Raw genomic sequence first — 57,671 nt, 5'->3', positions numbered from 1 at the left:
CGGTTACGTTCGCGGTCGAATTTAAGTACTTTAACAGTAACTTCTTGACCCACTTCAACAACTTCTGATGGGTGCTTGATACGTTTCCAAGCCATATCAGTGATGTGAAGAAGACCGTCGATACCGCCAAGGTCAACGAATGCACCGTAGTCAGTAAGGTTTTTGATAGTACCAGTAACTGTTTGACCTTCTTCAAGCTGAGCAAGAAGAGCTTCACGGTCAGCTGAAGATTCAGCTTCCATAACAGCACGACGTGAAACAACAACGTTGTTACGTTTAGCGTCAAGTTTGATTACTTTGAATTCTAACTCTTTACCTTCCAAGTGAGTAGTATCACGGATAGGACGAGTATCAACTAAAGAACCTGGAAGGAACGCACGAACTGGACCGATGTCAACAGTGAAACCGCCTTTAACTTTACCAGAGATAACACCAGTAACGATTTCGCCGTCTTCAAAGATTTTTTCAAGTTTAGTCCAAGTCTCAGCGCGTTTAGCTTTTTCGCGAGAAAGAACTGTTTGACCCATACCGTTGTCAAGTGCTTCAACAACTACGTCTACAGTGTCGCCAACTTGAACTTCAAGTTCGCGCTGTTCATTTAAGAACTCAGCACGGTCAACAACGCCTTCAGATTTAAGGCCAGTGTCAACAGTTACCCAATCAGAGTCGATGCTTACTACAACGCCTTGGATGACTGCACCCTTTTCAACGTTGAGGTTTAATTCGCTTTCTTCAAAGAGGGCTGCAAAAGATTCGGTCATGATATATCCGATAAAGTCAGCGGTCTTGGATCAGACAAGGCCGGTTTAATTAAGCATCTACATAGTCCATATAAAACTGATCAAGCTATGCGTCTGCTGAAATAATAGGGTTATTGAGCTAATTGCTGATCCACATATGTGGTCATCAGCTTGAATACTTCATCGATATTCAAATCTGAACTATCGATAATGTACGCATCAGCAGCAGGTTTGAGCGGAGCGACAGTGCGTTCCATATCTCGTTTATCCCGTGCTTCGATATTAGCTAAAATGTCGTTTATTTTAACATCCAGCCCCATACCCTGCAACTGCTTTACACGTCTTTGCGCACGGGATTCAGCCGAAGCTGTCAAATAAATCTTGGCTTGTGCATCTGGGAAGATACTGGTCGCCATATCGCGGCCATCTGCCACTAGACCAGGAGCTTGAGCAAAAGCATGTTGACGGGCCACCAGAGCAGTTCTAAGTTCAGGAATTGCAGCAACTTTTGAAGCATACTCACCGACCCGTTCGGTACGGATAGTTTGGGAGACATCTTCACCATTCAGCCATACCTGAACACCTGATTCAGTGCTGACAAATTGGATATTCAAATTTGTTGCAATTTGTACGCATTCAGCCAGTTTAGTATCCAGTTCATCGAGTAAATTATGGTGATGCAATGACAGTCCTAATAAACGATACAAAGCCCCTGAATCCAGTAAATGAAAATGGTAATGTGCTGCCAGTTTTGCAGCCAGTGTGCCTTTGCCAGATCCACTTGGACCATCAATGGTAATAATTTGAACTGTCATTACTTTCCCGTTATTTATACAGATTTTGCAAGTTTTGCGAGGCCTAGTTTAATCCCTGTCTTGAGCTGTGCAAGAATTAATTTACTGACAAATGGAAGACGTGCCTGCAATTCTATCGTATAAGTCACCAGACTTTTGTTATCGTCCAATGCTTCAAACTCAATAATACCCAAATGATGTTTAATCAAAGGATTTTTTACGATCTTGTATTCAATACGGGAGTTCGGCTCTAGCAAGGTAATTTGCTCTTTTAGCGGCTTGACTGGACCTAAACCCATGCTACGCACAGAACCCACACCATCTGGGCGCTCAGGGTCTGCCGAATCCTTAATCCGTTCCACCTGCATTGGTGCAAAAGCCACGTTATAAGCATCGTGTTTAGACAGCAATTCAAAAACCTTATCAATCGCTGCTGGGAATTCTTTTTTTACCTGAATCGCATTTTTCATTTTTCTTTTTCCTGAAAATAAATGATTTTAAAGTGAGCAAAGTTTAACGAATTAGATTCGATTTATTTATGAGCATTCAGTAATTTTTCTTGCAATTTCAGCTGGCGTTTTTGTTCACGACGCAACTTGAAAAATGCACTCAACTGCTCAGCACACTGCTGCTGCATACAGCCCGAGTCAAATAGAAATACATGATTATAGTAGCCAGTCTCAAAAAGCTTGCGTGCACTCACCAAAGAACCTGCTTTGGGCTCATTTGTACCAAAAACGACCCGTGAAATACGCGAATGCACCAATGCACCTACACACATGGTGCACGGTTCCAGAGTTACATAGAGGACAGCATCTTCAGGCAGGCGGTAGTTTTTCAGGTTCTGACAAGCTTCACGTAATGCTACGATTTCAGCATGGGCAGTCGGATCATTTAAAGAAATAGGCGCATTGTAGCCACGGCCAATGACCTGATTTTGACTGACAATCACCGCACCTACAGGAATTTCACCCTGCTCAGCAGCAAGTGCAGCCTGCTCATAAGCAAGCCGCATCCAGTATTCATCGGTAAATTGTGTTTCGGACATTCAGACTTAAATCACATCATAGTGCTTGAGTAGCTCATTCCAGCTTTCAATGGTGGTTACCGGTGGATTCTGAGACAGAATGCCTTTCAGGCTTAACTCACTGCCTTTTTGCCATTCTGGAGACAGATCTTTATCAACCAGTCGTGCACGTACACCTTCCACAAAATCAGGATGACGGATTTTCCAGTCTGAAATCTGGGTTTCCAGTTCAAAAATTTCATTCCAGGAATGAACCTGTTTACCCCATTGCCATAATAACCAGCTTAGAGCAGCGGTTGCAGGTGAACCTTTTTGCAGGTTTTCGCTGGCCTGACGCAACCAGTCACTGCGCGCATCACTTAAACCAATAATCGATTCATAATCGTGCTCGAAGTTTACGCCACGACATACACTGTGGATTACATCCAGTGAGTTTTGCAAAGGACCCGGGCCTACCGGACGGTGCATGCTGTTCAAGGTGTCATCAATCGCACGGAAATCCCCAGCTGGATAATGTTCCCAGTCTATATTTACGACCTTATCTAATACTGAATCACGCTGTGCATCACAGATATGAGTCGCCCAGCCAATACCGTAAGCACCCGCAGCAGTCATAATGGAACCCGTTAAACCTGTAAACAGGCCAATCGCTCCACGGTCTGCTAGGAAGCGGGTCGCACCCACATCTGGATATAAACCAATATTAATCTCAGGCATGGCCAGACGTGAATACGGCGTCACCAAACGGAATGGAGCCGCCATAAACAGGCCTAAACCACCACCCATAACATAACCTTCACCCCACACCAATACCGGCTTGGCATAGTTATGCAGCAATAGATCTAGCGCATATTCCTGTTCAAAAAACTTATTAGCGGTTGCCACTTCATCATTAATTACTAACTGACGCAGCTTACGTACATCGCCACCGGCACAAAATGCTTTCGGGGTAGTTGAATCCAGCCAGATCGCTTTTACGCTGTCATCTGTATGAAAGTCCTGAAAAACTTCCAGTAGTGCAGAAACCAGAGATTCATCTAAAGCGTGTAATGATTTTGGACGATTCAGGCGTACAATGCGCCAGCCATTGTTGGCTTGTTCAACAATCAGGTCCGGATGGTAAGGTTTAGTTATAGGAGAATAAGTCATGCGTCCAGCTGCCAATCTATAGGCTCAATGCCATGTTGTTTGAGATAATTATTCGTTTTCGAAAAAACTTTACAACCAAAAAAACCACCCCGGTTTGCTGACAAAGGCGAAGGATGTGCTGCCTTTAAGACCAGGTGTTTATTTTGATCAATGCGCTGTCCTTTACGCTGTGCGTATGCGCCCCAAAGAATAAAAACGATATGTTCACGTTGTTCATTCAATACATCAATGACGTGATCTGTGAATTCTTCCCAACCACGTTTCTGATGTGAAGTTGGCTGTGCTGCCTCTACGGTCAGTACAGCGTTGAGCAGAAGTACACCCTGTTCCGCCCAATGAGTTAAATCACCATGTTTAGGGATTTTTACGCCTAAATCATTATGTAACTCATGAAAAACATTACGTAAAGATGGAGGTAATGCAACCCCTTTTTGCACCGAGAAGCTTAAACCATGCGCCTGATTCGGACCATGATAAGGATCCTGACCAATAATCACCACTTTAACCCGGTCTAATGGCGTCGTATTCAAAGCATTAAAAATCAGGTGATTCGGTGGATAAATCACCTTGTCTGCTTTTTTTTCTTCAATTAAAAACGTTTTTAACGCATCCATTTTTGGACTCAATAAAAACTCACTGAGTCCATATTTCCAGCTGTCATCTAACTGAACTTTATTCAGTTTGGCAATTTGCTGTTCATTTAAAGACATGCTTCAATCCTAAATCTATGTCAGTCTGCGTTTATATTCGAATTTTTAAGGCTGGACTTGCAGATCCACAGCCGGATTATGAAATGGAAGACCCTGTTTCAGTTTCGCAAACATCTCTGGATCTGTCCATTCTGCACGCACCTGCTCCGAGAATTCAATCTGTTCCAGGCTAAGTGGACCCATTTGTTCATTCTGGATATCTTCCAGAAAGCTTTGCGCATAGCCGGTATCAGTTTCATGGACAATCACAGAGTAAACTTCAACATCCCCTTCACCATTCTGGGTGACAGTAGATATCAGTACCTGCTGAGCCAAGAAGAAGAAAATACGTGAAAACTGTTCTGCAGATGGCGAAACCGGCAAAGATACCCAGCGTGCACTAAAATTCTTGCATGCCTGAATATATTCAGGATCATCTTTTTGCCAAAAGCAGATCGCATGGTCAAAAGAATCAAAAAAATCCTTAATCACCCCTTTGAGCAGACCAAAATCATATACCATCTGGCCATGATCCAACTTCGACGCTTTCAGCAATAACTCAACTTTATAACTGTGACCATGAATCGAACGTTTACAGCGATCCGAGGTGCAGTTACGCACAATATGAGCATTTTCAAACTTAAATAACTTACGAATTAACATATGCCGTAATGTCGTCAAAAAATAGGTGAATTAATTTCAATTATAAAGCAAAAGTAAACCGATGAGGATTAATTTTGCAGTTCGTCATGATAGGCAAAAGGGATTGAAGCGAAAACAGATTAAATTCCAAAAAATGAGATTATTTAAAAATGGTGGAATTTTAAAAAGGTGCCATGCTTCGATAGGCAACATAAACCTTCTTGTCCTGCCGCACCAGATCACTACTAAACTGACGTTTACGCTCACTCAGCATCACTTCGATACGTGCTTTAAAGTGATTGGATTGCACCCCAAGCAGGTTATTAAACAGGTTGTGTTTGGCTGCATCCACCTGAGCAAAGGGTTCTAGTGTCCAAAGATCAGCTACATTGGAAAAATATTCCAGATTTGCCTGACGGCGATCCAGCAATTGCTGCACGGCATTCACATCCAGCTTTTCATCCATGCTCGCCAAAAGAAATGCAGATGCGGTATTAATATTGACCGTAGTATCTGCTACAGGCACAGTACTTAGATAAGGTGCAATTAGTTTGTACTTGTTTTCTTCAAAGCCTCGTACCAGTTTCAGCTCTTCAACGCTATGAAATTTGGCATTCGGAGGTAGAGAACCATTCGGCAAGCCCTGATAATAATTAGATTCTGCGCCCATTGGTCCACTTGACATTTCATCTTCATCCTGCCAGTCGATCACGGCTTCACTCAACTGCTCTGGCAATCCAGCACGTTTTAATATCAGCTCAAACCAGGCTTTAGCATTTTCATTCACCGTGCCTTCTGCTGTAATCAGGCTATTTAAATTAAACTTACCCGACTCATCTTGCAGTATTCCCGAGACATAACCATCTTCAACCGGAAAAGCCGGCATCGGCTGCGCCCAGGTTTCATTTAAATGATCAACTTCTGCTGCATTCTCTGCGTCATCGACCAGCAATTCAGAAAAAAACGCTTCAGCACTTTTGGCATACATCAAAGACTGGTTTTGTCGCATTAAATAAGCGGTACTTTCAACAGTTGCAGCCTGACGTTTAGCAATAGCCGCAGCCAAAATAGTTGCAAGCGCCACCATCACTAGAATGGTAATCAGAGCAATCCCCCTCTGCTGTTTGATCATCATTGCTTTGTTCATCTGCATTTTATTATTCTTTGTCAGGTTAGTTTTTGGGTTTCAAGCAGGAAATCTGTATTCAATAAACTGAAAATCCACTCATAACTGACCCCATTAACCATTAAGTTAATTTTAATGCCTTTGGGTAAACGCTGTTTTTGCTCAATCTGATTTAAATCAAAAGATGAGTCTGGCCATTGGGTCATTTCATTTGGATTAAGTACTACGATCTGAAACTGCTCAACATCGGACAACAACACACTGGATTCAGGTTGATCACGCCCGGTCTGGTTTAAATTCCGGTATTTCAGGCGATAGAGTTTTTGTTCATCTGCCCGGTACTGATATTCAACCCGTTCATCTGGAGAAATCCCCTCTTCCAGAGGATCGGTGACTCCAGTCTTACTAAAGTTAAAACGCCCGTTTTGCAAAACCAGTGCCGGCTGAATATCACCATTAATATTGGCCGTCAAAGGCACCGCCTGCACCGTATCACGCAAGATCTGCTGATGAGTATCTTGTAACTGACTTAAGCGCTGTTCATGCACCGCATTACGGTCTTTGGTTTGTACAATATAATCAAATACTTTCCAGCCTAGAGCAGAGAGTACGGCGAAAATAGCAATAGCAACCAGTAGTTCGACCAGCGTAAATCCCTTAGACTTCATGGCGCTTCATTCATCCGGTGATTAAAGAACATCAAGCTGCTAATTCCATTTTCTGCCTGACCGGTTTCAGTGTTGACCAGACTCACCTGTAATTCAATGCGTTGTACATTAGGACTTACGGTAGGCTCACTGCGCTTATCGATTTGCCAGGTTTCGCCCTGTTGAGTGAGTTGTTTAGATTCTGTACCAGTAAGCCACTGCTGATTGATTTCCATTAGTGCTGCTTCATTCAAGGCAACAAACTGGGCTTGGGTTCTCAAAATGGCATTCGAAGTCGATTGGGTATATTGCATAGCAACTTTAGTCAGGGTCATGGCTGCTGTGGCAAAGATCGCCAGCGCGACCATCACTTCCAGCAAGGTAAATCCTGAGGCACGATTAAGTCGAGTAATCCTCGACCTGAGCGGCATTATCGCGCAAAAAAGTCCGAAAGCTGTGCTTGAGGAGCCGCGATGAGTGAAACGCTGTTTCACCGCTGCGCAAGACGAAGAGCTATACTCGGATTGCGCACGATCAGCATTTGACTTAAATGGCTTGATTACATCAGCTCCGGCACTCTGCTTGAAAACCCTAGCTTTCATGGACTTTACCCAAGTGATCAATTTCAATCGGATTGCCTACTTCACGATCTTCCAGATAGAACTGGATTCTGACCGGTTTAACTTCACCATTGCCTAACCAGATCAGCTTGGGTGCATTGGCTTCAGTAAGATCCCGATTTTGGGCATTATTATAACGCTGCTCTAAAGACTGAATCCGGAAAGAGACCTGCTCCGGTAAACTGCGCAGATTAAACTCCACATAATTTTGCCATTTCTGCTGATTTAAAGTCGATTCTGCCTGATTAGGTGAACGATATTCCACGATCCCGTAGCGAAATGGTGAAACATCAGTGGCAGCCTGAACATCAAGCGCAAGAATACGGGATTGATCATTAGCTTCCCGCAAGATTCTTTGCAAATCCAGTAACAGGACTTCTCGTGCCTGCATTGCCTTGCGCTGATCTACTCCACCAATATTCAATACAACTAGTGATGCCATAATACTCATAATCACAATCACCACCATCACTTCGATTAGAGTGAATCCACGAATGGAGGCGTGATGTGATCTGATCATAGGCAACTCTTAGGCGAACTGCTCGGCAGGATGGACCTGTTTCGGTAAAGCTAAAGCTTGATCAATAAGGGCAACGCGCAAGGTATCGCGTGAACCGAGATAGCGCTGATAAAAACTGGAGTTCAGAATCGCAGCTGCACCATGGGTCATCGACCAAATTGAGGCCAGATAATCACGCACCGACATGCTGCTATTGATTGAAGCCAAATAGCTTTCAGTCATACGGATAATCAAACGTAAGCGCTGTTTGCGCACCTGATAAAGTTCGCTAAACAGGTGCTGAATTCCAACACCTGTTGTAGAAAGACGTTCTTCAATCTGATGAAAAAGGACAGTACGTTCAGGGTGATGCAGATGATGCAACATAAAGAATGCCAGATGTTCAGGAAAAGCCTTATCACTATCCTGGATCATTTCCAGCAACATGCGCTCATTACGGATAATCAGCAATATGTACAATTCATCTTTACTCTGGAAATGCTTATAAAGAGTGCCTTTGGCCAGATCCAGTTCTGCTGCCAGTGCATCCAGGGTCATCCCTGCTTCACCATTTTCTAGCAGTAACTGTTCTGCAACTTGAAAAATCAAGGTTTCTCTTGCTCGAAACTGAGCCTGACGATCCATCTTCACCCTATAACTCTCTTGTACTCTTATCTAACTTTACTTACTTTGAATTCAGAAGATTCTCAAAGTTCTGCTTTGTGATATAAGCCATTTCTTCTAGCGACTTATCATATACATCGCAAAGCGCTTTGGCTACATAAGGAACGTATTTTGGTTCATTAGATTTGCCACGATATGGCATTGGAGCAAGGTAAGGACTATCCGTTTCGATTAAAACCCGATCAAGTGGAACCTGTTTGGCAACGTCACGCAAATCCTGGGCATTTTTAAAAGAAACAATACCGGAGAAAGACACATAATAACCGCAGTCTAAAACAGCTTTAGCGGTTTCCCAGTCTTCGGTAAAACAGTGCAAAATGCCATGGGTAGATTTCTCTGCACGGATAATATCAACAGTATCGTGCTTGGCAGAACGGGTATGCACGACTACAGGTTTTTTCACAATTTGTGAGGCATGGATATGACGGGCAAAACAGTCTTTTTGCTCGTCAATAAAATCGGTACTATGATAATAATCGAGCCCCGTTTCACCCAGCGCCCAGACTTTTTCTGGCTGTGCCAGTTCAACCAGATATTCAGTAGTCGCACGCGCCATCGTCGCCGCATCTTCGCAAGGATGTACACCGACGGTATAACCGACATCAGGATGACGGGCCGCGATTTTCGCCAGCTCGATATGATCATCCAGATCCACCGAGATACTCATAAACTTGGATACGCCTGCTTCACGGGCCTGAGCGAGCGCCTGATCCAGATCACCGTTATAAGGTGTTAAATCGAGCAGCGTTAAATGGCAATGAGTATCTACAAACACAATGAGTTCCTACCAAAGGTAAATTAACTACATAGTGTAACTTTTACGTCCATCAGATTTAAGACCCGCAACCAGACGATCTGCTTCATTTTTGAAGAAAACGCCTTTTTCACCGGTGAGCTGAATCCCAAAACCTTGTGGCTTGATGCCATTCTGCTTTTGAGACACCCAGATCACTTTTCCGGTTAATGGAATTTTCTGCGTCTGTTCAGGTAAAGTCGTCAAAACAAAAACTTCTTCACCTAATTTTACTGGCTGCTTGGAAGGAATAAAAAGTCCACCACCTACAACATATGGCATATAACTGGCAAATAACGTTTCAATATCCGGAATATTAGCCTGAATAATACCGCCCATACGTGGTTGCATCTTGTTTTCCCCTTAAGCTAAAGATTCATCAGCTTGATACACAATTCATCGAGCACCAGATTACTTTGTACGTTCTGCTCAAGATATTGTTTGGCTCGCTGAAAATCCTCATAAATTTTAAAAAGTGTTTCCAATGAATATTGTTCGGCCAATACATTAAAGTCCAGATCAATGTTTTTTACGGCCTGATTTAGCTTGACACAAATTAAATCGGACAACAAGTATTCAAACATTTGACCAAATTCACCAAAACTCAGGCTTTTATTCCATTTGGTCGCAATTGCCATTGGCATATTTTTTTGAATGACCAGTTTTTTCCAGTCTTCCATGAATTCCTGACGTAATGGCAACCAGGAACTTTGTGCAACCTCAATCGCTTGCAAAGGCATCTGATTGGATAAATTCATTAATAGCTGCTGCTGGCTCGAACCTGCTTCAGGTAACTGCGCCTCTACATATTCACTAAATTGCGCTGATGAAATCCGGTCTAAAGCAAAATGCTGTAAACGGCTGCGAATAGTTGCAGGCAATTTCAGATAATGATCCGCAAGCAGAATAATGACAATATTTTCACCCGGTTCTTCCAGAGTTTTCAGCAAGGCATTAGAAGAAGCAATATTTAATGCTTCAGCGGGTTCAATGACAATGACACGCCAGCCATCGACGGTCTGCTGTACAAAAGGCAGAAGATCACGGATCTTTTCAATTTTAATTTTGGCATTCTGTTTTTTATTGTCTTCATCAGTGCCGATATAGACGTAATTCGGATGGGTATCCGCTTTCAGCCACTGACAACTGCCACACTCACCGCATGGCCCCTTAGGCTGACGGTTCAGGCATAAAACCCAGGCCAGAAACTGCTGGGCAAAGGCTTCTTTACCACAGCCTTTTTTTCCATAGAACAATAAACCATGCCCAAGCTTAGGAAAACGCCCGGTTAGCGTTTCCCAAACCTGTTGCTGCCATGGATAAATCTGTGCATTGACATCAAGCGGCATGGAGAATTCTCAAATTAAGCAAAAGAAGATGGATCCATCTGGTTCAAGCGATCCAGATCTTCCTGCGTATCGACACCTGGCGGTAAATTGGCTTCTGCCACAGCAATGGCAATACGGTGACCATTTTCCAGGACACGTAACTGTTCTAAAGATTCCAGTTTTTCCAGCACACCCATTTCCCAAGTCACATATTCCTGTAATAGTTTCACGCGGTAAGCATATAAGCCCAAATGGCGATAAGCCTGATCATGCAGTTTCTGTTCAGCCAGCTTGGCACCATCACGGTCATAAGGAATCGTAGCACGACTAAAATACAATGCCTGATTGTGCTTAGACATCACAACCTTAACAATGCTGTCACGCTTGAATTCCTCTAAATGATGAATTGGCTCACACAGAGTCGACATTGAGCAAGCCGGTTGATCTTCTAAGAGTTGCGCGACCTGTTTAACTAACTGAGCTGGCAATAAAGGTTCATCACCCTGTACATTCACAATAATGTCATCACTCGCCCAGCCCTTGATTCGAGCTACCTCGCTTAGACGATCGGTACCTGATGGATGATCTGCTGAAGTCAGGACCACATCAACACCTTCAGCACGGCAAACTTCGGCAATACGTTCATCATCTGTTGCCACACACAGGTCATCAAAGCCCTGTACTTTTTTGGCCTGATCCACGACACGCAGAATCATCGGACGACCATGGATTTCCAGCAAAGGTTTACCCGGCAAACGTGAACTGGAGAAGCGTGCAGGAATAACTATATGTTTCATCGTAAATAAACCTTAGGAAATAGAAATACCCTGTTGCTCTAATTGCTGCTGCAATATTGTATAACAGGCAGGTGACAAGACTGCATCGACCGGCACCACCCAGATATCCCGCTGATAATCTGGATACTGTTTGAGTAATGCCATAATTTTAACTGCATCTTTTTCAGTAGTAATGATCGGACTATTGTCATCGAATTGCAGATCTTCAATTTCATAATCATGATGATCTGGAAATTCATGACACTGAAATTGCTGCAGCCCCAGATGTTCTAGTGTTTGATAAAAACGCTGTGGAAAACCGATGCCGACTACTGCATAGAAAGCCGCAGTTGGATCAAAGCTTTTGATAACATCCTGATTTAATAAATACGGCTGAGAGGCTGCAAGATGCATATGCAAAGGCGAAACTGGATTTGCTGCATGTTCAATCACGGTACCTTTTTCCAACCGGGTAACGGGTTCACGCAGATAACCTTCTGGTAAAAGTTTCTGGTTGCCCAAGCCTCGGTTATTATCCAGCACAATCCATTCAATCTGACGATTTAAAGCCCAGTGCTGCAAACCGTCATCACAAATAATTAAATCCAGTGCATGCTTTTCTAGCAGAAGCTCAATGCTCTTTTGACGATTTGGCCCTACAGCCATCGGCACACCAGTCGCTTGGACAATTAAGGCTGGTTCATCACCTACCACTTCAGGCAAGGTATTTAAATCTACATAAGCAGGAAAAGGACCTTTACCACCATAACCTCGACTGATTACACCAATCCGTAGGCCTTTTTCAGTGAGGTAATCCACCAGATGAATCAGTAAAGGTGTTTTACCACTCCCACCTACGGTAATATTTCCAATCACCATTACTGGAATAGGTGCGGTATAGCTTTTTTTAATCCCTTTACGGTAAAGCCAGTGGTTACTGACAAAACCCAAGCGGTAAAGCCAGGACAAAGGACGCAGCACAACCAGCCACTTTGCCTGTGTATTCCAAGCATCCTGAATGATCTGTGCCAAAGCCATGACTTAATGTTCCTCGAAATTACGTTGGTGCAGCTGATAATAAGCACCTTGACGTGCAATCAGCTCAGCATGATTACCCTGCTCTATAATACGACCTTGATCCATTACTACAATGCGGTCGGCATTTTCAATTGTTGATAGACGGTGGGCAATCACAATCGTAGTCCGATCTCGCATCGCCTGATCAAAGGCACGCTGAATAAAGTATTCAGATTCATTATCCAGCGCACTGGTCGCTTCATCCAGAATCAGAATCGGTGCATTTTTCAGAATAGCACGGGCGATCGCAATACGCTGACGCTGACCACCTGACAGATTCAGACCTTGAGCACCTAGTGGCGTATCATAACCTTGTGGCAAGGCCATAATGAAATCATGTGCATAGGCAGCTTTTGCCGCTGCAATGATTTCTTCATCACTCGCATTTTCTAGCTGGCCATAAGCAATATTTTCACGAACAGTACGGTTAAACAGCACTACCTGCTGGTTTACCATCGCGATCTGGGTACGTAAAGCAGTCAACTCATAATCAGTAATCGGTTTTTGATCCAGTAAAATTTGCCCGGATGAAGTTTCCTGATAACGTACCAACAGATTCACCAGCGAGGTTTTACCTGCTCCTGAACGCCCAACCAATGCTACAGTCTCGCCCGCTTTCACTTCTAGGTTAAAGTCATGAATCGCATGGTGACCATCACCATAAACCAGATTGACATCTTTAAATTGAATGTTGCCTTTTAAGGCATCATTGAGTTTGCCGGTATTATGCTCTTCAGGCATATCTAGCAATTCAAACACAGAATGTGCGGCCGCCATACCACGCTGAATTTTTTCATTCACATCAGTTAATGTCTTGATTGGTCGCGCCAACATGCCAGCAGCTGTAATATAAGCAACAAATTCACCCGCAGTCGTATCTCCCAAAATTTGTGGGCGCAATGCAATATACATCACGATACTGAGTGAAACTGACATGATCAGCTGTACCACTGGACTGTTCAGCTGCTGTACTGCCACCATTTTCAAGCCACGGCGTAGATTTTCCAAAGAATTCTGTTTAAAGCGTTCCTGCTCATAAATCTGACCACCAAAACCTTTGACAATCAGATTGGCATTTACCGTTTCCTGAACAACATGGTTCACATCACCCATAGTGTCCTGAACCTGTTGTGATAGCTTGCGCATCCGTTTTGAAGCTTTACTGATCACAAAACCAATCACGGGTCCAAAGATCAGAATACACATGGTTAAACGCCAGTTGGTATATAAAAGATATCCCAATAAGGCAATTGTGATCAGACCTTGCTGAATGATCGTTCTAAGTGCTTCAGTTGAGGCTGCGGTGAGCTGCTCAACGTTATACATAATTTTGGCCGTAATATGACCGCTGGTATTGTCCAGAAAATATTGCGCAGGCAAACGCAATATTTTGGCAAAGACTTCCTGACGAATATTAAATACCAGATTACGGGAGATGACCGCCGTATAATACCCACCGAGGAATAGGCCTAGCCCCCGGAAGAACATCAGTACTACCACTAAGAATGGGAAAAGTAAGGTGAAACCCTGGTCTCTGTTTTGTATCGCCTCAATGATATATTCCAGTAATTTGGCCACAGAAACTTCTGTCGCCGCATTCATAGAGAAACCAAGCAGGACAATTAAGGCTGTGCCCCAAAATGGTTTTAAATAGCTTAAAAGGCGAAGATAGACCTTAAAATCGTGCTTCACTAATAACCTCGAGTTGGTACTTTCGTACTGATGTTGACATTAACAAAGCCAAGTTGCCCTGCAACGTCCATGACACGAATAACATCCTGATGTGTCGCTTTTGCATCAGCGGCAATGACAAACATTAAATCACGACGTTCATTCGAAATCTGTTTAATTGCCGTATTTAAATCTGCTGCATCTTTACTGGCAATAGACTGACCATTCACGGCATAGTGGCCATTGGAATCCACAATCACTTCAATTTTCTGATCAAAATTCTTGGGCGGTACACCTTGCGCATCTGGAAGCGTCAGGTTCATTCGGCTCATCTGGTTAAACGTGGTTGAAAGCAGCAGAAAGACCAAAATAAATAGCAGGCAATCAATCATGGGCGTCAGATTGATATGTACATCTTCCACCTGGTTACGTTTAAATTTCATGCCCCTGCTCCTAGCTTGCTTTCTTGATGCGTTCTTCTACATCATCTGAAGCATTTAAATAGAACAGGTTGGCATGAAATAACGTTGCTTGCTGCTCAAGTTCCGCTACATATTCCTGAACCAGACGCTGGAAATAACGATGTGCAAATAAAGCAGGAATAGCAATCAGCATACCCGCTGCTGTCGTGATCAGTGCTTTGGAAATACCCGGCATCATTAATACTGGGTCACTATTAGTACCGACATCAATCATTAAAAATGATTCAATAATTCCAATCACTGTACCGAGCAAACCGAGTAGAGGTGCTACTGCACTCAAAGTACCCAGAAAATTAATATTCTTTTCCAGATAGCCAATTTCCTGTGAAGCTGCCACTTCCATCTGGGCACGAGCATATTGCTCAGACTGGTGACACGCTTCAAAACCAGCAGTAAATACACGACCCAAAGTACTGTTTTTCAAAGCTGAACTTTGTTGCAGCTTTTGCATAGCTTGGTCTGCATTTTGTGCAGGACCCATCAGAAGTGAGTTGGGCAGTACCAGACTCTTTTTTAAACGAATGAAGCGCTCGACCGAGATCGCTAGCATAAATATCGAACACAATACCAGCGGCAGCATCAACCAGCCGCCTGCTTTAACCAATTCCCACATCTGATTTATTCCCCAATAAAAACAAATTTTAAATTAATTATTCATCGCCCAGGATCGAAAGAATCCCGTCCAGCTCTTCTAAAGAATGATAGCTAATGACCAGCTTGCCTTTCCCTTGCTTGTTGTAGTCAATTTTAACATCCGCACTAAAGCGCTCAGACAGGCGCTGAGTCAACTGCTGAATGTCTGGCGCAATCGCTGCTTTTGGTTTTTCTGTTTTCGGTGCATTGTAGTCGCGTACCAACTGTTCGGTTTGGCGTACTGACAGACTCTTTTCAATGACCATCTCAGCAACTTTAAGCTGATCTTTAGCCTTCAAAGTCAGGATGGCACGTGCATGTCCCATATCCAGCAGGCCCTGCTGCATAAAGTCTTTTACTTCTTCAGCCAGAGTTAGCAGACGCAGTAGATTACTTACTGTAGTACGTGCCTTACCGACGGTATCGGCAATTTCCTGATGGCTTAAACCAAACTCGTCATGGAAACGCTGCAAAGCCATCGCCTGATCAATCGGGTTCAGGTCCTGACGCTGAATGTTTTCGATTAAAGCTAATGCAATTGCGACCTGATCATTCAGCTCACGCACAATCGCAGGAACTTCAGTCAGACCTGCTAACTGTGCCGCACGCCAGCGACGCTCACCGGCAATAATCTCGTATGGATAGCGTTCATCATCGACCGGACGGATCACGATTGGCTGCATGATGCCATGCTTCTCAATCGATGCGGCCAGTTCCTGCAGATCCTGCTCATTGATATAACGACGTGGCTGATATTCACCACGTTTCAGCAGATTGACATCAATCTGTTTCAACTGACCATGATCAAGACCTTGTGCTTCGAGTTGTAATTTTTCTTTTTGAATTGATCCCAGCAAGGCATCTAAACCACGACCTTTGGCGAGTCCACGTTTCTTGACGGTCATGCTTTACTTCCTTTTTTCACTTTGCTTTTCTTTAATACTTCAGCTGCCAGATTTAAGTAAGCAACTGCACCCTTTGAACTTTTTTCAAAATAAATAACCGGTAGACCATGTGCCGGCGCTTCAGCTAGACGGATATTACGTGGAATCACGGTTTCATAAAGTTTTTTACCAAAATATTGCTCTAACTCTTCTGAAACATCACGGGTCAAGGCATTTCGAGCATCATACATGGTACGCAATACACCCACGATCTGCAGGTCTGGATTAAGTGCTTGCTGAATGCGGTCAATGGTTTGTGTCAGATCAGCCAGGCCTTCGAGAGCATAATATTCGCATTGCATCGGAATAATCACGCCATCCACTGCTGCCAGTGCATTCACGGTAATCAAGCTTAAGCTTGGTGCACAATCAACAATGATATAGTCGAATGAGGATTCAATTTCCTGCAAAGCTTCACGCAAAATAAATTCACGGCCTTTTTGCTCAGCAATCGCCAGCTCCACACCAGCCAGGTCACGGTTTGCCCCTAAAACCTTGTATCCAACTTCAGCCTTGGTGATCGCAGTTTCAATCGGCACTTCACCCAGCAATACATCAGTCACTGAATACAGCAGGTCATTTTTCTGAATCCCCGACCCCATGGTCGCATTTCCCTGAGAATCCATATCCACAAGCAAAACGCGTTTTTTTAGCACAGCGAGAGATGCCGCCAAATTTACTGCGGTTGTGGTTTTACCGACACCACCTTTCTGGTTGGCAATCGCAATAATTTGTGCCATGTTGACCCCGATCCTTCAAAAATTTTAAATACGTTTTAATAGAAGTAAATGACGTTGTTCGTCCAAGCGCGGAACCTTCAGTTCAATAATCTGACAGCTAAATTCATCTTTTAATGCTGCCACTTCCTCTTCAGGAATCAAACCTTTCATGGAAGCAATAATACTCTGCTCATGCATATACGGTTTAGACGCATTCACAAAATCTGTCAATGAAGCAAATGCACGACTGGTAATCACATCAAACTGACCCAGCTCATTGATACTGTCTTCATTTTCCACACGGGTTTGTACTGCAATGACATTTTTTAATTTTAGGTCTGCAATAAACTGCTTGAGGAAACGAATTTTTTTACCATTTGAATCCAGTAGTACGCAATCACGCTCAGGCTGACATAAAGCAATGATCATGCCCGGCATACCACCACCAGTCCCAATGTCGAGCAAACGACCTGCAGGCAAATCCTTTAGAATGCTTAGACTGTCAAGCAGATGCTTAACTAGCATTTCCTTAGGATCACGGATTGCAGTCAAATTGTATGCTTTATTCCACAGTACCAAAGCATCCTGGTACTTGAGTAATAAATTTAAAGCTTCATCCGACAGCTCTAAACCTAAAGCCTGGCTACCCTGCTTTAGTTCTTGAAAAAACGTGTGCATAAACAATCAACGCTCGAAAAAGTTAAGTGGAAGTATACCGTTTTCTCTATATTGGCACAGTAGGGAGTGCTTAGTGAATATTCACTTAAGCAGACTTCCCTTCACGGATCATTGAATCCAGTGCATTCAAACGCTCAGGCGTTCCTACATCTACCCAAATGCCTGTCAATTTAGAGGCAGCAATCTTATTTTCCAGCATTGCTGCTTTTAATAATGGTGCCAAAGGACGCTTTCCAGCCTCTAAGCCTGCAAACATTTTCGGATCAAGTACGGATACACCGCTAAACGTCAGGTTTTCACCACTGATCTGCTGATCAAAGGTATAAGCCTTGCCGTCTGCAAGTGTGAAATCACCGTTTGGATGCTGTTCCGGATTTTGTACCAATACCAGATGTGCCAGATTTTCACCCAGCTCAACATTCAATAAAGGTGCAAAGTCCATAGTCGTCCAGACATCGCCATTGACCAAAATGAAAGGCTCATCACCAAGCAGTGGTAAAGCATTAATAATGCCACCGGCTGTTTCCAGACCTTCACCTTCATGTGACCATAAAATCTTGACACCAAACTGTGAACCATCACCCAACGCCTGAGCCAGTTTTTCACCTAACCAAGCCGTATTAATGACAACTTCATTCACGCCCATCGCAGCCAGTTTTTCAATATGCCAGACAATTAGCGGCTTACCACCCACTTCTAGTAAAGGTTTTGGGGTATGCAAAGTTAAAGGACGCATGCGGTTGCCCAAGCCAGCCGCGAGAATCATCGCTTTCATTTAGGCCGCTACCTCGTATGAACCATATTTTGCTTCAAAAGCTGGCATCACTTTTTCATGAATGAACTGCATAAATGGCTGTAATTCAGGATAGTCTTTGGTTTCTTCCAGCAGATACCACATCACACGTGGCAGGTCTTTTAGATAGCCAGATTTACCATCTCGCTCAAACAAGCGGACAAAAATACCTAAAATCTTGATATGGCGCTGAATGGCCATCATATCCGCATCTTTTTTGAACTGTTCGAAATCACGGTCCTGTTTTGCCGCTGCTGGTAACAGGTCATAGAACACTTTAAACCAGCGATACACCCGATCTGCATTCCACTGCACATAGGCATCACGGGTAATCGAAATCAGGTCATAGGTATCAGCACCGATTACTGCATCCTGAAAATCAATCACACCCAGTTCGGTTTCATTTTCGATTTTCATCAGGTTACGGCTATGGAAATCACGATGCACAATGACTTGTGGTTGTGCCAAAGCAGCATTCGCCAGTATCGCAAATGTGCGCTTGATCAGAGCGGACTCTGATTCTGTTGGCTGAATTTTTAGAGCAGGCAGCATCCAGTCAGTCAGCAGCTCCATTTCAGAAATAAGCTTCTCATAAGAATAAGCAGGAAACTGACCTTCTCCAGGAATGGACTGCAGCTGAATCAGCTGTTTAAAACTTTGCTCATAATAGGCATCAACTGTCTGATCATTTAGCAGATTTGATAACAGCACATCACCAAAATCTTCGAGCAGCAAAAAGCCATTTTCCAGGTCTTTGGCCACAATGTGTGGAACACGTACGCCATGGGCATCAAAAAATTCATCAATCGTCACAAAAGGCACACAATCTTCTTTTTCTGGTGGTGCATCCATGAGCATAAATGTTTTATTATTCAGTTTGATTCGTGCATAACGACGAAAACTTGCATCGCCTGCTAAAAAATGTGTTTCAAATTGATCTGAACCGAGTACAGAAGCAATCCAAGATTGTATCAATTGTTCGCGTTGAGTATTCATTTGCAATAAATTCTAGTACAGGCTGAGTTTTTAAAGTGCTAAGTGTAGCTACTTATCAACTTTTTCTCTATGATGCGACAATAATTAATTGCGATAAAAGCATGATTGGTTAATGAGACAAATGAAGCATCACTTTAAAATAAACCCTCTAGCGACTGCGATCTTAACCCTTTTATGTAGTAGCTCGGTCTCAAGCTATGCTGCATCAAATGACTCATCCAATGTAAATGCAGAACAACTCAAACAGCGCATTAATGAGACCTATCCCGGTGAAGCATTCTTCTCACAATATTATGTGGATAAATCTTCACCAGAAGCACAGCAGCGTCAAGGTAAATATCTCAGTTCAGCCTATTGTGAAGGTGCCTGGGTCACTCCTATTGCACCTGATGCACCGACGATTGACCCTGAACAGGCAACTTCAACCATTACTGCAGACTATGGTCATTATAATCCGGCCGGTGATTCCTACTTAGAAGGCAATGTGGTCATTGATCAGGAAGGTCGCCAGATTCGTGCGGAACGCGTGACGATTGATCAGACTCAAACTTATGCTAAGGCAGAAGGTCAAGTCCAATTGGCTCAAGGTGGCTTGATTTCGCAAAGCGATGATATCAATTACAACCTGAAAACCCAGCAAGGTGACTTAAACAACAGTTTCTTCATTGCCGAAGAACAGCATGCGCATGGTCGTGCTGAAAAGATTGCCAAAACCTCTGACGATACGCTTGAACTGGAAAATGCCACCTATTCCACCTGTCCACCTGAACAGAAACCGACCTGGAAAATTCAGGCAGATCAAATCAAGCTGAATCAGGAAACCGGTCGCGGTGAAACCCGTAATACCAAGCTCTATGTGAAAGATGTTCCGGTACTCGCTGTTCCTTATTTTAACTTCCCAATCGATGATCGCCGTACCACTGGGATTCTGACGCCAACTTTCGGATTTACCAATGATGGCGGCCTGGAATTAGGTGTGCCGGTTTATCTCAATTTGGCACCACAATATGATGCGACCATTACGCCACGTTATATTAGTGACCGTGGTGCGATGCTGGATGGCGAGTTTCGTTATCTAACAGAAAACTATGGTGAAGGCCGGATTTGGGGTGGCTACCTGCCATCTGATGAAAGTTATAGCAATAAAGACCGTAAAGACCTGCACTTCCTGCATAACTGGCAAATCAACGATCAGTTCTTAACAAATCTTGAATATAATTACGCATCAGACAAGGACTTTTTTGCCGATCTGGATAATAACCCAGATTCAAAAACAGACCTGAACTTGCGCCGTGCTTGGGAAGTTAATTATAAAAATGGTATCCCCGGCTTAAAAGCTCAATTTAAAGTTGAAGATTTCCAGACGCTTGATCCTGCCGTTCTGGATGAAGACCGCCCTTATGCGCGTTTGCCGCAGCTTTTGGTGAATTATAAGACCGGTAACCCACTGGGTTTACAATACGAATTTAATAACGATACAGCTTATTTCCAGAAAGACATCAGAAATATCGAAAATATTGATACCGGTGATGAAGCCATCTATCAACCAAGTGGTACACGCATCTATAATGATTTCTCGGTACGCTATAATCACTTTACCCCTTGGTCATTCTTCATTCCTCAGGCAACATTACGCAATATCAATACTTTCTATGATCAAGATACTATTGATCGTATTAATAATAATCAAACCAGCTCATCAAGTGAAAATCATTCTATCGTAGTGCCACAATTTACGCTGGACACCGGTTTAATTTTTGAAAAAGATGGTCGCTATTTACAGACCTTGACGCCTCGCCTGTTTTACGCTTATTCACCGTATGAAAATCAGCGCAATCAGCCAAACTTCGACTCTGTCGTAGCCTCAATTAATTATGACCAATTATTTAGTGCACGCCGCTTCTATGGTAATGACCGCTTAGAAGACAATAACTTCGCTTCTTTAGGTCTTAGTTACAGTTTATTTAATGAAGAAGGTTTAGAGCGATTACGCGCCAGTGTGGGACAAAGTTTCTTCTTTGAAGATCGCCGTGTCACATTAGATCGTGAAGCAGATGAATTTGACCGTGAAAGCCATACTGGACCAGTTATTCAGCTTAAAAGTCAGTTAAACAAAAACGTGCATGTCAACCTGAATTCTAGCTGGATGTCGAATGGCTCCAATGCCCAGCGTGATGTACAGGTTTATTATACGGGCGATCAGGGCAATCTGTATAACGTAGGCTATTTCTATCGTAAAGATATTCCAAACCGCCAGGAAAGTTATGATCAGGTGGTTGGCTCATTTATCCAGCCCATTGCCAATAACTGGCGTCTGGTCGGCCATGCGCAATTTGACCTGGATAATAGTGTCGCACGTGAATATTTACTTGGCGTAAACTATGAGTCATGCTGTTGGGGAGTATCTGTCTATGGCCGCTCATACTACAATGACCTAGACGATATCAATGACCCAGATGTGAAAGCGAAACGTGCAGTAATGGCTGAAGTAACGCTTAAAGGTCTTGGCGGGTTGAGCAACAAGCTAACCTCATTACTAGAAAATCGTATTCTAGGTTTTAACAATATCAATCAAACTTGGACAGAACGTTAATGAAGACAAAACAGTTAAAACAAATTTTTAAAGCGACCGCACTTGCGCTATGTCTTTCTTCAGCGATGACGACTTTTGCTGTTGCCCAACCTAAAGATGAAGTTGTAGCTGTTGTCGACAATAGCGCTATTCTGCGTAGTGATCTGGCACAAAGCGTTGCTGAAATTTCTCACCAATTGCAAAAGCAAAACAAGCCTGTTCCCCCGCAACCTTATCTTGAACAACAAGCACTTGAACAGTTAATTGTACGTCAGGCTCAACTGGAACAGGTCAAACGCTACAATATCCGCCCAGATGAAAAATCTTTAAATGAAGCAGTGCTTAAAGTAGCACGTGATTCAGGCTCCCCTAGCTTAGAAGCTTTTCAGCAAAAACTGGATGCTATCGCGCCGAATACGTATGCCTCTTTACGTAACCGTATTGCTGAGGATTTAGCACTTAGCCGTTTACGCCAGCAAGCCGTAAATTCACGTATTCAAATCAGTGATCAGGATGTGAAAAACTTCCTGAATACACCGCAAGGTCAAGCTTTGTTAGGCAGCCAGGTACATGTTCTGCATTTACGTATAACTGGAGAAAATGCACAGCAGGTTGCAGCACAAGTAAGAAATGATTTAAGCAGCAGTAATGATATTCAGGCGATCAGCAAAAAATATTCAACTGGCGATATTAAAGTAGATGCGTCTGATATGGGCGTGCGAAATTTATCAGAAATCCCAGGCGAACTCGCTGCACGTGTTTCTACTTTGCAAGCGGGTCAAACATCTGAACTGATTCCTGCGGCAGATGGCGTGCATGTCCTGAAACTTTTAGAGCGTAAAGGTGGTGAGCAGAAAGCATTGGTTCCTCAGTACCAGACCCGTCATATTCTGATTCAAACATCAGAAGTGGTTAGCCCAGAAAATACTAAACAGATGATTGATAGCTTATATACGCGTCTTAAGCAAGGTGAAGATTTTGCAGTATTGGCGTCTACTTTCTCTAATGACACAGGTTCAGCGCGTGATGGCGGAAGTTTAGGCTGGGTCAGCCCAGGTGTCATGGTACCTGAATTTGAACAGCGTATGAAAAGTACGCCAGTGGGTCAGATTAGTGAACCGTTCCAGTCACAATTTGGCTGGCATATCCTGCAAGTGACCGATACACGTCAGCAAGATATGACTCAGGAATATCAGGAACGTATGGCACGCCAGATCCTGGGTGAACGCCAGTTTGATGCTGAGCTAGATAGCTGGTTACGTGAAACCCGTAGCAATGCCTATGTAGAAATCAAAGATCCTCAGCTAGATCCTAAACGCGCTCGTTAATTTAAGAAAAGAAAGCCAGCATAATGCTGGTTTTTTAATGGCTCAATTCTTTAAGCAATAAAAAAGCCTCTTATTAAGAGGCTTTTTTATTTCAGATCCGATTAACGATTGTTTTCGTCGTCAGAAGAATCTTCAAATTTTGAATCGTTATCAAAACCAGCGCCTTGACCACCGAAACCAGCGCCTTGACCACCAAAGCCAGCACCTTGACCACCGAAGCCACCTTGACCGCCGAAGCCACCTTGACTACCGAAGCCACCTTGACCGCCGAAGCCTTGACCACCGAAGCCAGCGCCTTGACCGCCGAAGCCACCTTGACCACCGAAGCCACCAGCAGCGCCTTGACCACCGAAGCCACCCGCGCCACCTTGACCACCGAAGCCCGCACCTTGTGAACCAGCAGGAGCACCAGCTGGACGAGGGTTACGTGCAGGTACTACTGTAGAAATCGCGTGTTTGTAAACCATTTGGCTTACTGTATTTTTTAATAATACAACGTATTGGTCAAAAGACTCGATGTGACCTTGTAATTTGATACCGTTTACCAGGAAGATAGAAACTGGAATACGTTCCTTACGGAGAGAATTCAAGAATGGATCTTGTAAAGTTTGACCTTTAGACATGTTATAACTCCAAAAATTTAAAAATCAGCGCAAAAAACTATCTCTATTTTTCAATTAAAAATTATAAAAAAGATAGTACTCAAATTTTGCTTTATCCGTGACAGTTTCGCAAGTCTTCTTGGGCCTGCTCGAGCGTAAAATATGTTGTAAATTTATGCTTTTCTTGCAAAGATCTCAACCAGGTATATTGACGTTTGGCAAGTTGTCGTGTCGCAAATAAAGCCTTATCCTCCATTTCCCGTTGTTTTTCATGACTTAGGTCACCTTTTTTTAAGAATTCTATGGCTTGGCGGTAACCTACTGAACGCATTGAGGGTAAATTTTCGTCAAAATCGTATTTTCCCATTAATCCTTTAACTTCATTTAAAAATCCGTTTTTCCACATAATTTCAAGACGTTTTTCAATACGTTTGTGCAATTCTAACCGATCGGGCATTAAGGCATAATTATGGAAATTGTAACGATATGGTAAATTTTTTGGTTGTTCTGCTTGTAGTTTTGTAATCGGCTCACCTGTTAGCTTAAAAACCTCTAATGCACGGATAATTCTCTGTTTATCACTGACTTTAAATTTCTGGCCTGCTAAGGGATCTACCTGACATAATTCAGCATACACCGCTTCCCACCCTTCACGAGCGGCTTTCTCTTCGATCTGGGCACGTACTGCGTAATCTGCACTTGGCAAATTGTCAGATAAGCCTTCAAGTAAGGCCTTAAAATACAGCATGGTGCCACCCACCAAAATTGGTGTTTTACCACGCGCATGAATATCATCAATCAGACGGCAAGCATCTTCGACAAAGTTTGCTGCAGAATAGACTTCGAGCGGGCTAATAATATCAATCAGATGATGCGGATAGCGCTCTAATTCCTCTTTAGAAGGTTTCGCTGTACCAATGTCCATTTCCCGATAAACTAGCGCAGAATCGACAGAAATCAGCTCAAAATGACCTTGCTCGTATAGTTCACATGCCAAAGCAGTTTTACCGCTTGCAGTTGGTCCCATTAAATTGATGACCGGCAGTTGATTGGACATGTAAGGCTACTCTCCTCGAGCGAAAAGTTTATCAAGTTGAGACAATGGAAATGCTCGCCAGGTTGGACGACCATGATTACATTGGCTCGCAAATTCAGTTTGTTCCATCTGGCGCAGCAAAGCGTTCATTTCTGACAGACTCAACATGCGATGCGCACGTACCGCACCATGACAGGCCATGCCCGCAAGAATCTGATCCCGTTTCTGCATTAACCCTTGCCCCTGATCATTCGGATCCAGATCATTCAGTAATTCAGGGATCAAGGCATCAAAATCAGCTTTATGCAAAATGGCCGGTACACCCCGTACAATGACCTGTTCATCACCATACTGGTCAATTTCCAGACCTAAACGAGCAAGTTGATCTTTAAGCTCGTCAACACGCATGGCTTGCATACGACTAATGCTCACCACTTTAGGAATCAGCAATTGCTGGGATATCCAGAATTCCGGTTTATCCCAAGCCATTTTCATCTGTTGCAGCAGAATACGCTCATGCGCCGCATGCATATCTACGATGATTAAGCCTTCGGTATTTTGCGCTAGTATATAAATACCATGCAGCTGGGCGATCGCAATCCCCAAAGGATGCTCATCCACTTTACTGTGTAAATGTGACTGCAATGCATCCGATGCTGAAGTATTGGTTTCCGGTTCAGTTTCTCTTAAAGGCGCGAGATAACTTTTCAAGGCATTATTCAGCTGCTGTGAACCCGAATATGACTTATTATAATCCTGCGCATAATGCACAGTTTGTGGACCTGATGACTCGAAATCCGTTAACACATCAGAAGCTTCTTCTTCATGCTGACGATACGGAGATGTGACTGGAATAACCGGTTGAGTGGCTACGGACTGATGCAGGCTAAACTGCTCTTGATAGCGCGGCTGAGGTGTTATCGCAACAGCTTCAGACTCAGGTTTCATCGCCTCAGCCAGATCAGCGCTCGCAGTCTGGAATTGTGCTAGGGTTTCCTTGGCATAATGTCGTACAAATTCATGTACTTCACGCTGGTTCAGAAAACGAATTTCATGTTTGGTTGGATGCACATTGACATCGATGCTTTCTGGATCGATTTCCAGAAACAGTAAATAAGCGGCATGCTGATGGCCATGCAGGATACCATCATAAGCCATACGCAAAGCGTGCGAAATAGTCTTATCTTTAACGATCCGGCCATTCACATAGACATACTGCAAATCGGCTTGAGCCCGTGCATCCGAAGGATGTCCGAGCCAGCCTGATAAACGCATATTGATACTGTCTGCATCAATCCAGTAAGCATTTTCAGTAAACTGACGGCCAAGTAATTGTTGCACACGTTGAAAACGCAAAGCTCCACTATCTGCAACCGGCAAATTCAGCTTGATCGTTTGGTTATGTTCCAATACAAAGCGAATATCAAAATGCGTTAAAGCCATACGGCGAACAATTTCTTCGATATGTCCAAATTCAGTGCCGGGCTTTTTCAGGAATTTGCGCCGCGCCGGGACATTGAAGAATAAATCCTGCACCCGGATCTGAGTTCCTTTGGATGCTGCGACCGGTTGAATATCCTGATGATCAAAAGCCGTACCGTTCACTTCGACCTGATAGCCAATGCCATCTTCATTCTGGCTACTGGTTAAAGTCAGGCGTGACACTGCAGCAATCGAGGCCAACGCCTCACCACGAAAGCCCAAACTGGTAATCGCATGCAGCTCTTCAGCCGTTTGAATCTTACTGGTCGCGTGACGCATCACGGCTAGTGGCAAATCCTCATAATGAATGCCTCGGCCATTATCAATGATTTCAATCAGCGTACTGCCGCCCTGTTCCACCCGGATGATCAGCTCGGTCGCACCTGCATCAATCGAGTTTTCCAGCAACTCCTTGACCACAGATGCAGGACGTTCAATCACCTCACCTGCGGCAATCTGGTTCGCCAGCGCAGGATCAAGTGCACGGATACGGCGTATGCTTAAATCATCAACCATTTGGGAATTCACGCTCCAAAGCTTGCTGTAATGCCAGATTAGAAGAAATCAGACTTGCAGTACGGGTCAGCTCATCTTCTGATTTTAAAATTTCAATAATTAAATCGGCTTGCGGGATTTCATCACCCCCCTTAGAAGGCCATTCAAATAGAAATAGCGCATTGGGAGTTTCTAAATAATCCCGGATTCCCATCAATTCAAGTTCATAAGGGTCATTGAGACGATATAAATCAAAATGAAAGATATCCTGACCATTCACCTGATACGGTTCCACCAGCGTATAAGTCGGACTTTTTACTGAGCCTTTATGACCGAGTTGTTGTAAGTAATAACGCGTCAGCGTGGTTTTCCCCGCACCCAAGTCACCAATCAGATATATAACGCCCGAAGAAAAATTATTTGCCAGAACTTTGGCCAGATTTTGGGTGTCATCTTCATGTTTTAAAGTGAAATTAAATGAATAGGGCATATTACTCACGACATGATGAAAAAGAATAATTATGATAGCATCGCAACGCTTTAAAAGCCTATTCACCTCTGTGAGAAACTGTATTTTTTCACAGCATCCGTTCCAAACAAGAGATAGATCCACGTTGTGATGACTTCGACTGTTGAATTTAGCCCACCCATGCTGAATGGGGTTACGGCAAGTAAAGTATTCCTGCAAGCGACAGCTGATTCACCCAAGACAGTCTATGCCTATCTGTGCGCGCAATTTCCCCATATTGAGTCGAGCGAATGGCAATCCCGTTTCGATAATGGTCTGGTTTATGATGCTCAGGGCAAAGCCTTAACCATCGAAAGTTCTTTTCAAGCGAATACTCATTGTTTTTATTATCGTTTTTTGGCACACGAAGTGCATGTTCCTTTTCAGCATCATATTCTGTTTGAAAATGAGCATCTGCTGGTGGTGGATAAACCGCATTTTCTAACCATGAGTCCTACTGGACAATATGTACAGGAAACCTTGCTGGTACGCCTAAAACAGCAAACTGGAAATGAACATCTTACTCCGATTCATCGATTGGATCGTGAAACGGCAGGTGTGGTGCTGATTTCAAAATGTGTGCAATCGCGTGGCGTTTATCAGCAAATGTTTGCGACTCGGCAGGTACAGAAAACCTATCATGCGATTGCGGCTTATCGTGATGATTTAAGTTTTCCGCTCATCACAAAGTTGAAAATGGAGAAAGGCCAGCCCTTTTATACCATGCAGGTGGTAGAAGGAGAACCTAATAGCGAAACCGAAATTCAATTGCTGCAACATGATCAGCAATGGGGCAAATATGAGCTAAAACCACATACAGGAAAGCAGCATCAGTTAAGGGTACACTTAAGTCATTTGGGGATTCCGATCCAGAATGATCCTTTTTATCCGCAGGTTTCCCATAAGGCGGATGATGATTTTTCTGCACCGTTACAGCTACTGGCCAAACACATTCAGTTTACGGATCCAGTTACCCAAAAGCAGATGCAATTTAGCTCTAAACTTGAATTGACACTGTAAATCTCTTGTCATTACAGATTATTTTCTAAAAACGGCAACTTGAGGATTGAAATCCCGAAGTTATCGATTAGAATAAGGCGAAAAGTTAAGTAATTTAAAGCTTTGAAAATATTATGAGAAAAACTGAAGTTTATCAAATTCGCCTGGATTCCCAAGAAAAGAAACAGGCATTTGCAGTATTTAAACAATTGGGGATTACGCCGGCTCAGGCAGTTCGTCTTTTTTTTAAACAGGTGGTTCTAACCAAATCAATCCCCTTCTCGATTGAAAATCAGAATATCAACCTGGAACAGTTGATCAAGTTACGCAAGCAGAAACAGAGTGAACTAAAGTCAGAACAAACTTCAAGTCCAAGTACTACAGCGATTCCAGCAGATCATCAGGAAATGAATCTGGATGATGATCATTTTGATTTATTTGAAGAACTGAATGCTATTTTAGGTGAAAGCGACAAAATTTAACATTGTTGCATTTACGAACAATTCTTAAGTTTCTCTCCTTTCAAACTTCGCTATGCTTGATGTTAATGATAAATAATAAAATTAACATGGAGTAAGCCGATGATCGTGCGACGTGCCCAGTCAGAAGATCTACCTAACCTGGCCGTTTTATTTGATGAGTACCGTCAATTTTATGGTACTTCTTCCAATCTGGATTTATCTTACGAATTTTTGAAACAGCGTTTTGAAGATGGTCAAACTGTCATTTTTATCAACACCAAGGATGATATTTTTACCGGATTTATTCTGCTGTATTTAAGATTTTCCTCAGTCGCATGTTCTACCTATTATGTGCTGGACGATGTCTATATTAGCCCGCCTTATCGCCGGCATGGTGCAGCCAAGCAACTGATTGATACTGCTATTTTATTTGCCCGACATGAAAATGCGCTTCGAATCAGCCTGGAAACGCAAAAAACCAATTATCAGTCACATAAACTTTATGAGTCACTTGGATTTATTCAGGACAATGAATTCGTGACTTTCCATTGTTTCCTGAAATAGATCCCAGACTTTATTCGGTACGGAATTTTGCCTGTGCCAGTTGTTCTGCGTCCAGATAGGTCCATTCCCCTATTGCCAGTTCATTCAAGGCCAACGCACCAATCTGGGCACGATGCAGCTGTTCCACTTTATTGCCAACAGCTGCCAGCATACGTTTCACCTGATGATAAACCCCTTGATGAATCGTCATTTGCAGACGATTGTCATCCAGACGAACAATATCTGTAGCAGCAAAGGTGCCTTTTTCATTTCTCAATTCCACACCCTGTTCAAGCTGTTGAATCTGTTCATCTGTCACGGGATCGGCAGTAGTCATCTGATAAACTTTCGCCACATGTTTTTTGGGATGCGTCAATGCTTGTAGAAACTGACCATCATCGGTCAGCAATAACAGTCCAGTTGTATCTTGATCGAGACGACCTACACATTGAATTCCACGGTTTAACAAGGTGTCATCAAACAGATCAAATACACTGAAATGATGGGTAGCCTGATGTGAACACTCATAATCTTGAGGCTTATTGAGCGCAATATATACTTTTTCCCGATAGCGATATTCATGACCATAGACGCTAAAGGTCAGATCTTGCAGATTCAGCTTATGCTTGGGGTTATCGATGAGTTCGCCCTGAATCGAAACAGCACCATTTTTAATCAGTTGCTGACAATGTTTTCGTGAGCCGAAACCTTGTGATTGCAACATTTTTTCCAATAGCATCTGTCTGAACCTGTTTATACGAACGATAGGCGCATTCTATACTGAAAACTAGCCAGATTCATTTCTTGTAGAGCATTCTCCCTTTAAATGGCTAAAAAGCCTATAATCCTGTGACTTTTCATTTTTTTATCTCCTCATGTCCCAACTTGATTTGAATCTGCTTGTTCTTCTAGTTCTACTGGCTTGCGGTATTTTTAGTCATAATACTGCTGTGACTATTGCTGCGGCCGTGTTGATCGTATTAAAAATCACGCCTCTCAATGAACTCTTACCTTATGTACAGCAACATGGCCTAAATATCGGGATCATTATTTTAACCATTGGCGTATTGGCTCCGATTGCTAGCGGGAAAATTCCCGGTGAAAGTATTCTTAAATCTTTCCTAAGCTGGAAATCTTTACTAGCAATTGCAATCGGTCTATTTGTTGCCTGGCTTGGTGGACGTGGGGTGAAACTGATGTCGAGTCAGCCTGATGTCGTTGCAGGTCTATTAATTGGTACAGTCGCAGGTGTCGCGGTACTTCGTGGTGTCCCTGTCGGGCCATTAATTGCAGCCGGGATTTTATCGTTATTGATTGGAACGCAATAAGCCTTTAACCATGATTGTGCAATATTCTTAAAAATTAATATTCTAAAATTATGAACTGCAAAGTATTAAATCACATGATCAGCGACATGGATGTCGCTCGTTGGATTGAGGTACAGGATGTACCTTCAATCCAACAAAAGATTTTTGTTACTTTTGATCTTTCAAAAGTAAAAGCTCACGTTAAATACTAAAATTTAAAAACCCAAATTTTATTCCACAAACAGCAAAGCCAAACGCACCTGATCATAACCCATACGCGGACTGGTCAGTTCCACGATCGGACGTAATTTAATACTGCCATCATCATTAAAATGATCTGAGTTTTGACGTTTGGTTAGACGTTTATAAATCTTGCGGACTTGCTCAACGACTTCTTCACCCGGATGAGCCACTGAGATATCCAGCCCTTGCTCCTTATGCAAACGCCCCAGATGGTTAATGATAGTGGCAGGTGTCAAGCCACGTTCAGTTGCAATATCGGAAATCTCATAACCTTCTTCAAACAATTCACGGGTTTCATCCAAGGTTGCAGTCGCGTAGTTTTGCTTACCACCATTTTTGGCAATTTTCTTCTCATTGCGCTGGATCTCGACTTCGTTCAAAGTGCCACCACAATGACGGATAAAGGCCTTATGCTGTACAGTCAAATCTACATTTTCAAAATTCGCTTCTGCTTCATCTGACAGTTCCTGAAAACGGCGATCAGCCTTAATGGCAAGACCATCCAGTTCCAGAGCCTGTTCATTAAAGCCTTTCAAGCGTAGACCATTTAAACTTTTTAAACGCGAAAGTGCTACATAACCTTGACCTTTTTCAAAAGTATGGCTTAGATCAATTTCAGCAGCTTCTAGTGTCATGCCTTGAGACTTATGAATGGTAATCGCCCAAGCCAGACGTAGTGGAATCTGCTGGAAACTGGCAATGGTTTTGCCTGCTTCATTATCCACTGACCAGGTTTCAGGTTCTACAATCAGGGTAGTTCCGTCTGTCAGTTTGACCTTTGGCAAAACGCCATGCTCATCATCATCTTCAAAGCCGATCACTTCACCCAGACTGCCGTTGATATAGCCCATATCAAAGTTATTTTTCACGAACATGACCTTGGCATGTTTTTTCAGGGTTAAGGCTTCGGGTGCACGGACTGAAGACTTTAAGGTTTCTATCAGTTTTTCATTGCCATCACATTGCGCATCAAACTGGCGTGGATCCTGATCAATTTCATTCAGATGCTTAAAGTTAATGCTGTCTACATCCATATTGTGGGTATAGAGACGTGTATAGTTATCGCCAATATTCTGCTGACGTGTGGCCTGTAGTGCTGAACGATGTTCAGGTGAAATGGCCTGCGCACGAATGGCATTCAGAATATCATTCAGGTAGTCATTACCCTGACGATGCTGCTCGGTCAGATAACAAACCCGAAACTTGGCTTCAACCCAGGCATCCGACATAAAGCAGAATTTATCGCGGTTACGTTCATCATTTTTTCCAACGGGCGGCAACTGGAAAAAGTCCCCTGCGACAATGACCTGAATCCCACCGAAAGCTTCATCACTTTCCTTGAAATATTTCAGTACCTGATTGACCAGATTGAGCTGCTTGGCATGCAGCATAGAAATTTCATCAATGATCAGGACTTGAGCATTTTCCAAGTGTTCTTTCAGGTATTTGCGCTCTTTCATCCGCTTCAGGTCTTCTTCAGACAAAAAGTCTTTGATCCCAATTCCTGCCCAGGTATGTATGGTCATGCCATTCATATGCGTTGCTGCAATACCAGTCGATGCAGTAATCGCGACCGACACCTTACGGGCTTTCAGATAATTGATATATTGATTGAGCGTATAAGTTTTCCCTGCACCCGCAGAACCGGTTAAAAAGACATTTTCCCCTGCTTTTAAGAGCTTAAGTGCAGTTTCCTGTTTCATAAAAGAGATACCGTAAAAGAACGGCTATAGCCTAACGATTTTTGCCGGAAAAGTTAAGCTTCACGGATAGAAAAGCACTGAATCCGGTCAAGCCTGCAGGTTTAACCAGTTAATAAAATGCTGGGCAATATTGATATATTCAACTTCCGCTTTTTGATTATTTGGATACTCAAGCTGGTCAAAGATGACTTGGTCATTCTGCAACTGACAGCCTAAAATCAGAGGTAATTTGATTGCAGGATGTGACATGCGAAAAGCCACATATTCACCTTCGACTATACGCTGTGCATAACTTGCAGCCAGACAGTTCCGGAATATTCTGGCCTCTTCAATAATCCGCTCTAGTGTTTTCAACTCCTCAAAACGCCAATTAAAATACAGTAGAAAATGTGCCTGTGTCAGCGGCCTCCAGCTGGCTAAAGCAAAGTCTTTTTTGAGCTTGGCAATAATTTCCTGCTTCTGAATCTGCTCATGCCAGGCAACTGCCTGCATAAATAAACTGGTCCAGCTTAAATTCTTAGGCACTTCTGTTTGAGTAGAAAAATACTCCGGCAGATAATCGCGGATATAACCGTCAAAACAGGATTCCCGCACATGCCGGGCGTGTAAATAAAAACGCTTCCTGAACTCTACAAATGGAATCTGGTTACGTTGTAGCACGTTATAAAAATTACGGTCTTGCTGAGTTTGAGGCCGAATATAAGCCAACACATCCTCAGGCAAATCACAGGTAATCTTATACAGATGCTGCATATAAGCTTGCATCACTCGGCTTAAGTTGGCAGAGACCCTTTTAGTTATCTGATCATCCATTGCCACTACATCCCGCAATAATCCGATCCATTCATCCAGATATAAAATCGATGGACTAATCGCAATACGATGATCCTCAATAGCCTGACGCGTCCCTTTGAGAACAACTGTTCGATTCAGCTCATGCTCAAACCAGCAATGCTGAAGAGCATATTGATGAACATCATCAATAAACAGACGTGCTGCGATATATTGAAAATATTGCAAGGTAGCTAAAACAATCTGCGGATGAACATGATGCGTATCGATAAAGCTTAAAGCTGTTGCCGCCACCCGCACACTGCTATGTTGAATATTGCTGCTCAGCCAATCCAAAATTTCCGCAGGCTGTTTAAATAACCAGTTCACTACCCGATGACAGTCAAATAAAGGAAGTTTGGCGACTTTTTTCTGCCATAAATAAGGATTATTTTCCAGAAAATTGCGTTTGGATAGCAGATCACTCCGATGCCAGCTATCACGATTCATCAGCCGTACAAAGCCCAGTAGATGACTTTGCTCTTCGGCATGCCGATACAGCAAACGGATATCGTCAATATGGTCATTCAGCTCATGCAAATTGAACCGGTTTTCAAAGGATAAGGAGATAATCCGGAAAGTCGCTGGGTGCAGAAACTCGGGCGCACTGAAACAGAATGCATCCAGACTGTCCATCACTGACTGAATCGATAGAAACTCATCTGACTGCAAATGTTGCAAGGAAAAGATTTGCTGTAGCTGTTTTAAGACATGCGCAGGAATCTCATGCCCACTTTGAAGACAATTACTGATACAAGGCTGAGTATAAACTTCAGCCTTAATCATAAAGGAGTCGATGATTTCAGCCTGCACAGGCGACATCTGCTTTAAGCAATTAGCAACTCGTTCAGGCGCATTAACCCATATATAGACTTGATCAATAATAAGTTGACGGAGCTGTTTGGCTTTATCACGTAAAAACAGGGAATGCTGGGGCTTTAAATCGCCAGTCAGAAAGTAAATATCCTGAAAAAAAAACTCTTCCAAAGCCTCTGCTTTAGCCAACCTGGAATCAATCTGCATTTCTGCTAAGGCATGGGGACTTTCCAGATTTAAATCTTGAGGTGTATATAGCTGTATATTTAATAAGCCATTAAGCAGATCAATTCGATGCTCATCCTGATGAATCCTGAACAAATTCTGGGCATTCACATGACCAATAAGCGCCATTTGATCCAGATACAGCTGATTTAACTCAGGAAAAATACTGAGGCATTGTTCAGCGAGCTGTCTGAATGGCAGTAACAAACCCTCCTGTTCCATATTTCCCCCTTCGTTTTAACCCTATTGAGTTACAGACCTACTGAATTTCAATCCTTTAAAATCGCTTTTTCCTTTCTATTACAGAAATTGAAGCATGGTGATTTTTTAGACGATTCGATCTCAATGTAAAGCAAAGCAGGAATGATGAAAAGACCTAGACTTCATCTTGCCGACGTCTGTCAGCCAACAGTTCTAGCCCCTGATAGATCTTGTGTTGTAAATACTCACGAAAATCAATCAGATCATTCTCGTGCTGCACATGATGAATTGGCTGCCGCGGCATAAACTGAAAATAAAAAGGCAAGCGTTTGGGAAACAGATTTTTAGGTAAGGAAGGAATCACGTCACCATGACGTAATAATTTATTGAGTTGGGGAATTTTTAATAATTTTTGAAAATACTTATGTTGAATGATCTTATTGGCATCAAATCCAATCTCATAGATTTCATCACCGCCGAGTGCAGCAAAAGGGACTATATCGTATTGAAACTCTTGAGCCAGCTTAAGGAAGCCATAACGCTCTTTCCAAATCAGCTGATACTGCTCACCTTCCCGTTTCAGCACTTCACGGCCACCCCCCGGAAAGACCAGAATCGAGTAGCCTTGCTGCATGGCCGAGCGGACATAGTCCTGTATGCCATCAATAGCACCAAATTTCTTCACTGCTTCACGCCATAGCGGCACATAAAAATGGCTATGATCAGCAATACTGACCACAGCCACTTGATGTTGGTTGTACAGGTAATCAATCAACATTGGCGCATCAAAGATGCCATACATAGAATGATTACCGACATACATTGCAGGTCGACTGGCATCAATATTTTCAGCCCCTAAAAAAGTAGGCGTGAAATACAGTTTGGATAAGGCACTTAAGCGCCTGATCCATGCTGCGTCATGCTTGACCTGCAAAATATACTCCCGGCTTACGCCACGCGTTTTTGTACCAGGATTGAACCCACTGAATAGCCTGCACCAAATGAACACAGTACGCCATATTCGCCGTCTTCAACTTCATTTGCAGTACGATGTAAGGCAATGATGACACCTGCTGAAGAAGTATTGGCAAACTCATTCAGAATGATGGGTACCAGACCTGGTTTGGCATTTTCTTTACCCACTACCAGTTTTAGAATCAGTTCATTCATGCTGGCATTGGCTTGGTGCAACCAGAAGCGTTTTACATCTGTAGGTGCAATATGATTTTTCTCAAGTTGAGCAGTAATCATTTTTGCAACCAGTGGACACACTTCTTTAAATACTTTACGACCATCCTGACGGAAACGTTTGTCGTCGATATCCGCATTTTCAGACGTATTCAGGAAGCCGAAGTTATTACGGATATTGTTTGAGAACTGGGTAAATAATGATGTATCCAGAATCTCGAAACCGGTTTTAGTTTCAGTATCTTCAATGATCGATGCAGTTGCGACATCACCAAAAATAAAGTGACAGTCACGTGAACGGAAATCGGTATGTGCAGAGGTAATTTCGACATTTACCAGCAATACACGACGTGCACCTGCTTTGATGGCATCGGCAGCCTGTTTTAAACCAAAAGTTGCTGCTGAACATGCGACGTTCATGTCATACGCATAACCTTGAATACCCAGAGCAGTCTGGATTTCAATCGCAACCGCAGGATAAGCACGTTGCAGATTTGAACATGACAGGATCACAACATCGATATCTTCAGCAGTGACACCAGCATTTTCCATCGCCTGTTTTGCTGCGATCACGCCCCATTCTGCCTGAAGGGAAATTTCATCATCTGAACGTTCACGTAGATTTGGACGTAAACGTTTTGGATCGAGGATGCCAGTTTTTTCTGACACATAACGGCGTTGTACGCCTGACGCTTTTTCAATAAATTCTGCGCTAGAACCACGACGCGCATCTAATTCGCCTGCAGCGATTTTATCTGCATTTTCGTGATTATACAGTTCCACATAAGCATTTAAACTTTCAACTAACTCTTCATTGGTAATGACATCTTCCGGATGGAACAAGCCAGTACCCGTAATACGGATGCCCATGTAAAACTCCTTCTCAAAATGACCTATATCTTAACTGATTCCAAGACGTTCCCATACTTTTTGCAGGCGAGTTGGAGAAATGGGTGTTTTCGTTTTCATCGGTTGAGAAAACAATGAGATCCTTAACTCCTCAACCATAAAATACAATTCTTTAAGGCGAGCGTCATTTTTAAACTTAAATAATTTTTCCATCCACGGATCAATTTGGTCAATGGCGGAATCATCCCTCTGTAGGTTATTTGGCAAGCGCTCTAAACGCAAGATCAGGGCTTTCAAATAACGTGGAAATTCTGACCATACGTCGGAAGGTTTCCGATAAACGAAGTCAGAAAGACTCATCAAATCAAGCTGATCCTCAATATCATCAATATTTTTTCCAAATATAGATGGGTCTAAAACCAGTAATTTACGACGAATTTCCTGCCACTGGATATAAATATCCGTGATTTCTTTCAGTGCAGTCTGGCCATGAGTCAGGAAAGATTTTTTTACATCCTCTACCAACTTTTGGAACTCTTGCATATTGACAGGCAGCTCATTAATTGACAGGTGGAGTGTGGCATAAACTAACATTTGCTCCAGTTGGGCCTTATCGCCAAGCGGTGAATATGCCAGTGCCAGCGGTTTGGAAATCTGTTTTTTCAGCTGACGCACCAGATCTCCGAGCTGCATATGCACCAGCCGAATGATCCCTTCACGATGCTGTTTGACGGCTTCAGCCTGATCATTAAAGGTCTGAATCACGACACCAGATTCATCTTTCTGTTCCAGTGCAGCAAAGTCTTTGGTAGGAACCAGTGCCTGATATTGCTTAACGACTACACCCGTCACTTTCTGCGATGCTTCAAAGACAAAGTTTTCCGGGAAGGTTTTAAATTCACCTTTTAACTGTTTCACCGGGCTATGAGTTTCAGTACGGCAACGGGCTTTTAGCTCGGCCAGATCACGGCCTTGTTCAATCACGTGACCTTTTTCATCTATCACCTTGATCAAAGGCAAGAGATATTGCTCAACCCGATCCAGACTAAAATCTTTTTCTGTAATCTGCTCGCCACGCAACTGGAAAGCCAGAAAACTGAAAATATGCTCACGTAAATTTACCGCATCAATACGGGCTGCTAGCTTTTTCGCAGTATCTGGAATCGGCACCAGACTACGGCGTTTATCTTTAGGCAAAGTCTTTAATAAAGCTTCGATCAGTTCCAGACGCCAGCCTGGAACCCCCCATGACCAGATATTTTCATCGACCTGCGGCAAAGCCTGCAGCGGGATTTTAACCGTTGCACCATCTTCATCATGACTTGGGTCAAAACGGTAACTGGTCGCCAGACGCAATTCACCATTACGTAAATAATCCGGAAACTGTTGTGTGGTTGGACGATCATTCAGCCACAGCGCATCATCATCAATAAACAGATAACGTGGATCATGTGGCTCTACCGTGGCACGCCAGTCTTCAAAACTACGGCGACTCGCCACTTCTGGCGGCACTTTGGAGGCATAAAACTGGTAAATGGTTTCTTCATCCACGACCAAGTCACGACGGCGTAGCTTGTCTTCTACCCGTTCCACTTCTTCCAGTTTCAGCAAATTATGCTTCAGGAATGGGGGATTAATACCGAGATTTCCAGTGGTCAGTGCATCACGCAGGAAGATTTCATGCGCAGCAGGCTGATCCACTTTCTCATAATTGACCGGACGCTTCGGCTCGATGATCAGGCCGAATAACGAAATCTGATCATAGGCATTGACTACACCCGCTTTTTTCGACCAGTGCGGCTCAAAATAGTGATGTTTCAGCAAGTCACGCGCAGCTAGCAGAATCCATTCCGGCTCAATTTTCGCTAGAGTCCGTAAATACACCTGCGAGGTTTCAACCATTTCAAAAGCCATCACCCATGGGGTATTGGTTTTGTGCAGCGTTGATGCCGGGAAAATTCGTGCTTTCTGCTGACGAACTGCCATAAACACATTACGTTCATCAGTCTTGTTGGCAATAAAAGACAGTAAGCCAGTCAATAAAGCGCGATGCAGATTTTCATAACTGGCTTTCTTTTCATTAAAGGACAGTTTTAAGCCTTTAGCCAGATCCACCAGCTGCTCATGAGTTTTCTTCCATTCACGCAGACGTAACCAGCTCAGGAAATGATTCCGTGCAAAAGTACGACGTTTGTTTTCGCTCATACTTTCACAGTTATTATGCAGGGTATCCCAGAGCTTGATATAAAACAGGAAATCTGAATCTGCTTCACGGAACAAGGCATGTTTCTGATCAGCCTGCATCTGCTTATCCGCAGGACGTTCACGTGGGTCTTGTACTGCCAGCGCCGCGACAATCACCAAAGCTTCATTCAGTGCACCAAAATGGGCACCGCCAAGAATCATTCGCGCCAGACGTGGATCAATTGGCATTTTTGCCATTTGCTGACCGATCTTGGTTAATCCCCCTTGTGTTCCCCCTTTATTAAAGGGGGAAGAAGTTCCCGACTGCTTTTCGTCGGCAACTTTAGGGAGATTTTTCTCTGTCATTGCCCCAAGCTCAATCAAGAGCTTGCGACCATCATTGACCAGGCGGTGATCTGGTGGCTCAATGAAATCAAAATCTTCCAGTGAACCTAGGCCCAGACTTTGCATCTGTAAAATAACGGATGCCAGATTGGTCCGTTTAATCTCAGGTTCGGTAAATTCAGGACGACTTAAAAAGTCCTCTTCACTGTACAGACGAACACAGACGCCTGGCGCAATACGGCCACAACGGCCTTTACGCTGATTGGCAGCAGCTTGAGAAACCGCTTCGATCGGTAAACGCTGCACCCGTGAACGATAGTTATAACGGGAAATACGGGCAAAACCGCTATCAATCACATAACGAATATTCGGAACAGTTAATGCTGTTTCTGCTACGTTGGTGGCGATAATAATCCGTCGACCGCCGCCCGATGGATTAAAGATTTTTTGCTGTTCAGCCAGTGCCAGACGCGCATACAAAGGAAGTACTTCAGTATGGCGTGGACCATGCTTGATCAAGGTTTCCTGCAGTTCACGAATTTCCTGTTCGGTACTGGCAAAAATCAGGATATCAGCATGTTCCGGATGACCTTTTTCCTGTGCATCCTGAAAACATTCTTCTACTGCTGCAACCACTGCGCGTGGCAGATTTTCTTCAAAATCATCAAATTCGTCGTCATCACTGCCGACAATGCTCATTTCAGAAATTGGACGATAACGCACTTCTACCGGATAGCTACGTCCTTCCACTTCATAGATCGGCGCACCATTGAAGTAGTTACTAAAACGGTTTACGTCCAGCGTTGCCGAGGTAATGATCACTTTTAAATCTTTACGACGCGGCAACAGCTGCTTGAGATAACCCATGATGAAATCGATATTCAGCGAGCGTTCATGGGCTTCATCAATAATGATGGTGTCGTATTTGGTCAGGAACCGGTCATTGGCCAACTCTGCCAATAAAATACCATCCGTCATCAAACGGACGATCGAATCCTGTGAGCCCTGTTCATTAAAACGGACTTTAAAGGAAATTGATTCACCCAGTTTCTCGCCAACTTCTTCTGCAATACGCTGTGAGACGCTACGCGCAGCTAGACGACGTGGCTGGGTATGGCCAATCAGACCAGTCAGGCCTCGACCTGCCAGCATGGCGATTTGTGGTAATTGCGTAGTTTTACCGGAACCGGTTTCACCAGCCACAATAATGACCTGATGTTGCTGGATCGCTTCAATCAGCTTGTCTGCATACTGGGTAACAGGCAGATCCTGATTCAGCTTGATATTGGGAATGCGTTCGATACGCTGCATGACTTTGGCATGCGATTTTTCAAATAATTCTTGATATTGCTTTTGGTTGGCATCTTTACCTTTTTGGAGTCGATTTAAACGATGACGGTCACGCGCCATAACGAGCTGATCTACATTTAAAGGACTCTGCACTGAGAAAACACCTGATATAAAAAAAGACAATAGGCAGCTATTTTACGCTGTATTGCCCCTAAGCGAAAGAACGGCCATTTTGAATATTTTTATAATTTTTTAATTTTTGCCCTTGAATTTTACTGCTTGCGGCATCATGTCTGAAGAGGCATTAAATCGGGGTGAGTCTTGTCATGATGTATTCACCATTCTACGGTTGAATCATTTATATCAAGAGCAATGCTGTTTGTGCTGATGGTGTTTTATTTTTAGCTTAATTCGGTTTTTCCGATGTATGTTATGTAAAAATACTGTTTCAGCAAGAAAAATAATTTCTGTACCCTATCGGAAATTAAATACAAACCTCAATCATGGAGACAATGATGAGCTTAATTAATACTGAAGTTAAACCGTTCAAAACAACTGCGTTCCAAAATGGTAAATTCATCGAAGTAACAGAAGCTGACCTTAAAGGTAAATGGTCTGTAGTATTCTTCTACCCAGCTGACTTCACTTTCGTTTGCCCAACTGAACTTGGCGACCTTGCTGACAACTACGAAGAATTCAAAAAATTAGGCGTTGAAATCTACTCAGTTTCTACTGACACTCACTTCACTCACAAAGCTTGGCACGATTCTTCTGAAGAAATCAAAAAAATCCAATACGTAATGGTTGGCGATCCTACTTGGACTCTTGCTAAAAACTTCGACGTACTAATCGAAGCTGACGGCCTTGCTGACCGTGGTACTTTCGTGATCGATCCAGAAGGTAAAATCCAAATCGTTGAAATCAACGCTGGCGGTATCGGTCGTGATGCTCAAGAACTTCTTCGTAAAGTTAAAGCAGCTCAATACGTACACGCTCACCCAGGCGAAGTTTGCCCAGCTAAATGGAAAGAAGGCGACGCAACTCTTGCTCCTTCAATCGACCTAGTTGGTAAAATCTAATCTGCATTAGATTGAACTGATTCAAAAAAACCACGCTTTTAGCGTGGTTTTTTATTTGAACGTTTATTTGATTGCTCTATTGGCCAAACGTTTTATTTTCCCTTTTCTTGTATCTAAAGCCATCCTATTAAATCTTTATTTTTCACTTTAAAGATCATATAAAAATCAGGCATGCATATTGCATCCTCTTCATAACAATCCCCTACTTATGCTTACAATTCAGTTATACATCTTCAATGTCAGTTGGCATAAGTTCAAGACATAAGATAATAATATTCAGTGGAGGAAAACGTATGCAAAAACTGCTAACCGTGATCTCATGGGCTTATAGTCCTTCTAGCCGCCACCTGAAAATCATTTATAGCAATGGCGATATAGAACTCTACCATCCTGTTCCCGAATTTGTTTATGACAACCTGTTAAGACGACAAGATAAAATGGCCTTTGTACAGAAATATCTTGAATACAACTTACATTTCGACCGGGTTTGCCTGTTTTAATTTAACTAATTTCTGCTTAACGATAAGTCACCATGAGTAAGCCAGCTCCAATCGGCAACGTACTCATGATAAAACCTGAATCCTGCTGGATGAGCTGAATAAATTCTTCTACTTCCGCAGCATGTGAAATCACATTATCCACCAGTAATACTCCACCTTTTGGCTTGAGTAATCGGGCCAAATGGGTCCAATAATCCACATAAGCATCACGTTCTGCATCTAACAATATAAAATCAAATACGTCCTGCTCAGCGTGCAGATAATGCAAGGCATCTGTCACTTTAAAATCAATCAAATCCTTCAAGCCTAGCTGACTTGCATACTGCTCGGCCTGCGCAACTCTTTCTGCATCTATTTCTAATGTTGTAATCGTCGCTTGAGTCTGCCGGGCGGCTTCGGCCAGCCATAAAGTGGAATAACCCGTAGAGGTACCGATTTCCAGAATACGTTTGGATTGCTGGACACGAATGAGTAATGATAAAAATCGGCCTGATTCAGGCTCAATATTTCGATAACGTTGCAGACGTTCAGTTTGTTGAAGATCATGCGCATGAAAGGTCTTATACAGTTCCTGCATAAAACTTTCAAAATGTTGTAATTGATTCATTGCTCTTCTCTGAGGTGATCTAAATAATTTTTTTATGGATTGATTAAAGTGCCTGAACCAATTTAAAGCGTTCTACTTCACGATCATCACTGGTACTAATACTTTCCGTAAACATGGATAGCGGTCGAACCCAAATCGAATAGTCACCATAAAGGCATTGATAAACCACCAGCTTTTCCTCCGTTTCACTATGCGTTGCCACATGCAGAACCTGATAAAGCTTGCCCTTATAATGTTGATAAATACCGCGTTGTAATTCCATCGTTCAACTCTCAAATGCAGAATTCCAATCTTAACTGAAAAAGACCAATCACACTTTAAACTACTTGAAAATTCATGCTAAGCACTCATATATAAGCTTGAAATTAATCATGAATTTTTCAATACATTTGCAAAACCGATCAAATTTATAAAAACAAACTGTTTTATCTATTTATCGATTTAGCTTAGTATCTACTTATCGAATGAATTCTTACTCCTTTGGAGACGTTAGCAATGTTAGATCAAAATACTTCAGCTCAATTAAAAACACTACTTGAACGTTTGGAAGGCCCGATTGAATTAGTGGCAACTCTGGATGGCTCTGACAAATCAGCTAAAATCAAAGAATTGGTTGAGGAAATCGCCCAGCTTTCTGATCTAGTGACTGCCCGTTTTGACGGTACCAACAAACGTGCACCAAGCTTTGGTGTGGCAAAAGCCGGTGAACAGCCTCGTGTGTTCTTTGCAGGCTTGCCGATGGGTCATGAGTTTACTTCCCTGATTCTGGCATTGTTACAAACTTCAGGCTATGCACCAAAAGTCTCTGCCGAAGTTCTGGAATCAATTAAAGGTTTGGGGATCAAATCTGACTTTGATGTATTCGTATCACTCAGCTGTCATAACTGTCCGGATGTCGTTCAGGCATTGAACCTGATTGCCATCTATAACCCGGGTACAACAGCCACCATGATTGATGGGGCTTTCTTCCAGGACGAAGTGGAAGAACGCAAAATCATGGCCGTACCAATGGTGTTTCAGGACAATGAACATATCGGTCAGGGTCGTATGACACTGGAAGAAATCATTGCCAAACTGGATACCAATGCTGCAGCCAAAGATGCTGAAAAACTCAATGCCAAAGATGCATTTGATGTCTTGGTAATTGGTGGTGGACCTGCAGGGAATACTGCAGCGATCTATGCAGCACGTAAAGGTATTAAAACTGGCATCGTGGCTGAACGCATGGGCGGTCAGGTCATGGATACCATGGACATTGAAAACTACACATCAGTGCAAAAAACCCAAGGTCCGAAATTTGCCGCTGAAATGGAAGCACACGTGCGTGAATACGGCGTTGACATCATGAACCTGCAACGTGTGTCTGACATCAAAGGCGCAGATAGCACAGCGAATGGTCTGGTAGAAGTGACTTTAGAAAATGGTGCGAAACTTGAATCTAAAACAGTCATTCTGTCTACCGGTGCACGCTGGAGAGAGATGAATGTTCCAGGTGAACAGGAATACAAAACTCGTGGTGTAGCGTATTGCCCACACTGTGATGGTCCACTGTTCAAAGGCAAACGTGTTGCAGTGATCGGTGGTGGTAACTCGGGTGTAGAAGCTGCAATTGACCTTGCAGGTATCGTTGAGCATGTAACGCTGGTTGAGTTTGATACCAAACTACGTGCGGATCAGGTGTTGCAGGACAAACTGAACAGTTTGCCAAACACCACTGTGATCAAAAATGCGCTTTCTACCGAAGTGATCGGTGACGGTTCACAAGTCACAGCGTTGAAATACAAAGACCGTGCAACTGATGAAGAGCACACTGTTGAGTTGGCTGGGATCTTCGTTCAGATCGGTTTGTTGCCAAATACCGACTTCCTGAAAGGAACTGATGTTGAGCTAACCAACCGTGGTGAGATTGTGATTAACGAACGCAATGAAACCAATGTGAAAGGTGTGTTTGCTGCAGGTGACTGTACCACTGTTCCTTACAAACAGATCATCATCGCGACTGGTGAAGGTGCCAAAGCATCATTATCTGCCTTTGATTACATCATTCGTTCTGGTCAGTAATCCTTAAAATCCATGAATTAAAAAAGCCCGCACAATGCGGGCTTTTTACTATCTCAAAGCTGATTTATTCCTGTAAGAGTTGAGCTGCCAGTTTTTCAATATTTCCCATTTCAGGATGTACAGCAGCGACATTGGCTAAAATCGTCACTGCCTTTTTCTTGTTTAAATCAATCATCAAAATAGCAGAATGCCCTGCGGTATTTCCCCCATGCCAGATGATTTTGGTGCCATTTTCCTGTTCTCGCACAAACCAGCCCAATCCCAATTGGTAGCTACCTGCTTGTTCTGTGGTTGCTTGCTGAGTTAATTGTACTGCCGCATTTTTTGCATCGAGTTGAGCTTGTGCAAATCTGGTTAAATCTGAAGCTGTAGAGAGTACACCGCCCGCAGGTAAAAAGGTATCAAATGCCCAGGTGGTGATTTCTTTTCCTTGGGCATCAAATGCAGACACAAGTTGCTTAGCTGCTTGATCAGGCGAGGTATAGCTATGTTTCATCCCATACTTTTTAAAGACATATTCATTGAGTAACTCAGCAAAATCCTTATTTTGCGATTGACTCAAACTCTGTCCCAATAAAGCCACAGCCAAATTAGAATAATGTGGCACTTTTCCACTGTTATTTGCATGTTCAAGCTCTAAGGAATTTTTTAAATATTCTTCCAGTTTAGCTGCATCATATTCCTTATATGGATCAGTATCATCATCTACTTCCAAATTACTCGGTAGTCGTGGCAGTCCAGACGTATGATTGGCTAAATCCTGAAAGCGAACCTGGATATTGTCCTTGAATGGAAAGGCATAATAAGGATTAATCTTGTCATCCAGTTTAATTTTATTTTGTGTCACCAGTTCAGCCAATATGGTTGATGTCATCACTTTGGTCAGAGAACCAATTGCAAAGATTTTATCCTGATTGGCCTTGGCCTGGATTTTGTCCTTATGCTTCTGTACTCCATAGTAATGGGGTTTGTCCTGATCTAATACCGCTATCGCTACTTGAGTTTGTTCTGGAAAAGTACGAGTAACCTGATAAATTTTCTCTGCAATCGCTTTTGGATAGCCTTGAATAGCATTGACTGTCTTATTATTTGCTGCGGTAGATTCGATATAGGGCGTAAATAAAAGGCCGGAAATCTGTTGATCATTATTCAAACTCATGCTGAGTTTCAGACGATCTTTTTCAAAGTTGGCCTTATAGACTGCAGTCTCTTTGCCTTTAGACTCTATATACTCAAGACTTTGTATTTTGCCGAGTTGCTGCTGCAAGTCTTTAGAGACTTTTTCAAACATATTTAAAGGAATTGCCTTTTTCGCTTCAGGTGAAAACTTTTCAAAAATTGCTGTATAATTTTGCGCATTAAAATCCTGCTGAAACTGGGCAATAACTTCCTTTTCAATATCCGATTGGGCATAAAGACTGCTTATACAAAGCAAGGATGATAAAAACAGTGATATTTTCTTCATGAGATCAGTATTGTTCCTTAAGTTTATAGGGCACTTTCATAAAAATTATTGAAATTAAACATTTTTATAGACTTAATACAGTGCAACGAATAGTTAAAAAATAAGCAAAATATATTCCATATCATTCTATTTTGTAGGGCAGATCAATTCATCCAAGTTTTTGCCCTGTCTATTTGCCATTTTATACTTGTTTTTCTTAAGCTCCACTCGAACTGGTTCAAAAATTGCTTATGAATTGATAGATAGCATAGTTAATTATTTCAGAGAATTTTATTGAAATAATGTAACGATGTTATGTACTTAGCCAATTATTATTTGTTTTCCTCACTGAGACTTGGGTAACTTTTTGTTATATGACTTGTCAGCGTCTAATTTCATCATTAACATGAAATGCAGACCTGAAATACCTGAAATAAAAGTCCGTGAAAGATAACAAAAAAAATATCAAAAATGTAATGGAGCTTAGCAATGTACTATCAATATCACTGTGCGTGCTGCGATAAAGTTGTGGAAGCTGGCCAAAAAGAATGTCATGCCTGTGGCTCACATAATATTCGCAGCCCTTATGGTTTTTGGATTTTATGTCTGGTGGCCTGTCTGGTTACTGCAATCGCATTCAAGGTAATGCATGTCTATATCCAGTCACAGCAACAAGAAGCGCCAGCTCAATCATCTTTATTTGATGTGCTGCAACAAGATAATAAACGTCCGCGCTAATTTTTTTATCCTCAAGCAAGACCTGACTTGGATCAGGTCTTTTTTATGCGATTTTAACTTGAATATGAAACGCTGCCAGAATAGAAAATTTGAATTACAATAAGTCATCTTGCAGTGAGAGATGAAAATGGTTCAGTTAATTAAAAAAGGCGGCTTACGTGAGCGTGCCAATCGCAGTCGCAGTTATCAGGGTTCGGAAAATACTGAGGCCACCCTTAAACCGAATCGTTATCAGTCTCCAGTGCAGAAACAGGATCATCCAGTTTCTGATGCTTCCGCTGCACAGCAGCTTTCTACCGAAAACTCCTCTATTACCCCATCGAATTAAGATTTTTAGTTCATTAGAACCAACGCGTCATACCATAACCAGACTGCAAAAATCAGGAATAACCCGCCTGAAATCATATCGATATAACTTCCTGATCGCTGGTAAGCCTCTTTAATTTTGGGATGGGAAATTAATAGCATCAGTAAAGTAAAAGTAATAAAGGTTTGCAGCGGAATAATCACTGCCAGTTGCGCTTTTAAATAATCAGAAGCTGATGAGCTCAGTGCAAGTGAAAATACGCTACTGAAATAGATCAGGGTTTTAGGATTCGACAGATTAGTCAATAAACCCTGCATAAAGTAACTTTTTGGTGTTTCTACCGTATTTAAATCATCTTGAGCTTGATGCCTGTTCTGAAAACCTTGCCATCCACCTTTTAGCATGGCCCAGCCCATTTTGGCCAAAAATAGCCCACCGATGACCATCAATACCTGTTGAATCCAGGGAAACTGGTCGATCAATACGGTAAAGCCTGCTAGCGTCAATACCACCCAAACCACGATCCCCGCTGAAATTCCGGCAATTACCTTTAGGGCATTCATACGTGTCGTAGAAGCTGCACTTGTTGCGATAAGTAAGATGTCAGGACCGGGACTTAATTGAGCTACAAAATGTAGAAAACAGATGGTAAAAAGCAAAGACATTTAAAAAAGATCAAATGGTAAAAAAACTATTATAACTTTTGTTTAATGAAATTAGAAAGTTCCAATAAAAAAGCCGAATCATGAGATTCGGCTTGAAGCATTTATATTGAAAGCGTGATTTTATTTCTTGTTCACATCTTTCATTTCAATTTTCTTGGCTTCTGGGGTCACTTCACGGGCTTCACCATCAATAATGGTCGAATCACCATGCCCCCCCTGCTGGTTCTGCATATCCTGCATTTGACGCATCATTTCAGCAAACGGGTTTTGATCTGCACCGCCACCGACATCGCCCATCATGCCACCTATCATTTTTTCCATCATGGCTTGCTGACGTTTCATCATCATTTTCATCATGGCTGCCTGGAAAGCACGTTGTACAGGTGGAATCAGCATTAATACCGCAAGCACATCACTAATCAAACCAGGAATCAGCAGGAAAAAGCCGGCTAAGATTTTAGGCAAATTATTTGATAATGCTGGATCTGCACTCATCTGTCCCATCTGCATTTGCTGCATTTGTGGCATTACACCGGCCGAATATTTCCGGATCAGGTTCATACCGATAAAGAAGGCCGCTACGAACCAGAAAAATACGTACCACATGCTCCCGACAAGGTCACCCACGCCAATCCATACAAATACTTCGAGGACTAAGCCGGCCAGGATAATAAGAAATAATTTCATGAAAATTAATCTAATCTCAGTAAAATAAATATTAGGATGCTGTAATCAACTGCTTCATCAGGATCAAGCTTTTTTGATACGCTTATGTAACAATATGGGCATTATTTTATTTTTAAAGTGCAGGCATGTCATTAATTATTGGGATTGATCCCGGTTCGCGTCTAACAGGTTACGGTATCATCCAGAAAGAAGGTTCAAAACTCACTTTTGTTGATGCAGGAACGATTAGAACTGAAACAGCGGAAATGCCTGAACGTTTAAAACGAATCTTTGCTGGTGTCGAACGGATTGTCAAATTTTACGGCCCGACCGAGGCTGCGGTGGAACAGGTGTTTATGGCACAAAATCCGGATTCTGCTCTCAAACTGGGTCAGGCTCGTGGTGCGGCAGTCGCAGCCTTGGTGAATCTGGATCTGAAAGTTGCCGAATATACGGCACGGCAGATCAAACAGTCTGTTGTGGGCTATGGCGCTGCAGACAAAGAACAGGTTCAGATGATGGTTATGCGTATTCTGAACCTGACAATCAAACCGCAACAAGATGCTGCCGATGCACTTGCTGCTGCGATTTGTCATGCTCATGCTTCAGGCAGCATGAGTAAAATGGCCGTATTGAATGCCTTAGGCGGTATGGCACGCGGACGCAGCCGGGTCAGCACCCGTCGTCGTTAGTCTTTAGTTAATACTTTAAAATCCTGAAAATCAGCGTCCTGAAGAGTCAATTTCTGCTGATGAATTGCAGTGACTTCTGCACGTTGTGGTCCAGTTCTGCTGAGCTGGATCATTTCCCGAACAATCGCTTCCTTCCCCACAATGATAGCCTCAACTTCGCCTGTTTCCAGATTACGCACAAAACCCTTTAAACCTAATTGAATTGCTTGTTGTTCAAACCAGCGACGGTAGCCCACGCCCTGCACTTTGCCCTGAATGATCAAATGAATGGCCTGCATTTTTATTGTCCTTAGTGGTTCACAACCTGGTAAATGGCATGTTTCATATCTTGTGCCTGCAAGCCGCGTTCACCTTTTTTCGCCAATACATCACCGGCAAGTGCGTGCAAAGTTACGATTTCATGTAAATGGGTGGCATCTTTAAATTGGGCTTTCAAACTTGCGATCATGCCAGCAAGTACATCTCCCATTCCTCCGGTTCCCATACCGGCATTGCCTGCGGTACAGATGAAAAGAGCATCTTCTAAAATCAGGCTACCTGAACCTTTGAGCACCCATTGTCCCTGATATTTTTGCTGGAGCTGTTGAATTGCCTGAATACGATCTGCTTCGACTTCTGATGCTTTCATTTCTAACAAAGTAGCCGCTTCACCCGGATGTGGTGTTGCATAAGTATGGGCATTCAACTTTTGTGGTGATTTTGCCAGAAACCACAAGGCGTCTGCATCGAGAACTGTCTCCAGTTCTGATTGCTGAATCAGGTCAAACCAGTATTTATATTGCTGTTCAGCCCAAGTATCTCGTCCTAACCCCATACCAAAACAGACAGCATCCACATGACGAACTAAAGCTTGGCGTTGCTCAGCATCTAGCGCATTAATATCACGCAGCATGATATTCGGAGCACGTGACAAAATGGCAGTATGATGTTTGGCATCACAAACCACAGTGACCTTACCTGCACCGGCAGCAAAGGCTGCCTCAGCTGCCATAATGACCGCACCGCCCATATCGGCATGCCCCCCAATTACGAGCACATGCCCATAACTGCCCTTATGTCCAAAAGCTTCACGTTTAGGCAGATGAATTTGAGTCGAGGAAATTTGAGCTATCGGCACAAGTTCAGCATCGGGAGGAATAACCGAGATGACCTCTACCTTGCCGGCATATTCTTTGCCTCGTCCGGTAAATAGTCCCGCCTTTAAACCTAAAACAGTAAAACTATGATCTGCCTTAATGGCAACCGGCAAAGACTGTCCGGTATTGGCATGCAGTCCGCTTGGAATATCCACTGCAATTTTAAGACCTTGCTGGGCATTAATGCTTTGAATAATCTGTTGCCAATTTTCATTCAGATCACGGTTCAAGCCGATCCCAAATAAGGCATCAATATAGACATCATATTGTTTCTGAAAATTAAAACCTGAATAAGTGGGTATACCGATTTGCTGAGTTTCCCGGATTGCTTGAGCCAGATCCTGTGATGGATTGGGTTCTGCTGCATAAATATCTATTTCAAAACCGGCCTGTTTTAAATATTTACCTATCAGATAACCATCACCGGCATTATTACCCTGACCGCAACACACAGCGATTCGGGTCAATTGCTGTTGTTCCAACAAAGGGATGAGTCGCTGCGCAATCGACCATGCTACCTGTTGCATCAAACCATAAGAACTATTTTGCTTGCCAAACCAGCGCTGCTCCCATGCTTGTATATTGCGGCTATGATAAACTTGCTGCTGCATTTCTTATTTCCTGTTTCTGGTTTATGACAACACCCGATTCCCAAGCGCAAATCCAAGTTTATCAACAAGATCCCCATGAACTGAAAGCGTGGATCAAAGCGCAGGCACGAGAACTGGGTTTTTCTGATTGTGTCATTGCCCAACCGGATGCTCAAGCAGAATTAGTCCGCTTGCAGGAATATTTAGACCGCGGCTATCACGGTGATATGAAGTTTTTGGAAGAAAATCTGGAAAAACGTGCCGATCCCACACTGCTTATTCCCAATACCAAATCCGTGATCTGTGTACGAATGGATTATCTGGTCGATCTTCCAGAACCGCGTCTAGTGCCCTATGCACCAAATTCTGCGATTATTGCCCGTTATGCCCGTGGTCGTGACTATCATAAGACCATGCGCGGGCGCCTAAAAATGCTGGCTTCTAAAATTCGGGAAAAAGTTGGTGAATTTGAATCCCGCCCCTTTGCAGACTCTGCTCCTGTATTTGAAAAATCCCTGGCCGAAAGTGCGGGCATGGGCTGGACCGGTAAACATACTTTATTAATCCATAAAAAATCCGGGTCTTTCTTTGTTTTAGGTGAGCTGTTTAGCTCACTGGAACTGCCCTTTGATGAGCCTGCAAGCAAACATTGTGGTTCATGCACAGCCTGTATTGATATTTGTCCGACACAGGCTATTGTTGAACCGTATATGCTGGATGCACGTCGCTGTATTGCTTATTTAACCATTGAGTATAAAGGGATCATTCCAGAGGAGTTACGTCGAGGGATTGGTAACCGGGTCTTCGGTTGCGATGATTGTCAGTTGATTTGTCCGTGGAACAGCTTTGCTCAAAAAACTAATATTGAAGATTTTCACCCCCGACATGGACTGGATCAAGTGAGTTTACTGGATCTCTGGCAATGGGATGAAGCTACATTTTTAAGCTCAACTGAAGGCAGTCCATTACGCCGTACCGGCTATCAGAGCTTTATGCGCAATATTGCGATCGGCTTGGGTAATGCGCCTTTTGATCCACAGATTGTCCAGGCATTACAAGCTCAGCAGAATCAACATGATGAGATTGTACAAGTTCATATTGACTGGGCCATACAGGAACAACTGGCAAAATCCCGGTAATTTTCAATTTTTACTTCGGTTCACATTTTCTCGTCAAAGCCTTACACAGTTACTGTGCAAGCTATGGCATAAAGGAAAAAGAATAGAAATAAAGCCGGAGGTGGATATGCAAAAGTCATCTGATACACAACATCAAAATCAGGAACAGCTTGAAGAGTTGCAACATCAACACCAGAAGCAGCAACAACAGCAACAGCAGCAGTCACAACATGGCCCGCTTGGCTCTCCAAAAAATAACCAGCACGAACAAGATGAACGTGTATTAAACAAGCAACATCGTAGTGATTTACAAAACCAGAATATTCACGGAAATCATCGTGAATAAACTCCGATCAAGAGTTCAACTACAAAGCTCACCTTGTGTGGGTTTTGTTTTTTCTATAAGGTCATATTTTGCTAATGAAGATGGCGATACTTTTACTTAAGATGGAGCCTGATAAATAAATATGAACAAGGATGGACAGATGAACAGTATTGATCCGATACGTAATGATTGGTCTCGTGCAGAAATTGAGGCCCTGTATCAACAACCTTTAATGGATTTGCTCTTTCAGGCTCAACAGGTTCATCGTCAATATTTTGATGCCAATGCCGTTCAGGTCAGTACCCTGCTCTCTATTAAAACCGGTAAATGCCCAGAAGATTGCAAATACTGTTCTCAGTCCGCACATTATGACTCCAAACTCGAAGCGGAAAAACGAATCGCAGTAGAAAAAGTAATTCAGGAAGCAAAAGAAGCTCTTGCCTCTGGCAGTTCACGTTTCTGTATGGGAGCAGCATGGCGTAATCCGCATGAACGTGATATGCCTTATGTACTGGACATGGTACGTGAAGTCAAAGCACTGGGACTCGAAACCTGTATGACTTTAGGCATGCTGAATGCCTCACAGGCAGAACGCCTGAAAGATGCAGGACTGGATTATTACAATCACAATCTGGATACGTCACGTGAATACTATTCACATATTATCAGTACCCGCAGTTTTGATGACCGATTGGATACACTGGATCATGTGCGTCAAGCGGGTTTAAAAGTGTGTAGTGGTGGCATTGTCGGCTTAGGTGAAAGTCGTAATGACCGGATCGGTTTATTGTTTGAGCTTTCTACCCTTCCAATTCATCCGGAATCTGTGCCTATCAATATGCTGGTGCCAATCGAAGGCACACCGATGGCAGATGTTGAAAAACTGGATGTGATTGAATGGATTCGAACTATTGCAGTGGCCCGCATTCTGATGCCAAAAAGTTATATTCGTCTTTCGGCAGGCCGTGAATCACTGACTGACTCAGATCAGGCATTGGCATTTATGGCAGGCGCCAACTCAATTTTCTCAGGCGAAAAACTTCTAACGACTCCAAATACAGCCAAAGGTCGTGACCAACAGCTCTTTGAAAAATTGGGACTGGTAGCAGAACAACCAAAGCCAAGCATCCGCGCATTGGCGACTGATGCAATGGCAAGTTAATTGAAATAATTCAAGATGCTGAAAAGTTATGCGCAGTAATTAAAATGCCATAACTGGCATTGAGATAATCACCGATCCGGATCTGGTCTGTTCCATTGGCATGATGTACGACCAGTTCCTGCGTCAGTGCATCAAAACTAAAAGAGTCATAACAGTCCTGATGCAGGCTTAACCAGTGTAAAGTGTCAGCCAGATTTTCATCTACAATATAGGTTTTGGCATGGAAATCTTTGCTCATTTAAGCCTTCTCATCATGTGGTACTGGTAATGATTTTAATGGATATGAGTTTAGATTAAATATAATGGATATAAAAAAGTGAGCATATCGCTCACTTTTTCTTGCAGTATTTTTTAATCTCTTTGGGTACCACATTTGCGGCATTCCCAATCTGCCCCAATTTCCTCCATTTGCTGGTATTCATAAATGTGCAAGCAGAATAGTTTTTTCAGTAGTTGAAGCATTATAAAACTCCCGTTTCATCATTTTTAAAATACGCTTCTTTAGGCACCCTTCCTGAGTGTCGATTTGTTGTTCTGGATAAAAACCACCTCTAACTTATAACCAGAATTTTTCAAAATGTAAAACCTATTTCATTCATTTTTTCAACTTTCCGATAAAGTTAAATTTCAATTGATTCATGCTTTTAATTAGCATCTGTGATCTATATCTCAAATACCACTTATTAAAGATTCTCTACTATAAAAAAAGCGAACCGAAGTTCGCTTTTTTGCTTTTATTTAGAAGAAACCAGCTGGCTTGGTTGAATAACTCACCAACAGGTTTTTGGTCTGCTGGTAATGATCCAGCATCATCTTGTGGTTTTCACGACCGATCCCAGATTTCTTGTAACCACCAAAGGCTGCATGGGCCGGATAGATATGATAGCAGTTGGTCCAGACACGACCCGCTTCAATGGCACGGCCAGCGCGATACGAGGTATGTGCCGAACGTGACCAGACACCAGCACCTAGGCCATAAATCGTATCGTTGGCAATCTTGATGGCATCATCAAAATCTTTAAAGGTGGTTACTGCCAGTACCGGCCCAAAAATTTCTTCCTGGAAGGTACGCATATTATTGGTGCCTTTAAAGATGGTCGGTTCAATGTAGAAGCCTTGCCCGACTTCCTGACGTACACCGCCACCAACAAGCACTTCTGCACCTTCGCCGCGACCTGTTGCAATACACCCCAGAATCTTGTCCTGCTGTTCCTGCGATGCCTGCGCACCAATCATGGTTTCAGTATCGAGTGGATGACCAGTTTTAATACGTTTAACCCGATCGATTGCCAGTTCCAGGAACTGATCAGCAATACTTTCCTGGACCAAAGCACGTGATGGACAGGTACAGATTTCCCCTTGGTTCAAGGCAAACATGGTGAAACCTTCCAGTGCTTTTTCCAGATAATCATCCTGCTGCGCCATGACATCTTCAAAGAAAATATTTGGTGATTTACCACCAAGTTCCAGTGTCACCGAAATAATATTTTCAGTGGCATATTGCATGATTTGCTGACCTACAGCAGTCGAACCAGTGAAGGCAATTTTGGCAATACGCGGATTCACAGCCAGTGGACGGCCGACTTCAACACCATAGCCATTCACGATGTTTAATACACCTTCAGGTAACAGGTCCTGAATCAGTTCAGCCAGTACCAGAATACTGACCGGGGTCTGCTCTGCCGGTTTCAGAACGATACAATTGCCTGCGGCCAAAGCCGGTGCCAATTTCCATGCTGCCATCAAGATCGGGAAGTTCCATGGAATGATCTGACCAACCACACCTAAAGGCTCATGGAAATGGTAGGCAATGGTATCTTCATCAATCTCAGAAATGCCGCCTTCTTGCGCACGGATACAGCCGGCGAAATAGCGGAAGTGATCAATCGCTAAAGGAATATCAGCAGCCAGGGTTTCACGGATTGGCTTGCCATTGTCCCAGGTTTCAGCCACCGCCAGCAGTTCCAGATTGGCTTCGAGACGATCAGCAATTTTGAGCAGAATGTTAGAGCGAGTCGTTGGAGATGATTTATTCCATTGTGCTTTAGCTTTATGCGCAGCATCCAGCGCCAGTTCAATATCTTCCACGCTAGAACGTGGCACTTTGGTAAACAGCTTGCCATCTACAGGAGAAATATTATCAAAGTATTCGCCTTTGACTGGCGGCACCCATTGCCCACCAATAAAGTTGTCATACTGGGCTTTGAAATGAACTTTTGAGCCAGGCTGGTTCGGATCGATATAACGCATATGTATTTCCTTTGCTTATTTTAATCTTTAAAAATGCTGCATCTACAGCTTTGGTATAAGGTACATCCGTACTCTATTTAGTTAACATACGCGTTATAAGGTTGGAGAAAGGTTGGCACTCAACCGATTTACATTTCTTTTGATTCCTCATAAAAACAATAATAATTACATTTGGATGTAAATCATGAATTATTGTGAGAATAAGGAATGATGACAGAACAGAGCTTGATACAACAAAGGCAAAAAATTGATCAGCTTCGTCAAAGCAGCAGTTTATCGCCTTCACATGCAGCACAACTCGAACAGAGCATCGTTAGCTCCTGGCAACGCTCTTCTTTAGCCGAGATTCCCAAAAATCGTCTGGCTGCCCCATTAACAGATATAAAACAAATCAGCACTTCTTCGGCTTTAAGTCATGCCTTGGAACATTGTGCTGAAAGTTTGAGGCATATTGCCGAACAGTCCTCTATGGTTTTGGCCGTTGGAGATATTGGCAGTACGGTACTATGGCGGGCCTCCTGCCCTGAATTGCGCACAATTGCTGATAATATTCACTTAGTTGAAGGCGGTCAGTGGCGTGAGGAACTGGTCGGGACCAATGCCCTTGCCCTGTCGATCAAAACCCAACAATCGAGCTGCGTGTTTTCCAGCGAACATTACATGCCTTCCGTGCAGGATCTAGTCTGTTATGCCTCCCCCATTATTGATCCTTATTCCAAACAGATTCTAGGGGTTATTGATCTGTCCACCCACTGGCAAAAACATAATAGCTTAGGGCTATTAGCAGCCGAACGTTGTGCATCCATCATTCAATCTGCTTTACTGGAATCGCAAAAACAGCGTTTATATATTCGTGCCTTTTCTGTCCCGCAGGTCATTTTTAATGGTAAAACCCTGACCATAACCCCACGCCAGACTGAAATTCTCGCTATTCTGGCTTTATTCCCACAAGGTTTAAGTCTGGATCACTTGCATCAGGCACTTTATGGCGAACGTAAAGTCAGCATGGGTACGCTAAAAGCTGAAATGTCACAGTTACGAGATATTCTGGGCGGTATGCTTGGTTCGCGCCCTTATCGATTGCTGGCGCATGTTGAAGCAGACTTCCTGCAAACCGAACAGTCTTTAGATGCAGGTTATATCGATTCAGCCTTAAAACTTTATACTGGAGTTTTTCTGGCAAAAACTGAAAGCCCATTTTTATGTGCATGGCGGGATTGTCTGGAATCACGTCTCAGTGATGCTATTTTCAAAGCCAATGAAACTGATGTGCTGCTGAAACATGTAGCACGTTTTCCTGAAGCAATTGATGCGGTTGAACGTCTGATTGAACTGATGCCAAAAGGTCATCCAGCACATCAAACCCTGCTTAAATTTCAGGATATTTAAAAATCAGATCATTTCTTGTTTGGCTTCTTGTTAGCAAGATAATTACGGCTATCTTCCATTGAGAAGATTCCAACTTATAAAAATATAAAAAGCATTTAACTAGGGTGTGTTGACACTTTTAGCTTAAAAAAATAGCGAAGTAGTAAAATCAAATCGCCAAACCCAATTTTACTATTCGCTATGCCTCGTACCATGCTGACAGATCAACACTGGCAAAAGTTGAAAGT

At 42.9% G+C, this 57,671-nt stretch carries 60 protein-coding genes (1 of these 60 running past the window's edge); 16 read left to right on the top strand and 44 right to left on the bottom strand.

All coding sequences use genetic code 11. From position 1 onward, the window contains the following. From rpsA to FTU72_RS04220, 25 genes are all read right to left on the bottom strand, one after another. A protein-coding gene (gene rpsA, locus FTU72_RS04340) for a 30S ribosomal protein S1 (RefSeq protein ID WP_004783987.1) crosses the window boundary here: on the bottom strand, positions 1–761 show its 5' end (the start). 916 nt of this gene lie to the left of the window's left edge; only the first 761 of its 1,677 coding nucleotides appear in the window; the start codon lies at positions 759–761; the stop codon falls past the left edge of the window. 110 nt (positions 762–871) lie between these two features. Then, entirely contained in the window at positions 872–1,555 is a 684-nt protein-coding gene (gene cmk, locus FTU72_RS04335; protein WP_180052490.1) for a (d)CMP kinase, read from the bottom strand. Positions 1,556–1,569: 14 nt separating this feature from the next. Further along, positions 1,570–2,004, bottom strand: a complete 435-nt coding sequence (locus tag FTU72_RS04330; protein WP_004783989.1) for an SRPBCC family protein — start codon at positions 2,002–2,004, stop codon at positions 1,570–1,572. 62 nt (positions 2,005–2,066) lie between these two features. Next, entirely contained in the window at positions 2,067–2,582 is a 516-nt protein-coding gene (gene tadA / locus FTU72_RS04325; protein WP_104425959.1) for a tRNA adenosine(34) deaminase TadA, read from the bottom strand. 6 nt (positions 2,583–2,588) lie between these two features. Next, entirely contained in the window at positions 2,589–3,710 is a 1,122-nt protein-coding gene (locus FTU72_RS04320; protein ID WP_179992440.1) for an enoyl-CoA hydratase/isomerase family protein, read from the bottom strand. After that, complete coding sequence (gene ung / locus FTU72_RS04315; RefSeq protein ID WP_179992439.1) at positions 3,707–4,420, bottom strand: uracil-DNA glycosylase; 714 nt, start codon at positions 4,418–4,420, stop codon at positions 3,707–3,709. The genes FTU72_RS04320 and ung overlap by 4 nt, the downstream gene beginning before the upstream one ends. A 45-nt stretch (positions 4,421–4,465) precedes the next feature. Beyond that, positions 4,466–5,062: a 6-carboxytetrahydropterin synthase gene (locus FTU72_RS04310; RefSeq protein ID WP_166139444.1), complete on the bottom strand. Its 597-nt coding sequence runs from the start codon at positions 5,060–5,062 to the stop codon at positions 4,466–4,468. A 160-nt stretch (positions 5,063–5,222) separates the two neighbouring features. Continuing rightward, entirely contained in the window at positions 5,223–6,194 is a 972-nt protein-coding gene (gspK, locus tag FTU72_RS04305; RefSeq protein ID WP_179992438.1) for a type II secretion system minor pseudopilin GspK, read from the bottom strand. 14 nt (positions 6,195–6,208) lie between these two features. Further along, positions 6,209–6,835, bottom strand: a complete 627-nt coding sequence (gspJ, locus tag FTU72_RS04300) for a type II secretion system minor pseudopilin GspJ (RefSeq protein ID WP_179992437.1) — start codon at positions 6,833–6,835, stop codon at positions 6,209–6,211. Beyond that, on the bottom strand, positions 6,832–7,416 hold the full coding sequence (gspI, locus tag FTU72_RS04295; RefSeq protein WP_171521873.1) for a type II secretion system minor pseudopilin GspI: 585 nt from the start codon (positions 7,414–7,416) through the stop codon (positions 6,832–6,834). Before gspI ends, gspJ begins: the two co-directional genes overlap by 4 nt. Then, on the bottom strand, positions 7,406–7,954 hold the full coding sequence (locus tag FTU72_RS04290) for a Tfp pilus assembly protein FimT/FimU (protein WP_179992436.1): 549 nt from the start codon (positions 7,952–7,954) through the stop codon (positions 7,406–7,408). Before FTU72_RS04290 ends, gspI begins: the two co-directional genes overlap by 11 nt. A gap of 9 nt (positions 7,955–7,963) precedes the next feature. After that, a complete protein-coding gene (locus FTU72_RS04285; protein WP_125279027.1) occupies positions 7,964–8,578 on the bottom strand; it encodes a TetR/AcrR family transcriptional regulator in 615 nt (204 codons plus the stop codon). Between the two features lie 40 nt (positions 8,579–8,618). After that, positions 8,619–9,392: a TatD family hydrolase gene (locus FTU72_RS04280; protein ID WP_125279028.1), complete on the bottom strand. Its 774-nt coding sequence runs from the start codon at positions 9,390–9,392 to the stop codon at positions 8,619–8,621. A 27-nt stretch (positions 9,393–9,419) separates the two neighbouring features. Next, the gene (locus FTU72_RS04275; RefSeq protein WP_004784000.1) at positions 9,420–9,761 is read right to left on the bottom strand and encodes a PilZ domain-containing protein; all 342 of its coding nucleotides are present in this window, start codon (positions 9,759–9,761) and stop codon (positions 9,420–9,422) included. 17 nt (positions 9,762–9,778) lie between these two features. Continuing rightward, positions 9,779–10,759: a DNA polymerase III subunit delta' C-terminal domain-containing protein gene (locus tag FTU72_RS04270; protein ID WP_180011500.1), complete on the bottom strand. Its 981-nt coding sequence runs from the start codon at positions 10,757–10,759 to the stop codon at positions 9,779–9,781. A gap of 14 nt (positions 10,760–10,773) precedes the next feature. Further along, complete coding sequence (gene kdsB, locus FTU72_RS04265; RefSeq protein WP_104425952.1) at positions 10,774–11,535, bottom strand: 3-deoxy-manno-octulosonate cytidylyltransferase; 762 nt, start codon at positions 11,533–11,535, stop codon at positions 10,774–10,776. Between the two features lie 12 nt (positions 11,536–11,547). After that, positions 11,548–12,552, bottom strand: a complete 1,005-nt coding sequence (gene lpxK, locus FTU72_RS04260; RefSeq protein ID WP_125279030.1) for a tetraacyldisaccharide 4'-kinase — start codon at positions 12,550–12,552, stop codon at positions 11,548–11,550. A gap of 3 nt (positions 12,553–12,555) precedes the next feature. Next, positions 12,556–14,283 (bottom strand): lipid A export permease/ATP-binding protein MsbA, encoded by a 1,728-nt coding sequence (msbA, locus tag FTU72_RS04255; RefSeq protein WP_166139429.1) that lies wholly within the window; start codon positions 14,281–14,283, stop codon positions 12,556–12,558. Continuing rightward, positions 14,283–14,705, bottom strand: coding sequence for a biopolymer transporter ExbD (locus FTU72_RS04250; protein ID WP_159124000.1), 423 nt, complete (start codon positions 14,703–14,705; stop codon positions 14,283–14,285). The genes msbA and FTU72_RS04250 overlap by 1 nt, the downstream gene beginning before the upstream one ends. 10 nt (positions 14,706–14,715) lie before the next feature. Continuing rightward, complete coding sequence (locus FTU72_RS04245) at positions 14,716–15,357, bottom strand: MotA/TolQ/ExbB proton channel family protein (RefSeq protein WP_179992432.1); 642 nt, start codon at positions 15,355–15,357, stop codon at positions 14,716–14,718. A 37-nt stretch (positions 15,358–15,394) separates the two neighbouring features. Next, complete coding sequence (locus FTU72_RS04240) at positions 15,395–16,282, bottom strand: ParB/RepB/Spo0J family partition protein (RefSeq protein ID WP_004784018.1); 888 nt, start codon at positions 16,280–16,282, stop codon at positions 15,395–15,397. Then, positions 16,279–17,061 carry a ParA family protein gene (locus FTU72_RS04235; RefSeq protein WP_004784019.1) on the bottom strand — a complete coding sequence of 261 codons (783 nt, stop codon included), beginning with the start codon at positions 17,059–17,061 and terminating at the stop codon, positions 16,279–16,281. The genes FTU72_RS04240 and FTU72_RS04235 overlap by 4 nt, the downstream gene beginning before the upstream one ends. A 24-nt stretch (positions 17,062–17,085) precedes the next feature. Continuing rightward, the gene (gene rsmG, locus FTU72_RS04230; protein ID WP_166139427.1) at positions 17,086–17,718 is read right to left on the bottom strand and encodes a 16S rRNA (guanine(527)-N(7))-methyltransferase RsmG; all 633 of its coding nucleotides are present in this window, start codon (positions 17,716–17,718) and stop codon (positions 17,086–17,088) included. An 85-nt stretch (positions 17,719–17,803) separates the two neighbouring features. Then, positions 17,804–18,493, bottom strand: a complete 690-nt coding sequence (murU, locus tag FTU72_RS04225; protein WP_180011497.1) for an N-acetylmuramate alpha-1-phosphate uridylyltransferase MurU — start codon at positions 18,491–18,493, stop codon at positions 17,804–17,806. Continuing rightward, on the bottom strand, positions 18,494–19,507 hold the full coding sequence (locus FTU72_RS04220) for an aminoglycoside phosphotransferase family protein (RefSeq protein WP_159124004.1): 1,014 nt from the start codon (positions 19,505–19,507) through the stop codon (positions 18,494–18,496). 121 nt (positions 19,508–19,628) lie between these two features. On the opposite strand from FTU72_RS04220, the gene lptC reads away from it, so the two are divergent. Beyond that, positions 19,629–22,100 carry an LPS export ABC transporter periplasmic protein LptC gene (lptC, locus tag FTU72_RS04215; RefSeq protein ID WP_179992430.1) on the top strand — a complete coding sequence of 824 codons (2,472 nt, stop codon included), beginning with the start codon at positions 19,629–19,631 and terminating at the stop codon, positions 22,098–22,100. Then, on the top strand, positions 22,100–23,407 hold the full coding sequence (locus FTU72_RS04210) for a peptidylprolyl isomerase (protein WP_180052491.1): 1,308 nt from the start codon (positions 22,100–22,102) through the stop codon (positions 23,405–23,407). Before lptC ends, FTU72_RS04210 begins: the two co-directional genes overlap by 1 nt. Before the next feature lie 101 nt (positions 23,408–23,508). Here the strand turns inward: FTU72_RS04210 and hfq are convergent, their stop codons facing one another. The 4 genes from hfq to tsaE form a co-directional block, all read right to left on the bottom strand. Further along, entirely contained in the window at positions 23,509–24,030 is a 522-nt protein-coding gene (gene hfq, locus FTU72_RS04205; RefSeq protein WP_125279037.1) for an RNA chaperone Hfq, read from the bottom strand. Between the two features lie 91 nt (positions 24,031–24,121). Beyond that, a complete protein-coding gene (gene miaA / locus FTU72_RS04200) occupies positions 24,122–25,066 on the bottom strand; it encodes a tRNA (adenosine(37)-N6)-dimethylallyltransferase MiaA (protein ID WP_179992429.1) in 945 nt (314 codons plus the stop codon). A gap of 6 nt (positions 25,067–25,072) precedes the next feature. Further along, positions 25,073–27,043 (bottom strand): DNA mismatch repair endonuclease MutL, encoded by a 1,971-nt coding sequence (gene mutL / locus FTU72_RS04195; RefSeq protein WP_179992428.1) that lies wholly within the window; start codon positions 27,041–27,043, stop codon positions 25,073–25,075. Then, complete coding sequence (tsaE, locus tag FTU72_RS04190; RefSeq protein ID WP_179992427.1) at positions 27,036–27,512, bottom strand: tRNA (adenosine(37)-N6)-threonylcarbamoyltransferase complex ATPase subunit type 1 TsaE; 477 nt, start codon at positions 27,510–27,512, stop codon at positions 27,036–27,038. Before tsaE ends, mutL begins: the two co-directional genes overlap by 8 nt. A 129-nt stretch (positions 27,513–27,641) precedes the next feature. On the opposite strand from tsaE, the gene FTU72_RS04185 reads away from it, so the two are divergent. The 3 genes from FTU72_RS04185 to FTU72_RS04175 all read left to right on the top strand — a co-directional run bounded on the left by FTU72_RS04185 (position 27,642) and on the right by FTU72_RS04175 (position 29,554). Continuing rightward, entirely contained in the window at positions 27,642–28,550 is a 909-nt protein-coding gene (locus FTU72_RS04185; protein WP_179992470.1) for an RluA family pseudouridine synthase, read from the top strand. 113 nt (positions 28,551–28,663) lie between these two features. After that, a complete protein-coding gene (locus tag FTU72_RS04180) occupies positions 28,664–29,011 on the top strand; it encodes a type II toxin-antitoxin system RelB/DinJ family antitoxin (protein WP_179992426.1) in 348 nt (115 codons plus the stop codon). Positions 29,012–29,110: 99 nt separating this feature from the next. Beyond that, a complete protein-coding gene (locus FTU72_RS04175; protein ID WP_004784033.1) occupies positions 29,111–29,554 on the top strand; it encodes a GNAT family N-acetyltransferase in 444 nt (147 codons plus the stop codon). A gap of 10 nt (positions 29,555–29,564) precedes the next feature. On the opposite strand, the gene FTU72_RS04170 is transcribed toward FTU72_RS04175, so the two are convergent. Then, positions 29,565–30,272 (bottom strand): pseudouridine synthase, encoded by a 708-nt coding sequence (locus FTU72_RS04170; protein ID WP_179992425.1) that lies wholly within the window; start codon positions 30,270–30,272, stop codon positions 29,565–29,567. Between the two features lie 136 nt (positions 30,273–30,408). Here FTU72_RS04170 and FTU72_RS04165 point away from each other — a divergent pair, with 136 nt between their 5' ends. Beyond that, on the top strand, positions 30,409–30,861 hold the full coding sequence (locus FTU72_RS04165; protein ID WP_179992424.1) for a DUF441 domain-containing protein: 453 nt from the start codon (positions 30,409–30,411) through the stop codon (positions 30,859–30,861). Positions 30,862–31,070: 209 nt separating this feature from the next. On the opposite strand, the gene FTU72_RS04160 is transcribed toward FTU72_RS04165, so the two are convergent. From FTU72_RS04160 to hrpA, 5 genes are all read right to left on the bottom strand, one after another. Then, the gene (locus FTU72_RS04160; protein ID WP_179992423.1) at positions 31,071–32,786 is read right to left on the bottom strand and encodes an AAA family ATPase; all 1,716 of its coding nucleotides are present in this window, start codon (positions 32,784–32,786) and stop codon (positions 31,071–31,073) included. An 87-nt stretch (positions 32,787–32,873) separates the two neighbouring features. Then, positions 32,874–34,880 (bottom strand): hypothetical protein, encoded by a 2,007-nt coding sequence (locus tag FTU72_RS04155; RefSeq protein ID WP_180052492.1) that lies wholly within the window; start codon positions 34,878–34,880, stop codon positions 32,874–32,876. A 154-nt stretch (positions 34,881–35,034) separates the two neighbouring features. Then, positions 35,035–35,793 (bottom strand): 1-acyl-sn-glycerol-3-phosphate acyltransferase, encoded by a 759-nt coding sequence (locus FTU72_RS04150; protein WP_179992421.1) that lies wholly within the window; start codon positions 35,791–35,793, stop codon positions 35,035–35,037. Between the two features lie 14 nt (positions 35,794–35,807). Continuing rightward, positions 35,808–36,917 carry a beta-ketoacyl-ACP synthase III gene (locus tag FTU72_RS04145; protein ID WP_004784039.1) on the bottom strand — a complete coding sequence of 370 codons (1,110 nt, stop codon included), beginning with the start codon at positions 36,915–36,917 and terminating at the stop codon, positions 35,808–35,810. A gap of 30 nt (positions 36,918–36,947) precedes the next feature. After that, the gene (gene hrpA, locus FTU72_RS04140; RefSeq protein WP_179992420.1) at positions 36,948–40,868 is read right to left on the bottom strand and encodes an ATP-dependent RNA helicase HrpA; all 3,921 of its coding nucleotides are present in this window, start codon (positions 40,866–40,868) and stop codon (positions 36,948–36,950) included. A gap of 362 nt (positions 40,869–41,230) precedes the next feature. On the opposite strand from hrpA, the gene ahpC reads away from it, so the two are divergent. Next, positions 41,231–41,794 carry an alkyl hydroperoxide reductase subunit C gene (gene ahpC / locus FTU72_RS04135; protein ID WP_004784041.1) on the top strand — a complete coding sequence of 188 codons (564 nt, stop codon included), beginning with the start codon at positions 41,231–41,233 and terminating at the stop codon, positions 41,792–41,794. 293 nt (positions 41,795–42,087) lie between these two features. Further along, a complete protein-coding gene (locus tag FTU72_RS04130) occupies positions 42,088–42,294 on the top strand; it encodes a KTSC domain-containing protein (RefSeq protein WP_004784043.1) in 207 nt (68 codons plus the stop codon). Between the two features lie 16 nt (positions 42,295–42,310). Here the strand turns inward: FTU72_RS04130 and FTU72_RS04125 are convergent, their stop codons facing one another. Together FTU72_RS04125 and FTU72_RS04120 are read right to left on the bottom strand one after the other, a co-directional pair. Continuing rightward, positions 42,311–42,901, bottom strand: a complete 591-nt coding sequence (locus tag FTU72_RS04125; RefSeq protein ID WP_180011491.1) for an O-methyltransferase — start codon at positions 42,899–42,901, stop codon at positions 42,311–42,313. 43 nt (positions 42,902–42,944) lie between these two features. Further along, a complete protein-coding gene (locus FTU72_RS04120) occupies positions 42,945–43,163 on the bottom strand; it encodes a DUF1653 domain-containing protein (protein WP_125279047.1) in 219 nt (72 codons plus the stop codon). 233 nt (positions 43,164–43,396) lie between these two features. On the opposite strand from FTU72_RS04120, the gene ahpF reads away from it, so the two are divergent. Continuing rightward, complete coding sequence (gene ahpF, locus FTU72_RS04115; protein WP_180011488.1) at positions 43,397–44,962, top strand: alkyl hydroperoxide reductase subunit F; 1,566 nt, start codon at positions 43,397–43,399, stop codon at positions 44,960–44,962. 64 nt (positions 44,963–45,026) lie between these two features. On the opposite strand, the gene FTU72_RS04110 is transcribed toward ahpF, so the two are convergent. Beyond that, a complete protein-coding gene (locus FTU72_RS04110) occupies positions 45,027–46,427 on the bottom strand; it encodes a serine hydrolase (protein ID WP_179993098.1) in 1,401 nt (466 codons plus the stop codon). Positions 46,428–46,895: 468 nt separating this feature from the next. Here FTU72_RS04110 and FTU72_RS04105 point away from each other — a divergent pair, with 468 nt between their 5' ends. Both FTU72_RS04105 and FTU72_RS04100 read left to right on the top strand, forming a co-directional pair. Continuing rightward, a complete protein-coding gene (locus tag FTU72_RS04105) occupies positions 46,896–47,144 on the top strand; it encodes a hypothetical protein (protein WP_179993097.1) in 249 nt (82 codons plus the stop codon). Between the two features lie 127 nt (positions 47,145–47,271). Next, entirely contained in the window at positions 47,272–47,472 is a 201-nt protein-coding gene (locus FTU72_RS04100) for a hypothetical protein (protein ID WP_179993096.1), read from the top strand. Between the two features lie 5 nt (positions 47,473–47,477). Here FTU72_RS04100 and FTU72_RS04095 read toward each other — a convergent pair whose 3' ends face one another. Together FTU72_RS04095 and FTU72_RS04090 are read right to left on the bottom strand one after the other, a co-directional pair. Then, positions 47,478–48,116: a LysE family transporter gene (locus FTU72_RS04095; protein ID WP_179993095.1), complete on the bottom strand. Its 639-nt coding sequence runs from the start codon at positions 48,114–48,116 to the stop codon at positions 47,478–47,480. A 120-nt stretch (positions 48,117–48,236) separates the two neighbouring features. After that, positions 48,237–48,803: an FxsA family protein gene (locus tag FTU72_RS04090; protein ID WP_179993094.1), complete on the bottom strand. Its 567-nt coding sequence runs from the start codon at positions 48,801–48,803 to the stop codon at positions 48,237–48,239. Between the two features lie 125 nt (positions 48,804–48,928). On the opposite strand from FTU72_RS04090, the gene ruvC reads away from it, so the two are divergent. After that, positions 48,929–49,474: a crossover junction endodeoxyribonuclease RuvC gene (ruvC, locus tag FTU72_RS04085; RefSeq protein ID WP_004784062.1), complete on the top strand. Its 546-nt coding sequence runs from the start codon at positions 48,929–48,931 to the stop codon at positions 49,472–49,474. Here the strand turns inward: ruvC and FTU72_RS04080 are convergent. Next, positions 49,471–49,752 carry an acylphosphatase gene (locus FTU72_RS04080; RefSeq protein WP_179993093.1) on the bottom strand — a complete coding sequence of 94 codons (282 nt, stop codon included), beginning with the start codon at positions 49,750–49,752 and terminating at the stop codon, positions 49,471–49,473. The two genes, ruvC and FTU72_RS04080, sit on opposite strands and share 4 nt — an antisense overlap. Before the next feature lie 11 nt (positions 49,753–49,763). Next, a complete protein-coding gene (locus FTU72_RS04075) occupies positions 49,764–51,221 on the bottom strand; it encodes an NAD(P)H-hydrate dehydratase (RefSeq protein WP_179993092.1) in 1,458 nt (485 codons plus the stop codon). Between the two features lie 23 nt (positions 51,222–51,244). Between FTU72_RS04075 and queG the strand changes: the two genes are divergently transcribed. The 3 genes from queG (at position 51,245) to bioB (ending at position 53,805) form a co-directional block, all read left to right on the top strand. Further along, positions 51,245–52,339, top strand: a complete 1,095-nt coding sequence (gene queG / locus FTU72_RS04070; protein ID WP_159124491.1) for a tRNA epoxyqueuosine(34) reductase QueG — start codon at positions 51,245–51,247, stop codon at positions 52,337–52,339. A 106-nt stretch (positions 52,340–52,445) separates the two neighbouring features. Further along, entirely contained in the window at positions 52,446–52,664 is a 219-nt protein-coding gene (locus tag FTU72_RS04065; RefSeq protein WP_005236211.1) for a hypothetical protein, read from the top strand. A gap of 139 nt (positions 52,665–52,803) precedes the next feature. Next, positions 52,804–53,805: a biotin synthase BioB gene (gene bioB, locus FTU72_RS04060; protein ID WP_179993091.1), complete on the top strand. Its 1,002-nt coding sequence runs from the start codon at positions 52,804–52,806 to the stop codon at positions 53,803–53,805. Between the two features lie 10 nt (positions 53,806–53,815). Here bioB and FTU72_RS04055 read toward each other — a convergent pair whose 3' ends face one another. Together FTU72_RS04055 and FTU72_RS04050 are read right to left on the bottom strand one after the other, a co-directional pair. After that, positions 53,816–54,043, bottom strand: coding sequence for a hypothetical protein (locus FTU72_RS04055; protein ID WP_125279759.1), 228 nt, complete (start codon positions 54,041–54,043; stop codon positions 53,816–53,818). 500 nt (positions 54,044–54,543) lie between these two features. Beyond that, the gene (locus tag FTU72_RS04050; protein WP_179993090.1) at positions 54,544–56,055 is read right to left on the bottom strand and encodes an aldehyde dehydrogenase family protein; all 1,512 of its coding nucleotides are present in this window, start codon (positions 56,053–56,055) and stop codon (positions 54,544–54,546) included. A gap of 207 nt (positions 56,056–56,262) precedes the next feature. Between FTU72_RS04050 and FTU72_RS04045 the strand changes: the two genes are divergently transcribed. Then, on the top strand, positions 56,263–57,444 hold the full coding sequence (locus tag FTU72_RS04045; RefSeq protein ID WP_166139384.1) for a helix-turn-helix domain-containing protein: 1,182 nt from the start codon (positions 56,263–56,265) through the stop codon (positions 57,442–57,444). Positions 57,445–57,671 lie beyond the last annotated feature (227 nt).

Origin of the sequence: Acinetobacter sp. YH12137 (assembly GCF_013418535.1) — a bacterium.
In the GTDB taxonomy this organism is placed as follows: Bacteria; Pseudomonadota; Gammaproteobacteria; order Pseudomonadales; family Moraxellaceae; genus Acinetobacter.
The sequence above is the reverse complement of the archived record's forward strand: the minus strand, read 5'-3'. Positions and strand labels throughout refer to the sequence as shown.

Bases quoted from the DNA above. Each gene is read 5' to 3' on its own strand.
- FTU72_RS04125 (WP_180011491.1), bottom strand. From the start codon at position 42,901: ATGAATCAATTACAACATTTTGAAAGTTTTATGCAGGAACTGTATAAG.
- bioB (WP_179993091.1), top strand. From the start codon at position 52,804: ATGAACAGTATTGATCCGATACGTAATGATTGGTCTCGTGCAGAAATT.
- tadA (WP_104425959.1), bottom strand. From the start codon at position 2,582: ATGTCCGAAACACAATTTACCGATGAATACTGGATGCGGCTTGCTTAT.
- tsaE (WP_179992427.1), bottom strand. From the start codon at position 27,512: ATGCCCTATTCATTTAATTTCACTTTAAAACATGAAGATGACACCCAA.
- FTU72_RS04155 (WP_180052492.1), bottom strand. From the start codon at position 34,880: ATGGAACAGGAGGGTTTGTTACTGCCATTCAGACAGCTCGCTGAACAA.
- FTU72_RS04240 (WP_004784018.1), bottom strand. From the start codon at position 16,282: ATGACCGTCAAGAAACGTGGACTCGCCAAAGGTCGTGGTTTAGATGCC.
- FTU72_RS04310 (WP_166139444.1), bottom strand. From the start codon at position 5,062: ATGTTAATTCGTAAGTTATTTAAGTTTGAAAATGCTCATATTGTGCGT.
- FTU72_RS04160 (WP_179992423.1), bottom strand. From the start codon at position 32,786: ATGAAACAGGAAACTGCACTTAAGCTCTTAAAAGCAGGGGAAAATGTC.
- rsmG (WP_166139427.1), bottom strand. From the start codon at position 17,718: ATGCACACGTTTTTTCAAGAACTAAAGCAGGGTAGCCAGGCTTTAGGT.
- FTU72_RS04175 (WP_004784033.1), top strand. From the start codon at position 29,111: ATGATCGTGCGACGTGCCCAGTCAGAAGATCTACCTAACCTGGCCGTT.
- FTU72_RS04290 (WP_179992436.1), bottom strand. From the start codon at position 7,954: ATGATCAGATCACATCACGCCTCCATTCGTGGATTCACTCTAATCGAA.
- FTU72_RS04090 (WP_179993094.1), bottom strand. From the start codon at position 48,803: ATGAAATTATTTCTTATTATCCTGGCCGGCTTAGTCCTCGAAGTATTT.
- ruvC (WP_004784062.1), top strand. From the start codon at position 48,929: ATGTCATTAATTATTGGGATTGATCCCGGTTCGCGTCTAACAGGTTAC.
- FTU72_RS04080 (WP_179993093.1), bottom strand. From the start codon at position 49,752: ATGCAGGCCATTCATTTGATCATTCAGGGCAAAGTGCAGGGCGTGGGC.
- ahpF (WP_180011488.1), top strand. From the start codon at position 43,397: ATGTTAGATCAAAATACTTCAGCTCAATTAAAAACACTACTTGAACGT.
- FTU72_RS04185 (WP_179992470.1), top strand. From the start codon at position 27,642: ATGACTTCGACTGTTGAATTTAGCCCACCCATGCTGAATGGGGTTACG.
- FTU72_RS04285 (WP_125279027.1), bottom strand. From the start codon at position 8,578: ATGGATCGTCAGGCTCAGTTTCGAGCAAGAGAAACCTTGATTTTTCAA.
- FTU72_RS04095 (WP_179993095.1), bottom strand. From the start codon at position 48,116: ATGTCTTTGCTTTTTACCATCTGTTTTCTACATTTTGTAGCTCAATTA.
- FTU72_RS04130 (WP_004784043.1), top strand. From the start codon at position 42,088: ATGCAAAAACTGCTAACCGTGATCTCATGGGCTTATAGTCCTTCTAGC.
- gspK (WP_179992438.1), bottom strand. From the start codon at position 6,194: ATGCAGATGAACAAAGCAATGATGATCAAACAGCAGAGGGGGATTGCT.
- lpxK (WP_125279030.1), bottom strand. From the start codon at position 12,552: ATGGCTTTGGCACAGATCATTCAGGATGCTTGGAATACACAGGCAAAG.
- FTU72_RS04250 (WP_159124000.1), bottom strand. From the start codon at position 14,705: ATGAAATTTAAACGTAACCAGGTGGAAGATGTACATATCAATCTGACG.
- FTU72_RS04050 (WP_179993090.1), bottom strand. From the start codon at position 56,055: ATGCGTTATATCGATCCGAACCAGCCTGGCTCAAAAGTTCATTTCAAA.
- kdsB (WP_104425952.1), bottom strand. From the start codon at position 11,535: ATGAAACATATAGTTATTCCTGCACGCTTCTCCAGTTCACGTTTGCCG.
- ahpC (WP_004784041.1), top strand. From the start codon at position 41,231: ATGAGCTTAATTAATACTGAAGTTAAACCGTTCAAAACAACTGCGTTC.
- FTU72_RS04170 (WP_179992425.1), bottom strand. From the start codon at position 30,272: ATGCTATTGGAAAAAATGTTGCAATCACAAGGTTTCGGCTCACGAAAA.
- FTU72_RS04180 (WP_179992426.1), top strand. From the start codon at position 28,664: ATGAGAAAAACTGAAGTTTATCAAATTCGCCTGGATTCCCAAGAAAAG.
- FTU72_RS04120 (WP_125279047.1), bottom strand. From the start codon at position 43,163: ATGGAATTACAACGCGGTATTTATCAACATTATAAGGGCAAGCTTTAT.
- FTU72_RS04270 (WP_180011500.1), bottom strand. From the start codon at position 10,759: ATGCCGCTTGATGTCAATGCACAGATTTATCCATGGCAGCAACAGGTT.
- mutL (WP_179992428.1), bottom strand. From the start codon at position 27,043: ATGGTTGATGATTTAAGCATACGCCGTATCCGTGCACTTGATCCTGCG.
- FTU72_RS04330 (WP_004783989.1), bottom strand. From the start codon at position 2,004: ATGAAAAATGCGATTCAGGTAAAAAAAGAATTCCCAGCAGCGATTGAT.
- FTU72_RS04055 (WP_125279759.1), bottom strand. From the start codon at position 54,043: ATGAGCAAAGATTTCCATGCCAAAACCTATATTGTAGATGAAAATCTG.
- FTU72_RS04245 (WP_179992432.1), bottom strand. From the start codon at position 15,357: ATGTGGGAATTGGTTAAAGCAGGCGGCTGGTTGATGCTGCCGCTGGTA.
- FTU72_RS04320 (WP_179992440.1), bottom strand. From the start codon at position 3,710: ATGACTTATTCTCCTATAACTAAACCTTACCATCCGGACCTGATTGTT.
- hfq (WP_125279037.1), bottom strand. From the start codon at position 24,030: ATGTCTAAAGGTCAAACTTTACAAGATCCATTCTTGAATTCTCTCCGT.
- FTU72_RS04165 (WP_179992424.1), top strand. From the start codon at position 30,409: ATGTCCCAACTTGATTTGAATCTGCTTGTTCTTCTAGTTCTACTGGCT.
- FTU72_RS04100 (WP_179993096.1), top strand. From the start codon at position 47,272: ATGGTTCAGTTAATTAAAAAAGGCGGCTTACGTGAGCGTGCCAATCGC.
- FTU72_RS04210 (WP_180052491.1), top strand. From the start codon at position 22,100: ATGAAGACAAAACAGTTAAAACAAATTTTTAAAGCGACCGCACTTGCG.
- FTU72_RS04275 (WP_004784000.1), bottom strand. From the start codon at position 9,761: ATGCAACCACGTATGGGCGGTATTATTCAGGCTAATATTCCGGATATT.
- gspJ (WP_179992437.1), bottom strand. From the start codon at position 6,835: ATGAAGTCTAAGGGATTTACGCTGGTCGAACTACTGGTTGCTATTGCT.
- ung (WP_179992439.1), bottom strand. From the start codon at position 4,420: ATGTCTTTAAATGAACAGCAAATTGCCAAACTGAATAAAGTTCAGTTA.
- FTU72_RS04065 (WP_005236211.1), top strand. From the start codon at position 52,446: ATGCAAAAGTCATCTGATACACAACATCAAAATCAGGAACAGCTTGAA.
- queG (WP_159124491.1), top strand. From the start codon at position 51,245: ATGACAACACCCGATTCCCAAGCGCAAATCCAAGTTTATCAACAAGAT.
- cmk (WP_180052490.1), bottom strand. From the start codon at position 1,555: ATGACAGTTCAAATTATTACCATTGATGGTCCAAGTGGATCTGGCAAA.
- FTU72_RS04105 (WP_179993097.1), top strand. From the start codon at position 46,896: ATGTACTATCAATATCACTGTGCGTGCTGCGATAAAGTTGTGGAAGCT.
- FTU72_RS04220 (WP_159124004.1), bottom strand. From the start codon at position 19,507: ATGAATACTCAACGCGAACAATTGATACAATCTTGGATTGCTTCTGTA.
- FTU72_RS04075 (WP_179993092.1), bottom strand. From the start codon at position 51,221: ATGCAGCAGCAAGTTTATCATAGCCGCAATATACAAGCATGGGAGCAG.
- FTU72_RS04110 (WP_179993098.1), bottom strand. From the start codon at position 46,427: ATGAAGAAAATATCACTGTTTTTATCATCCTTGCTTTGTATAAGCAGT.
- FTU72_RS04145 (WP_004784039.1), bottom strand. From the start codon at position 36,917: ATGGGCATCCGTATTACGGGTACTGGCTTGTTCCATCCGGAAGATGTC.
- miaA (WP_179992429.1), bottom strand. From the start codon at position 25,066: ATGTCCAATCAACTGCCGGTCATCAATTTAATGGGACCAACTGCAAGC.
- FTU72_RS04045 (WP_166139384.1), top strand. From the start codon at position 56,263: ATGATGACAGAACAGAGCTTGATACAACAAAGGCAAAAAATTGATCAG.
- lptC (WP_179992430.1), top strand. From the start codon at position 19,629: ATGAAGCATCACTTTAAAATAAACCCTCTAGCGACTGCGATCTTAACC.
- murU (WP_180011497.1), bottom strand. From the start codon at position 18,493: ATGAAAGCGATGATTCTCGCGGCTGGCTTGGGCAACCGCATGCGTCCT.
- gspI (WP_171521873.1), bottom strand. From the start codon at position 7,416: ATGAAAGCTAGGGTTTTCAAGCAGAGTGCCGGAGCTGATGTAATCAAG.
- FTU72_RS04235 (WP_004784019.1), bottom strand. From the start codon at position 17,061: ATGGCACAAATTATTGCGATTGCCAACCAGAAAGGTGGTGTCGGTAAA.